This window comes from Flavobacterium psychrolimnae, from assembly GCF_003312425.1.
GTDB classification, from domain to species: Bacteria; Bacteroidota; Bacteroidia; order Flavobacteriales; family Flavobacteriaceae; genus Flavobacterium; species Flavobacterium psychrolimnae.
In genome coordinates, this window is the sequence record NZ_QNUX01000008.1 from 1 (window position 1) to 57,671 (window position 57,671).

The following is a 57,671-nucleotide window of genomic DNA, read 5'->3' on the forward strand; positions in this document are numbered from 1 at the left end:
GGGTGGTCATTTTGCCCCGGAATTGGGTGGTCATTTTGAATTGGAATCAGGTGCTCACTTTAAATTGGAATTGGGTGGTCAATATCACTGGAATTTGCAATGTATAATTTAGCAATCTCTTCTATAAAATCTTGAGGATGAGAACCCATTAAATTTGTCAATATTACTATTGAAACATTTTTCTTAGGATAAATAAATAATGCATTTCTTGCACCACCCATTGAAGCAATAATTGGATTTTCAACTCTTGAACTTAATGAAAAACCTATTGAACTTCTGTCGAGCAAACCATTCTCTTCATATGGTTTTCCGTTTTCTAATTCAATAGGTTTTAAAAGAGTTTTAAGATTTTCCGCATTAATTAATTGATTAGTTTGTAATGCAATTACCCATAGTGCCATTTCGGTTGCTGTTGCATATATACCACCTGCAGGCAATAAATTTGAAGGCATTGGTTGATAAACATTAGTTATAACATTATTTCTAAAATAAGTATATGGTCTTGCTGAGTGATTAATAATATTATAAAAGTCCCCCATTCTTGCCTTCATGGCGTTTTTCATACCCGCTTTTTTGAATTGGTTTTCCGCAATATATCTTTCAAATGGCAGTCCACTAACTTTTTCTATAAGCATTCCAAGTAGCATGTAATTGGCCAAGCCTTCACTTATACGTTTTCCAGGTTCAAAGGAAATAGGTAACTTTTTGATTTTTTCCAGCAAAATTGTACCATCATCAGATAGCAGATTGCCTTGTGAATCCATAGCATCTGGAAGTCCTGATTTATGGCTTGCTAGTTGCTCTACTGTAATCTGCTGCCAACTTTTGGGTAATTTATCCAAATAATTTGAAATAGGCTCAGCGAGATTTAATTTGCCATTTTCTACTAATTGCATAATCGCAACTCCTGTGAATGCTTTGGTAATTGAATTAATGCTAAAAACGGTTTCGCTATCGACTGCAATTGAATCTTGAATGTTGGCGAATCCGTAATGACTTGTTTTTACGATTGCATTATCTTTAATAACCGCTAATTGTAAACCGACAATTTTATGTTTTTTAATAAGTTCTTTTATTGCGAGATCGACTTTATCTTCTTGTGAATAAGTAATATTACAAACCGTTAAAAGGGCAAGTAAAAGCAAAAATTTTTTCATATTTTTTTTTGTTTAGTAGATTTTATGTTTATAGTTGTTTACAATTACTGCCAACTAGTGTATTGGTCTGACATTTTGCGACCTATCACCCCAGATATAGAGAGATAGGTTTGATAAACATCAGTTTTATCCTTTATGCTAATATATAAAAATAATCTTATAAATTACTAAACTTATAATTGTTTAAACCACAAAAAAACGGCGTTTAAATCAACTTTAAACGCCGTTTGATAATACTTAAAAGAAATTTTTATCGAATCGCTTTTACGAACTCTTCAATTTTTCCGGTTCCGTTTTCGGTTAGGTGCTGAATGAAGGCACTTCCTATAATCGCACCTTTGGCAAATTGTGTGGCTTGGTTGAAGGTTTCCTTGTTGTTGATTCCAAAACCAATTACTTGAGGATTTTTTAGATTCATATCGGCAATGCGTTTGAAATACTCTTCTTGAGCGCTTCCAAAACCAGTTTGTGAACCCGTAACACTCGCGGAACTTACCATATAGATAAATCCATCGGATACGCTGTCAATAAAGTGGATTCGTTCTACGGATGTTTGTGGGGTAATCAAGAATATATTTTTCAAGCCATATTTTTCGAAAGTGGCTTTATATTCATCAGCATAGACATCGACGGGAAGATCAGGAATGATTAATCCATCGATTCCAATCTCTGCACATTTCTGGCAGAAATTCTCAATTCCGTATTGTAACATTGGGTTAAAATAACCCATAATCACTAAAGGAATAGCAACCGTTTTACGAATGTCTTTTAGTTGGTCAAACAACACTTGTGTCGTCATTCCGTTATGCAATGCTTGCGTGGAACTGGCTTGAATCGTTGGTCCATCGGCCAATGGATCGCTGAACGGCAATCCGATTTCTATCATATCAACACCATTTTTTTCTAAACCCTGAATGATTTGAACGGTGTCGTTGAGGTTAGGATATCCCGCCGAAAAATAAATGGAAAGTATCTTTTTAGTCTCTTGTAATTTTTGATTTATTCTGTTCATTGTTGTATTTTTTATTCCATTTTCAAGGTTTTTGCCTTGGAGTTTTAATTTAAAAGTTTAGATAGCGGCACTATAAGCCCAAGCTTTTTGATTGGATTGTAACTGTACTTCCACGCGTCTGTAATGCAATCCTTCGTACAAATCTGTTTGCCGAAGTTCTTGTGGCGAAACAGAATACACCATTCCGTTGATGGTATCTTCCGGTTTTTGGGTTTCCGTAATAATGGGATAGTGAACTAACCCAAATTCTTCTTCAATTTGGATTTCTTTCACGATGTAACCAATCAATGTTTCAGGCGTTCCGTCAAGAATACGTCCAAAAAGATCTTTTTGAATATCCTCATTTTGTAAACTTCCGTAAGCGAATAATTTTTCCATAGTTTCTATTTTGAAAATGTGAATTGAAATTCATTTTGTGTTGTCGACTTTGCGTTAAGGATTACAGTGAAAATCCTTTTTTGTTTCGTTTTTTAACGAGATAAAAAAGATTGTAACGGAAAGCCTGACCTCGCTGTAACACTAGTGGAAGCGAGGGAACGCCCAACTATAATTTAAAATAATCGATGTACGTATTCAAATCTTTGTCGCCACGACCGGAAAGATTGATGACTACCACGTCTTCCGGTTTGAATTTCATTTCGTCCAGAACGGCAAAGGCATGCGCACTTTCAATGGCGGGAATTAGACCTTCCATTTGAGATAATTTGATTCCCCATTGCATCGCTTGATCATCCGTGATCGAGATGAATTGCGCTCTTCCGGTGGCGAATAAATTGGCGTGCATAGGTCCAACACCCGGATAATCCAGTCCTGCTGAAATGGAATATGGCTCAGTGATTTGGCCATCCGTTGTTTGCATTAAAAGAGTTTTACTTCCGTGAATAACACCCACTTTTCCTAAGGCAGAAGTTGCGGCACTTTCGCCGGAATCAACTCCCAAACCTGCTGCTTCGACCGCAATAATATTCACGTCCTCATTGTCCAGAAAATGATAGTACGTCCCGGCAGCATTGCTACCGCCACCTACGCAGGCAATCACATAATCAGGGTTTTCACGACCTTCTTTTTCTAATAATTGTTCTTTGATTTCCTTGGAAATGACACTTTGGAAACGCGCCACCATATCCGGATAAGGATGCGGTCCGACCACAGATCCAATGATATAATAGGTATCAACGGGATTATTAATCCAGTCGCGAATGGCTTCGTTAGTGGCATCTTTTAAGGTTTTTGAACCTGACATTGCCGGACGAACTTCGGCACCCAACATTTTCATACGAGCTACATTTGGCGCCTGACGTTTAATGTCAATTTCACCCATATAAACGATGCATTCTAATCCCATTAGTGCACAAACGGTTGCTGTTGCAACACCATGTTGACCGGCACCGGTTTCAGCAATGATTCGTTTTTTACCAAGACGTTTGGCTAACAAAATTTGACCAATGGTGTTATTCACTTTGTGCGCACCAGTGTGACATAAATCTTCTCTTTTCAGGTAGATTTTAGTGTTATATTGTTTAGATAATCGCTTGGCAAAATAAAGTGGTGTAGGACGACCAACATATTCTTTTAGCAAAGCATCAAATTCAGCCTGAAATTCTGGCTCTGCGGTGATTTTTAAATAATTTTGACGTAATTCTTCCACATTTGGATATAACATTTCAGGAATGAAAGCGCCTCCAAATTCTCCGTAATAGCCTTTTTCGTTGACGTTGTAACTCATTTTGTTTAAAGTTTATAAGTTTAAAGTTTTCAAGTTATTCTTGAAACTATCTAATTTTTCTATGTTTTTTAATCCCGGTTCTATTTCAAATTTACTGTTTACATCAATGGCGTACAGCGGTAAATTGGTTTTTGCTATTTCTTTCACTGCTTCCATTTCCTCAATTCCAATTCCGCCGCTCAGAAAAAACGGTTTGTTAGAAGGATACTTTTCTAAAACTTTCCAATCGAATGTGGTTCCGTTTCCGCCTGGTAATTTTCCTTTGGTATCAAAAAGAAAATAGTCACAAACGGTTTCAAAGAGTTTCAGTACGTCAAAATCAAAAGAATCATCTACCGACAATACTTTTATAATTTCAATTGTATTATCTATTTTATTTTTCAATTCCTGACAAAACTCAACGGATTCGTGTCCATGTAATTGAATGGCTTGCAAATTATATTTCTGGGCTTTCGCCAAAATAACTTTGGTGCTTTCATTAACAAAAACCCCTACTTTTTTAATTGATTTAGGTAATTCTGGAATCACACCATCAAAATATCGAGACGATTTCTCCCAGAAAATAAATCCCATATAATGGGGTAGGAGCGAACCTACTTCGAGAATATTATCGGGATATTTCATGCCGCAGATTTTGACTTTCATTTTTATAGTTTTGATATAAATTCGGTTGCTGCTTTACCGGCATTATCCGTTTTCATAAAGTTTTCTCCAATTAAAAATCCTTTGTAACCAAAAGGTTTTAATTCGTTAATGGCTTCAATAGATGAAATTCCGCTTTCAGAAACTTTTACAAAATCATTTGGAATTTGTGCAGCCAATTGCTTGCTGAAATCCAAACTTACTTCGAATGTTTTCAGGTTTCTATTGTTGACACCAATCATGTCTAATGTGGGCATAATCGATTTTTCCAATTCTTCCTGATTATGAACTTCCAGTAAAACTTCCAGTCCTAAACTTTTAGCAAATTCAGATAATGTTTTGATTTCTTCTCTTGTTAAAACTGCTGCAATAAGCAGAATTAAATCGGCTCCATGTGCTTTGGCTTCTAGGATTTGGTATTCATCAACAATGAATTCTTTTCTCAATAATGGAATGTTGACTGTGGCTCTTGCCAAAAGTAAATCGTCTAATGAACCACCAAAATATTTTCCATCCGTCAATACCGAAATACCGCAAGCACCAGCATTTTCATATCCTTTGGTAACTTCTTCAACCGAAAAGCTGTAATTAATTTCTGCTTTGGAAGGCGAACGGCGTTTGTGTTCAGCGATAATTCCAGATGTGCTGTTTCTTAAATTATCACTCAAAGAAATAGTCTTTTTTTCGAAGAAAACAGAAGCTTCCAATTGTGAAACGGGTATAATCGATTTCTTGAGAATGACTTCTCTTTTTTTGTCAACTATGATTTTATCTAAAATATTCATTCTTAATTGTTTGTTTAAAGTTTTCTTTGTTTAAAGTTTCAAGTTGTTCGAAATTCCAACAACTTTAAACCTTAAACTTTAAACTATTTTATTTGCTTAATTCTTGTAATTTTTTCAAAGCTACAAGTCCTTTTCCGGATATTAAGCTTTCTTTCGCTATTTGAAATCCTTCTAAAGGAGAACATTTTGTAACAGTAGCAATTGCCATCGCAGCATTAGCACAAACCACATTATTTTGGGCCTCGGTTCCTTTTCCTGAAATGATATCTGTAAACATTTGAGCGGATTCTTCGATGCTTGTTCCACCTTCGATTTCGCTTTGCAGCAAAAGACGAACACCAAAATCTTCCGGATTTAGCATTCCTTCCATGGAACTGGTAATTGTTTTTGTAGGTCCTGTCAATGAAACTTCGTCATAACCGTCAAGCGAATGCAGGATAGTGAAATTAGTATTCGTGTTTTGATACAAATACGCATACATTCTGGCCAGTTCTAAGTTGAAAACACCAACCAATTGATTTTGTGGAAATGATGGATTTACCATTGGTCCCAACATATTGAAGAATGTTTTTACAGCTAATTCTTTTCGGATTGGTCCCACATTTTTCATTGCGGGGTGAAATAATGGTGCGTGTAAAACACAAATCCCTGCTTTATCGATGCATTTCTCTAAGAAATCAGTATCATTACTGAACTTTATTCCTAGTTTCTCCATGACGTTACTGGAACCTGAAATGGAAGAAACACCATAATTTCCGTGTTTTGCCACTTTTATTCCTGCTCCTGCAGCCACAAATGATGCCAATGTTGAAATGTTAAAAGTATCTTTCCCATCACCACCGGTTCCGCACAAATCGATGGTATTATACGCGGATAAATCCACGCGAATGCACAATTCTAATAATGCTTCACGGAAACCGGCAAGCTCATCAATGCTTATACTTCGCATCATGTAAACCGTAAGAAAAGAAGCGATTTGGCTGGTGTTATAACTCCCGTTTGATATATTAACTAATACGTTTTTTGCTTCTTCTTTCGAAAGGATTTCGTGATTGATTAATCTGTTTAATATATTTTTCATTTTTATTTTTTTGTTTAAGGTTTCAGGTTTAAAGTTTAATAAAAAACCTAAAACTTCAATCTAAATATCCGTATTGGCTCCCCTTCCTTCGAAGGGGGTTGGGGGGAGGAATTACCCTTTCACCCAATTCTCTAATATCTTTTTTCCATTTGGAGTTAAAACACTTTCGGGATGAAATTGTACACCGCGCACATCGTATGTTTTGTGGCGCAAGGACATTACCTGTCCGTTTTCGTCAAAAGAAGTCGCTTCAAGGACATCAGGTAAATTAGGATCTACTACCCACGAGTGATAACGTCCCACTTCAAATTCGTTTCCTAATCCTTCAAATAAAAGTTCATCATCAACAACGGTTTTCACATTGGTAGCCACACCGTGATACACTTTGTCTAAATTGGAAAGCGTTCCTCCGTAAACTTCGCCTATTGCTTGTTGACCCAAACAAACACCAAAAATACTTTTGGTCGGACCATATTTCCGAATTACATCTTTCAATAATCCTGCTTCATCTGGTATTCCTGGTCCTGGAGAAAGAAGAATTTTATCGAAAACTGCAATTTCATCAATATCAAATTCATCGTTTCTGTAAACGGTTACTTCACAATCTAAATCTTCGAGATAGTGCACCAAATTATAAGTGAAACTATCGTAATTGTCTATGACTAGTATTTTTTTCATTTTTATTATTGAAAAATTAAAAGATTTAAAGATTGAAAAATTCTAATGTTTCAGCAATCTTTAAATTCTTAAATTATTGAATCTTTAAATTATTTTATATCGTTTCTGCTAAATCCAACGCCGCATTCAGCGCTCTCAATTTGTTGTATACTTCCTGCATTTCACTCTCTTCATCAGAACTGGCAACAATTCCCGCTCCGGCTTGAGAATGCAATTGGTGATTTTTACTAAGGAAAGTCCGAATCATTATCGCATGATTAAAGTTACCTTCAAAATCCATAAAGCCAATAGCACCACCATAAAAATTACGATTTGTTTTTTCATAATCCTCAATCAGCTGCATCGCTCTGTGTTTAGGTGCGCCGCTCAATGTTCCTGCTGGAAAAGTATCAGCAACCACTTGCATCGTTGTAGCATTTTCGTGCAAATGTCCCGTTACTTTTGAAACCAAGTGAATCACATGAGAGAAAAACTGTACTTCTCTGTATTTCTCCACATTTACATGATGACCGTTTCTGCTCAAATCGTTTCTGGCCAAATCCACTAACATCACATGCTCACTGTTTTCTTTTTTATCAATGGATAATTCTTTGGCAAGAATCGCATCTTTTTCGTCATCTCCAGTTCTCTTGAAAGTTCCTGCAATAGGATGAATTTCGGCTTTACGGTTTTTGACAATAATTTGGGCTTCAGGTGAAGAACCAAATATTTTAAAATCGCCATAATCAAAAAAGAATAAATACGGTGAAGGATTAATGCTTCTCAACGCTCTGTAGACATTGAATTCATCGCCTTTGAAGCCTTGGGTAAATCTTCTGGATAAAACTAATTGGAATACATCACCACGGAAACAATGCTTTTTGGCCAAAGCCACATTATGCTTAAATTCTTCGTCAGTTAAATTTGAAAAACCTTCGCCTTCTTTCGAAAATTTATAGGAAGCAATATTTCTCGATTGTAATAATTGTTCGATTTCCGAAATGTTGTTTCTTCCATCTAAACTGTGACAGAAAATATACGCTTCATTTTTGAAATGATTGATGGCAATGATGTTTTGGTATACGGCATAATACACATCAGGAATGGTATTGCTGTTTTCTTTTTTGGCAATAGTCACTTTTTCAAAATACCGAACCGCATCATACGAAATATATCCAAAAAGTCCATTATTGATGAATTTAAAATCGTTCTTCTCGGATTTAAACTGACCTGAAAATTCTTGAATCACTTCTGGAATATTAGTTGTTGCATCAATTGCAATTTTCTCAGAACTGCCATCAGGGAAAGTCTTGTGAATAATTTCGTTTTCTATTTTGATAGAAGCAATCGGATTGCAACAGATGTAGGAGAAACTGTTGTCATTTCCATGATAATCGCTACTTTCCAGTAGCAGGCTATTGGGAAATTTATCCCGAATTTTGAAATACACACTTACAGGAGTAATTGTATCTGCAAGGATTTGCTTGTAATTTGTATTTAAGTTAAATGATTTCAATTTTTATGTTTTTAATGTTGTGTGTTAAGGTAAATTTTGCACAAAAAAAAAGGCCTGTCGTGATGACAAGCCTTTTATATTTATAGTTTTAATAATACTATAGGAGCTTAGTTCACGACGACTGACGTAAATTGTTCCACCACCAAGTATTGTTTAAAATTGTTTTCATGTTTTATTTTGTTGCAACAAATATAGAAATGAAATTCGATTATTCAAATATAAAATGCGTTAAAAAACATTAAAAATGAAGATTTTTTGTTAAATAAAATTTCCAACAGAAATTCAGAAAAATAAAGCCCCAACAATTTCTTGTTGAGGCTAGTCTTTAATCTTTGATGAAATTAGAATTTCAAAGCTACTGCTAAAGTGAAATCATCATTGATAGCTTTGTCTCCTAAGCTGTCAAAGAAACTTCCAGAACCATATTTAATATCGTATTTTGTTCTGTCAATAACAACATTCGTTGTAGCTGTATTTGCTGTTGTAGCAAGATCAAAAGTTACTGGTTTAGTGATTCCTTTAATAGTTAAATCTCCTGATACAGTATATAAATTTGGAGCTTTAGTAACTACTTTTTTGAAAACTAAAGTTGCTGTTGCAAATTTATCAGTTCCAAAAAAATCATCAGCTTTCAAGTGACCTTCTAGTTTTTCTTTACCTTGACCTGCTTTTAAGTCAGTAACTACTATTGAATTCATGTTTACATTGAATGTACCTCCTACTAATTTTTTTCCTTTGAAAACTAAAGCACCATCTTTAATGTTGATAGTTCCTTCGTGTTGTCCAGTTACTTTTTTTCCTGTCCAGTTGATTGTACTTCCAGCAGTGTTGATTTTTTTAGTCTGTGCTGTTACTGATAATGTAGATAAAACTACTACTAGTGCTAATGCGATTGATTTGAAATTTTTCATTTGTTTAAATTTGATTTGAATTAATATTTGATTTTGAATTAGTAATTTATAATGTAATGAATAAGTCTTCGTTTGATTTTCTGACTTTTTTGTAATGTTGAGTTGCGTCCTCATCGTGTCTGTAACCTAGAGTTGCAATTAATGTAGCATTTAGACCTAATTTGTCAAGACCTAATATTTCATTAACCTGAGCCGGAACAAAACCTTCCATAGGAGTAGCATCAATTTTAAGCTCTGCTGCTACGTTTAATAAGTTTCCTAATGCTAAATAAGTTTGTTTTGAAGACCAGATGTTTCTAGTTTCTTCAGGTAAACCTGTGATATTCGATTTCATATACTCAACATAACCTTGAATACTTTCTAATGGAATTCCTCTAGTTTCGCTGATGTTTTTACCAAAATTCACGATTCCTTCTTCGCCAAAGTTCATTTCATTTGCAAAAACAATTACGTGTGAAGCATCAACAATTTGTGATTGACCATACGCCGCGCCTTGAAGTTGAGCTCTCAATGCTTCATTTTCAACGATAATGATTTTGTACGGTTGTAATCCGTAAGAAGATGCACTTAAGCGAATCGCTTCTTTAAGTGTGCTTAAGTCTTCGGCAGTTATTTTTTTTGATGCATCAAACTTTTTTGTTGCGTATCTCCAATTTTGATTTTCTAAAAAAGTACTCATAATGTATTGACTATTTATTGGTTTCTATATTTTTCTAATAATTGATTTAACAGGGCTATCTCTTCTGAATTTAGATTTTTTGAAAAAAACTGCTCATGAGCAATCACTTTTGGATCTAATGCTGCTAAAACTTCTAATCCTTTTTGTGTAATTAATACTTCTATTTTTCGTCTGTTTTCAGGACATACTTTTCGAGTGACTAATTCTTTCAATAACAATTTGTCTACTAATCGAGTAGTGTTACTGGTTTTAGCTAGCATTCGCTCCTGAATGGTCCACATATTTGCTGGATTACCTTTTTGTCCTCTTAATATTCGAAGCACGTTATATTGTTCTCCTGAAATTTCGTGAGGTTTTAATATTTCATTAAAATTTTCTGTTATTACATTTTGTGTATACAAAACGTTCAGAATAATTTTTTTAGAATTATCCATTGGAACAGTCGATTTTAAAATTTCTTCAATTTTCATATTTGTATATATGTAATTTGTTGGTACAAATGTAACACATTTTATAGTTGTATATACAAATGTGAATTAATTTTTTGTTAAATTTTTTTAAAGCTATCTCTAATGTTGATTGTAGTTGTTGAATATCAGTAGCATAGACTCTTAGGTATAGTTGTATTCAAAAAAATAAATTGTTTTCTTCCAGTTGATAGTCAAAATACATACCACAAATATTTTTTATTTATCATTTAAAATAAAGAAAGTATGAAAATCAATTTTTGACCAATTTTATTTTCTTTAAATTAATGTTAGTTAAGGACTTTGAGTTAAAATTTAATTTGAAATATACACAGGATTTAGACGTCTAATTTTTAGAATATTTTTTTTAAATTATTTATAATTTACTGATTTTTAATTTGTTAAAATAATAAAATTGTAAAATTTAATTGGAATTGTGTAAATAAATCATTGTTTAAAAGTGTAAATTTATAAGAAATAAAAAACTGTAAAAACTTTTAAAAACTAATAATATGAAAAACGTAAATAAACAAGCAAAGGATTCTGAAAATAGGAAACAGCAGGATTTAGAAGTCAGTAAATCCGATGCTACTGGTCAAATGATGACCACAGATCAAGGACTTAAAATCAATGATGATACTAATTCCCTTAAAGCAGGCGAGCGTGGACCATCATTATTGGAAGATTTCATTTTAAGAGAAAAAATTACGCATTTTGACCATGAACGAATTCCAGAAAGAATTGTGCATGCACGAGGTTCTGCTGCGCATGGTTATTTTCAGGTTTATAAATCAATGGAAAAATATACCAAAGCTGGATTTCTTCAGGATCCTAACCTTAAAACTCCAGTTTTCACTCGGTTTTCTACCGTTGCAGGCTCGAGAGGTTCTACGGATTTAGCACGAGATATTCGAGGATTTGCAGTTAAATTTTACACAGAGCAAGGCAATTATGATCTAGTAGGAAATAATGTGCCAGTATTTTTTATTCAGGATGCTATGAAATTTCCAGATTTAGTCCATGCCGTAAAACCGGAACCGAATAATGAAATGCCGCAAGCGGCTTCTGCTCACGATACTTTTTGGGATTTTATTTCCTTGATGCCAGAAACGATGCACACTATTATGTGGGTAATGTCAGATAGGGCGATTCCAAGAAGTTTGCGCATGATGGAAGGTTTTGGAGTACATACTTTTCGTTTTATAAATGCTAAAAATGAATCACATTTTGTAAAGTTCCATTGGAAACCAAAATTAGGAACACATGCCGTGGTGTGGGATGAAGCGCAGAAAATATCCGGAAAAAATTCTGATTTTCATCGTCAGGATTTGTGGGAAGCAATCGAAAACGGGAATTATCCGGAATGGGAATTAGGAGTACAGTTGATTCCGGAAGCCGATGAACATAAATTTGATTTCGATTTATTAGACCCAACCAAACTGGTTCCTGAAGAATTAGTTCCCGTAACCCTTATTGGAAAAATGGTTCTGAATCGTAATCCTGACAATTTTTTCGCTGAAACGGAGCAAGTAGCTTTTCATCCAGGGCATATCGTTCCGGGAATCGATTTTACAAATGATCCATTGTTACAAGGTCGTTTATTTTCTTACACGGACACACAATTATCCCGTTTAGGAAGTCCTAATTTTCATGAAATTCCAATCAATAGAACCATTGCGCCCATGCACAATAATCAGCGGGATGGACACATGCGTCAGGAAATAAATGTGGGTCGGGTTAGTTATCATCCAAATTCTCTTGGCGGCGGCTGTCCTTTTCAGGCAAAAATTGATGAAGGTGGTTTTAGCAGTTTTAATGAACGTGTAGATGCACATAAAGTACGTGATCGAAGTGAGAGTTTTTCAGATCATTTTGGTCAGGCTACCTTGTTTTTCAACAGTCAGACGCAAACAGAAAAAAATCATATTATAAATGCGTTGCGTTTTGAATTAGGTAAACTGGAAACCGAGGCAATACAAATCCGTATGCTGGGATTGTTGTCACAAATAGATACCAATTTGGCAACGAAAGTAGCCGAAGGTTTAGGACTTAAAGTTCCTAAAAGTCCAGAAAAACCAATAAATCATGGCGTTGGTGCGGATGCGGATAAGCATAAATATGAACCTAAAAAAGTAGAACAAAGCGTAAAGTCTTCGGATGCGTTAAGTATGCTTAAAAATAAGACGTTATCTAAAACGATTACAACTCGTCAGGTCGCTTTTTTATGTTCGGAAGGAGTTGACAGGGCTGCTATTAATGCAATGAAAGCTGCATTAGATAAAGAAGGAGCGACTATGAAAGTTATAGCGCCGCATTTAGGAACTATAAAAGCTAACGATGGAAGTGAAGTCAAAGTAGATCAAAGTTTTCTGATTGCTGCCTCAGTTTTATTTGATGCAGTTTATATTCCCGGTGGGAAAAACATAGGCTTCCTAGCTTCAAAACCAGAAGCAATTGAGTTTATAAATGAAGCTTTCAAACATTGTAAAGTTATTGGCGCCGATGATGCTGCAATTTTTACGCAAACAAATGTCAAATCGGTACTGAATGTCAAATCGGATGCCGAAGGAATTGTTTTAAACGCAAACAAAGAAGATAAGAACTTTACAAAATCTTTTATAGCAGCTATGGGCGAACACCGTTTTTGGAGTCGTGAAGAAAAACTATAGTGAAAAGCGTTTAATTTAACACGAATAATAAACAACAAAAACCGAAATGAAAGTTTCGGTTTTTGTTGTTTATAATATAAAAGAAAAGGTAATTTTAATGTTAAATCGTTACATAATTGGCTTATAAATTATGTTGTCAAGATTTTTTCAATGCGATTCTTAATGTTGAGGTTTCTTACTTTGTAAGTATTATTTATTATATTTAAAAATTATTTGAATATAACCCGTATGAATAAAGCCAATCTATCTTACGATGCTCTACTTCTTAAATTAAAAGAACAAGAATTAGAAATAAACCGGTTAACAGAAAAAGAAGCGTCATTGTCTACTTTCAAATTTTTTATTGAGGAGTCTAATGATTTGGTGTGCGTTGTTGGAACAGATACTTTTTTCAAAGAGATTAATCCCGCTTTTGTTGAAATTCTAGGATATTCAAAAGAAGAATTATTACAGGAATCCTTGCTCCATCTTTTGCATCCGGATGATCTTGAGAGATCGTTACAAGAGATTGGAAGTCTTGCAATGGGAAACCCAGCAATGAATTTTGAGAACAGATTTAAAAAAAAGAACGGTGAATTTGTAACGATTCAATGGACAGCAAATGCAATTTCTGCGGAAAATATTTATGCAATTGGAAGAGATATTTCGGAGATAAGAAGCACGCAAGAAAAGTTAATTAAGAGTGAAGACCTACTAAACCATGCGCAACAAATTGCAAAAATGGGGAGTTGGGAGTTCAATCTACTGAATAAAAAGATGATTTGGTCTAAGGAATTGTATTCAATTTATGGAATCGACAAGAAACCAGACCAGAATTTGTATCAGGAGTTTTTAAATCTTTTTTCAGAAGAAGATGCCACATTTTTTCAAGATAAAATTAATCAATCCATCATAGATAAAGAACAATTTGAACTACAACAAAACGTCACTTTATCAGATAATAGTAATAAATGGCTGCATGCAATTGTAATTCCGGTGCTTGATAATTCTGGAAATGTTTATGCAGTAAGAGGGAATATACAAGATATTACCCAGAAAAAATATATTGAAGATTCCATTAAAGAGCAAGAAGCAGCGGTAATAGAATATAAACTAAAATTAGTTGAGGAAGAAGGTAATGCTAAATTTAAGACTTACATCGAAAACGCACCTGATGGAGTTTTTGTCTTAGATGAAAAAGGGAATTATGTAGATGTAAACCATGCCGCAACTGTATTGACTGGGTATTCAAAAAAGGAATTGCTGACTATGAGATTTGGAAATTTGTCATCTCATGAATTGCAAGGAGAATTATACAAGGAATTCCAAATTCTTTTAGAAAAAGGAACGGCAAAAAAAGAGTTTAAAACAATTCATAAAAAGGGAGCTATAAAATGGTGGTCTGTTGAAGCGGTAAAACTATCCGAGAATCGTTTTTTAGGATTTGTTAAAGATATTACTGAAAGCAAAAAAGCATTAGAAACGATTGAAAATAATGATAAATATTTTCGAGCATTGGTCGAAAATAATGAGGGAATTATTACGGTACTTGATGAAAATTTAAAAACATTATTTCGCAGTACGTCCTCGGAACGCATAACTGGTTATTCAAAACAAGAATTGACTGAGATCTCTGATTCAGAATATTTTCATCCGGATTATATTGAGTACGTGAATCAGAAGATGAAAGAAACATTCGAAAATCCGGGAGTTCTAAATCCAGTTCAGTTTCAGGTAAAACATAAAAAAGGACATTACATCTGGATAAAAGGAGTACTTACAAACTTATTGAGTGAGGATGGGGTGAGGTTGATTATTGCCAACTTAAGAGATATTACAGAAAGTAAAATTGCCCAAGATAAAATTGAACAGAGTGAAAAACGATTCCGTGCTTTGGTTGAGAATAATGACGGGATTATTACGGTTTTTGATAAAGATATAAATACTATTTTCCGAAGCCCATCTTCGGCTCGAGTTACAGGATACACAGATGATGAATTTGAAAAAATTCCGAAGAATGAATATTTTCATCTAGATTATTTAGATTATGTGAATCAGATGGTCCAAAAAGCAATAGATAGTCCCGATAAACCTATTGAAGTACTGTTTCAGGTCAAGCATAAAAACGGAAATTATATTTGGCTCCAAGGAATCTTAAATAATAAAATTGATGATAGTAGTGTTGGAGGAATTATTTCGAATTTAAGAGATGTAACGGAGAACAAAAAAGCAAATGAAACTTTGTTGAGTGAAAAGGATAAGTTTGCCAAAATTGCGGCTACTTCACCGGGTTTAATTTATTCGATGCGTCAACATCAAGACGGCACTTTGAGCTATCCATACGCCAGTAATGCTGTTGAAGGAATTTATGGATTTTGTTTTGAAGAAATCGAAAATAACGCTGATAAAATTTTCAATTTGATTCATCCTGATGATTTAGATTGTGTTATGCAAAGTGTCAGAGCAACAAAAATAAAGTTGCTACCTCTCAAATGCGAATACCGTTATTTTCATCCTGAAAAAGGGTTAGTTTGGCATGAATTAAATTCTTTACCGGTAGTTGAACCGGAAGGAACTGTGATTTGTCACGGTATCGTTACTGATATCACACAACGCATCAGAGCTGATCAAAAACTGATCAAAGCCAACCGACTTTATTTGTTCATCAGTCAAATTAATCAAATGATTGTTCGTACAACTGATGAAAAAACGCTTTTTGAAGAAGCCTGTAAAATAGCGGTGGATTTAGGTAAATTTAGAATGGTCTGGATTGGAACGGTTGATGAACAAACTAAAAAATTAATTCCGGTGATGATTGCTGGAGAGAATAATGGGTATTTGTCAACAATTAAAGCCATTTCCATAGAAGATATTCCTGAAGGAAGAGGTCCGGCCGGAACCGCAATGCGGGAAGCACGATATGTTATTTGCAATGATATTGAAAATGATCAAATGATGCAACCTTGGCGTAAAGAAGCTTTATCACGAGCTTATCTTTCATCGATTGCAGTGCCAATAAAAAAATTCGGAAAGGTAATTGGCGTTTTTTCTTTTTATGCTAATGAAAAAAACTTTTTTGACGCGGAGGAAATTGCATTGTTAGAGGAGGCAACCGGTGATGTTTCTTTTGCATTAGAAGTTTTTGAAAAAGAGGCTTTAAGAAAAAAGGCTGAGGAAGCAGTTATTGAAAGTGAACAGCGTTACCATTTGCTTACGGATGTATCTCCTGTGGGAATTTTTAGAACGGACGCCAGCGGATATACCACGTTTGTTAATCCACATTGGTGTCAAATTTCAGGTTTGTCTTTTCAGGAAGCTTTAGGAAACGGTTGGTTAAAAGGCGTTCATGAGGACGATAAAAATTCATTGTTCAGAGGGTGGGAAAATGCCACAAATAACAAACAAAATTCATTATCTGAATACCGATTTGTGCGTCAGGATGGATCTGTTGCCTGGGTGATGGGACAGGCTTTACCTGAAAAAAATATAAAAAATGAAATTGTAGGATACATAGGAACCATCACCGATATTACGGAACGAAAAAATGCAGAATCAATAATCCTCCGAGAAAAAAATCTTTCAGAATCGATAATCAATAATCTTCCGGGAATTTTTTACCTCTATGACGAATCAGGAAAATTTTTGAAATGGAATAAAAATTTTGAACAAGTAACTGGGTACGATTATGAGGAAATCAAACAAATGAACCCTCTGGAATTTTTTGATGGAGAAGAGAAGCAAAAAGTTAAAACTAGAATAAAAACAGTATTTGAAAGAAGATCACCTGGTATTGAAGTTGAATTCTATACCAAAAATAAAAATAAAATCCCATATTATATTAGTTCTCATGTGATTGATTACGAGGGTAAAAAATGTCTGTTGGGAATGGGTATTGATCTCACTGAACGTAAAAAAGCGGAAGAGAAAGTCAAAAAAGCAAATGAACGATTCGAAATGATTGCTGCTGCCACCAACGATGCAGTTTTTGAAGTGGATTTATTAACAGGGGAAAGTTGGAATAATCAGACTTTTATAGATCTTTTGGGTTTTGGCGGTATGGAACCTAATGGAGAAAACAATAGTGTTATTTGGCGATCCAGAGTTCATCCGGATGACAGGGAACGAGTGATTAAGAAATTAGAGGATTCTTATGCCGGAACGGCAAGATTATGGTCAGATGAATTCCGTTTTCAAAAGGCTGATGGCAGTTACGGAATATTTTATGATCGTGGTGTAATCTCCAGAGATGAAACTGGTAAGGCATTGCGCTTGAATGGAGCTTTGACTGAAATAACCGAATTGAAAAATATAAAAGAACAACTGATTAATAGTGAAGAAAAGTATCGCAGTTTGATAGAACAAGCTTCTGATGCTATTTTTATTAATAATATTTCCGGAGATTTACTTGAAGTAAATGAAAGTGCCTGTTTGCTGTTAGGATATTCAAAAGAGGAATTGTGTACAAAAAACCTAATAGATTTATATACCGAAGAAGAGCTGATATCAAGACCCATAATGATGGAGGAATTATTAGGTGGTGAAAAAACATTGATTCAGCGCAGTATGTTGCATAAAGATGGAACATTAATTTCAGTAGAGATTACTGCCAAAATGATTATTGATGGTCGAATTGTGGCCATCGTTCGAGATGTTACTAAACGTAAAAAATCTGAGGATGATTTCAGGAAAATAAATAAAAAACTAGAAGCCATAATTGGAGCTATACCAGATTTATTATTTGAAGTGGATATTGAAGGTAAAATTTTCAACTACCATTCTCGTCGGGATGATTTATTAGCTTTTCCTCCGGAAGCATTTTTGGGAAAAACATTTTCGGAAGTATTGCCAACTGATGTTTCAAATTTGTGCATTTCCGCTATTCGGGAAGCTTCGGAAAAAGGATATTCAACAGGTCGACAATATTCTCTGGAGTTACCAAGTGGTTTGCATTGGTTTGAGCTTTCTATTGCACCTATGCAAGAAAGTCAGGATCATGAAAGGCACTACATTTGCCTTTCAAGAGATATTACAGCAGCCAAAAAATCCGATAGGGCATTGCTAAAAAGTGAGGAACGATACCGCGGTTTGTTAAACAATCTGGATGCTGGTATCGTAGTTCATGCGCCAGACACTTCCGTAGTGGTAAATAATGTAAAAGCAGCTGAATTATTAGGATTAACGGATGATCAAATGCGCGGAGTTACAGCCTTTGATGCAACATGGAATTTCTTAAATGAAGATAATACGGTGATGTCTTTTGAAAGATATCCTGTAAACCAAATTATCGCGACCAAAAAAGCACTCAAAAATTTTAGATTAGGAGTAAGCCGACCAATAACTAATGATGTGGTATGGCTTTTAATAAATGGATATCCCGATATGGATGCAAATGGGGAAATTTATGAAATTGTAATTAGTTTTATTGATATTTCGGAACAGAAAGTGATGGAAATGGAGCTGGTAAAAGCGAAGGAATTAGCCGAATCCGCTAATAAAGCAAAGACTGATTTTCTAGCCAATATGAGTCATGAAATTAGAACTCCGTTGAACGGAATAATTGGTTTTACGCATTTGTTGATGAAATCAAATCTCAAAAAGAATCAATCCGCATATATGAAAACCGTTAATGAATCCGCAATTTCATTGATGGACATTGTTAATGATGTGTTGGATTTTTCTAAAATTGAATCGGGAAAATTAGAACTGAATATTGAAGAAATTAACCTTTTCAAATTAACAAATCAGGTTATAAATTTATTTAAATACCAAGCCGATTTGAAAAAAATAGATTTAATTCTGGATATTAATAAAAGTATTCCACAATATATTCTTGCAGATTCGGTGCGATTGAAACAAATATTGGTGAACCTATTGAGTAATGCGATTAAGTTTACCAATTTTGGTGAAATTCGTTTGGATATTACCGAAATTGAGACAGTCGAAAAGAAATGGTCTACGATTATGTTTTCTGTAAAAGATACTGGAGTTGGAATAAAAACAGGGAATAACGAAAAAATATTCAATTCATTTGTTCAGGAAGACAATTCTACGAATCGTAAATTTGGCGGCACCGGATTAGGTTTGGCAATTTCTAATCAACTATTGGCCTTAATGGACAGTAAATTGCAATTAATCAGTAAATATGGCGATGGTAGCGATTTTTATTTTGTAGTTAAATTCAAAAAGACAAATCATAAGAAGAATAAAGAGCGGCTCCTTTCTAAAACAATTCAAGTAGCAGCAATAACTCCGGTCACTGCTTTAGAAGATAAAAAGGTTTTAATAGTAGAAGACAATAAAATCAACATGTTATTAGCTAAAACACTTGTCAAAAGAATTATAACAAATTGTATCATCATTGAAGCAAAAGATGGAAATGAAGCCGTAGAATTGTATAAAAAAGAGCAACCTGATGTTATTTTAATGGATATTCAGATGCCAAATAAAAATGGTTATCAAGCAACAGAAGAAATCAGGCAGCTAAAAGAAGCGGAACATATTCCCATAATAGCAATCACTGCCGGAATAATGGTTGGTGATAAAGAAAAGTGTCTGGAAGCAGGGATGAATGATTATTTACCGAAGCCAATTATTCAAGCAGATTTAGAACAAATGTTGCAAATATGGCTGCAAAAAAAATTAATTGATTTAGAATGATTAATAAAAGTGTCTAATGATTTAGGCACTTTTTTTATGTGAAATTTTTAAAATTTTGTTTATAGTTTTTAATGTTTAATTTACTTGTCAAATCATATTTTTTTTATTAAATTTAACATATATTATAGTTTAATAAGTTAAATAATTTAATTAACACTATGAAAACGACATGATTTATGCGGATTACTGATTTATGATAATATTTTATTTTAATCTTTTTTTAATAAAAATTAAACAGTTGTTAAATTAAGTTTAGTTTCTCTGAGTCAAGTGAAGTCTTTTTATTCTTTTTTTGCTTTTTTAAAAAGGGAGAAACCGCTAAAAACGTACTAAATTAGCCATTTATTAATATTAAAAATAAACAAGTAATTTGATGGAGCAGTCCTACTCAACTTATAATAGTTATTGAAAATTCAAAATTTGTAATGATAAAAAATAGTCAAGCCAACCTTGGGGAAGGTAAAGTGTTAGATTCGAAACCAAATTTAAGGGTATCTGATGCGGATTCTGCTGATTTTCCAATTGTTGGTATTGGAGCGTCTGCTGGTGGACTGGAAGCACTTGAATTATTTTTTAAAAACATGCCCGACAATAGCGGTATGGGATTTATAGTGATTCAACATTTAGATCCAACCCGTACTGGAATAATGCCAGAGTTATTACAAAGAATGACAACAATGAAAGTCTATCAGGCAACTGATGCGCTCCAAGTAAAACCTAATTGCGTTTATGTAATTCCACCCAATAAAAGCTTATCAATTTTAAACGGAAAAATACATTTATTTGTTCCTACAGAATCTCGTGGCTTGCGATTGCCCGTCGATATTTTCTTTAAATCTTTAGCACAAGATCGGCAGGAAAAAAGTATTGGTGTCATTCTTTCCGGAATGGGTTCTGATGGTAGCTTAGGATTGAAATCTATTAAAGAAAAAAATGGAATTGTAGTGGTGCAAGAACCGGCATCTGCAAAGTTTGACAGTATGCCTCGCAATGCTATAGATTCAGTGATTGCTGATATTGTCGCTCCCGTAGAGGAATTACCTGCTAAACTGATGGCTTTGCTGCGTTATTTTCCTGAAATTAAGTCAGAATCGGATTTTCTTATCAAAACCAAAAGCAGTCTGGACAAAATTATAATCTTGTTACGGGATCAAACCGGGCATGACTTTTCGATGTATAAAAAAAGTACCTTAATGCGCCGAATTGAACGAAGAAAAGGAATTCATCACATTGATAAAATGCAAACCTATGTGCGTTTTTTACAGGAAAATCCAAGTGAAATTGAACTGCTTTTCAAAGAACTATTAATTGGTGTAACAAGTTTTTTTAGAGATCCTGCTGTTTGGGATAAACTCAAAGAAGAAATTATTCCTAATATGCTGAAGGATGTACCAGACGGAAAAACCTTGCGCGCCTGGGTTCCAGCTTGTTCAACGGGTGAAGAAGCGTATTCCCTCGCAATCGTTTTTGAAGAAGCGGTATCTAAAATAAAACCTCCTAAAAGTATTAAATTACAAATTTTTGCTACTGATTTAGACCTGTTGTCTATTGAAAAAGCCCGAAAAGGATTTTTTTATTCCAGTATTACAAAAGATATTTCTCCAGAGCGGATTACTAAATTTTTTACCCTCGAAAATGACGGTTATCGCGTAAATACATTCATTCGTGAAATGATAGTTTTTGCACCTCATAATGTTACCAAAGATCCTCCTTTTACAAAATTAGACTTATTGACTTGTCGCAATATGTTGATTTACATGGAACCGGAATTACAAAATAAATTAATAATGCTATTTAATTATAGCCTCAATCAGGGAGGAATTATGATGCTTGGTACTGCAGAGACTATTTCAAGCAGCATCAAAGGATTTGAAGTTGTAGATTCGAAACTGAAGTTTTATAAACGGATTTCAAAATCAGTTTCTCCAGAATTTTCTAATTTTCCAAGTTCCTATTCCCAAACAAAAAGAGTAACCATTGACACTATGAAAGAAACTAAGGTCGTTGAAAACATTCAGACACTTACGGATCAAATTTTACTGCAACGTTTTGCCCCTGCAAGTGTACTTGTTAACAGCAAAGGCGATATCGTATACATTACCGGCAGAACCGGAAAATATTTAGAACCTGTAGCTGGCAAAGCAAACTGGAATGTTCATGCAATGGCACGTGAAGGTTTGCGTAATGAACTGCCAGGAGCATTTCGAAAAGCACTGCAAAGTTTTGAACCAGTATATATTGATAATATAAAAATAGCTGAAAACGGAGGATTCCATTTTATCAATCTGACGGTACAACAAATAGAAAGTCCAGATGCAGTAAAAGGGATGATTATGGTTGTTTTTACAGACATTCCAACTAGTACCGAATCCGTTTCTGGAACTTCTAAATCAAGAAAACAAAGTGCGACTCTTAAACAGCAAGAATTAGAAGCAGAACTGAAACGCAGCAATGAAGATTTGAACAGCGTGAGAGAAGAAATGCAAACTTCTCAGGAGGAACTCAAATCCACGAATGAAGAACTGCAGTCTACGAACGAAGAATTACAATCTACCAATGAGGAATTGACTACTTCAAAGGAAGAATTACAAAGTTTAAATGAAGAGTTGCAAACGGTAAATACCGAATTACAAAGCAAATTAGTCGATTTTGAACAGGCCAATAATGATATGAAAAACCTGCTCAACAGTACTGAAATAGCGACTCTTTTTTTAGATAAAGAATTAAATATCCGCCGATTTACTGATCCTGTAACCAAAATATTCAAGTTGCGTGCAACAGATACCGGAAGACCTTTCACGGATTTAGTGTGCGATTTGAAATATCCTGAAATGGTCAGTAATGCACTTGAGGTTATCAAAACGCTGGCACCAATTCAAAAGGAAGTCGAAACTATTGATGGCAGGTATTATTACGTTCGAATCATGCCGTATCGTACGCTCGATGATCGTATTGATGGAATCGTAATTACTTTTACTGACATTACAGCTGCAAAACTTGCCGAAGAGTCTCTTAAGATGGAAAATCAATACCGCCGTCTTTTTGAGTCAGCCAAAGATGGAATTCTGATTCTGAACTATGAAACCGGCAAAATAATCGATGTTAATCCTTTTTTAGTCGGAATGTTAGGTTACTCTCATGAGCAGTTAATTGAAAAATCAATTTGGGAAATAGGTTCACTCAAAGACATTGTGACCAATAAAGACAAATTTTCAGAATTACAAAAAAAAGAATTTATTCGCTATGAAAATTTGCCACTCGAAACTGCAAAAGGACGAAAAATAAATGTTGAATTTGTCAGTAACGTTTATTTGGTCAATAATAAAAAAGTCATTCAGTGTATTATCCGTGACATTTCGGATCGTGTATTTGTTCAGGAGGCTTTAGTCAATGCTGAAACCCGTTACAAGCACCTATTTGAATCAGTGAAAGATGGAATTATTTTCGTAGATGGTGAAACAGGAAAGATCAATGCGATAAATCCTTTTTTTACAGCTTTAATAGGGGAAACTAAAGAGAATTTTATTGGGAAAGAAGTTTGGTCTGTTAAATTTCTAAAAAATATAATACCAAACAAGTCTACTTTCACGGAATTAAGCCAAAAAAAATCGTTTCATTCCATTTTCAAGGAAATCGAAACAAGCAATAATAAGCGAATCAATATCGAATTTATCAGCGCGGTATATTTTATTGGAGATCAAAAAAACATTCAGTTTTTTATTCATGAAATAGCAGTATAGAATAGTATGTAAGTTAAAATAGGTTGCATAATTTCCAATTTCAGACAATTAAATTAGTAGTATTTAAAAAGGCAGTACACATGGAAAATATCGAAAATAAAACCGAAGCCCGTTTCATTATCAGACAAAAAGCGGAAGAATTACATCGCAGTAAAGAATCAAAATATAGTTCTAAACTTTCGGAAGTTGACACTTTGAAGCTTATCCAGGAATTAGAAGTGCATCAGATTGAGCTTGAAATGCAAAAAGAAGAATTGATGCTCGCCAAAGAGGAAGCTGAAATTGTAAAGCAAAAATATGCTGAATTGTATGAATTTGCGCCTACAGGTTACTTCACATTGACAAGTTCAGGAACAGTTGTAGAACTGAATCTCGCCGGTTCACAATTATTACGGAAAGAAAGATCTAAATTGATAAATAGTCAATTTGGTTTCTTTATTTCTAATGCTACGAAGCCGGTTTTTAATCAATTTTTAGAGACTGTTTTTCAGGCTAGTGTAAAAGAATGTTGTGAAGTTGAATTGCTGTTGGATGAGAACACTCCAGTAAATGTTTATTTGACTGGAATTGTTTCAGATAATAAAGAGCAGGCGCTAATTACGATATTAGATATCTCCCAGTTGAAGGAAACTGAATCTGCTTTGCGAGATAGTGAAGAGCGGTATCGCGATTTATTAAACAATCTGGATGTTGGAATAATTGTACACAACAAAGATACTGAAATCATTTATTCGAATCCAAAAGCCTCCGAATTGATAGGTTTGAGTGAGGATCAAATTAAAGGAAAGGATGTTGCCAATCCAATTTGGAAATTTATAAAAGAGGATCATAAAACATTATCAACAGAAAATTTTCCAGTCAATCAAATTATTCGAACTAAAAAACCAATTAGTAATTTTATTATTGGAATAATTAAAACGGATAGCACGGATGTGAGATGGTTCTTATTGAATGGTTTTCCTGTTTTTAATATCCACGATGAACTTGATGAGGTTGTAATAAGTTTCATCGAAATAACAGAATTAAAAAAACTGGAAATTGAACTGACAAAAGCCAAAGAACAAGCCGAAGCAGCAAATAAAGCGAAGTCCAGTTTTTTGACTAATATGAGCCACGAAATTCGTACGCCTTTGAATGGAATTATTGGTTTTACTGATTTATTAATGAGAACCAATCTGGACGAAAACCAGAAGGAATATATGAATACCGTTCATGAATCAGCAAATATATTAATTGAAATCATCAATAATATTTTAGATTTTTCGAAAATTGAATCCGGAAAATTAGAATTAAATATTGAGGAAATCAACCTTGCGGAACTGACGCATCATGTTGTTGATATGTTTAAATATCAGGCGGAATTAAAGGGAATAGATTTAATTCTAAATAGTAAGGAGTCTGTTCCTAGTTTTGTTTTTGCTGATTCCGTACGTTTGAAACAAATTTTAGTGAACTTAATTGGAAACGCATTAAAATTCACAACTACAGGATTTGTACGATTAGATATTAGCAGTGAAATAATTTCCGGAGGCGAGAATCGCTGTCTTTTAAATTTTTCCGTTAAGGATAGCGGTATTGGAATAAAACAGGAAAATCAAGAAAAAGTGTTCCAATCTTTTATTCAGGAGGATTGTTCTATCACACGTAAATTTGGCGGTACAGGACTTGGATTAGCGATTTCTAATCAGCTTTTAGGTTTGATGAATAGTGAACTAAAACTGAAAAGTAAATTTGGACAGGGAAGTGAGTTTTATTTTGAGGTTGAATTAGAAAGCTCACTTCAGGAAATTTCCTCCGATGTAAATGAAATAAAAGTCACAATTGAAGACACAACGATTGCTCCCGATGATTTCTCAGATAAAAAAATATTAGTGGTCGAGGACAATCGAATCAATATGCTTTTGGTAAAAACATTACTCAAATCGATACTTCCTGGATGCACTGTTCTTGAAGCATCCGATGGTAAAAAAGCAATTAAAATGTACAAAAAAGAGAAGCTCGATTTGATCTTAATGGACATTCAAATGCCACATAAAAATGGATATCAAACAACTGCCGAAATCAAACATTTAAAAAAATACAACAATATTCCTATTATTGCTTTGACGGCTGGAATTATGCTTGGGGAAAAAGAAAAATGTTTGGAATCCGGAATGGACGATTATGTTTCAAAACCAATTATCAGATGCAATTTAGAAGAGGTTTTATATAAATGGTTGAAAAATAAAACATTGAACTAAAATAATTGATTCAAACAAAGAACTTCTTTGACTTAATTAACAAAAACGCTCTTGTTTTTAGTAGAAGTTTTCAATGAAAAAAGCTTTTTTCAACCAAGGAATCATGAGGATTTATATTTATGCTTTTTTAAACCAAATTTTTTGATAGCATGTTTTTTGAGGTGTTCCATCACTTCTTCTACGGAATCAGTCACGAATAAAAGCTTCATGTCTTCAGGGCTTATGCTTTCATTGTCTACCATTTTTTGAATGTGATGACACAATTCCTGATGATAAACGGAATCGAAAATAACAATCGGAAAATTGCTGATTATTTTATTTTGAATTAAAGTAAGTGCTTCGAATAATTCATCCAAAGTCCCAATTCCTCCTGGCATTACTACAAACGCATAGGAATATTTGATCAGAATTACTTTCCTCACAAAGAAATAGGGAATATAAATCCATTTATGAAGATAAGGATTTGGTTTCTGTTCCACAGGAAGGACAATATTACAACCTACCGAATAACCTCCGGCTTCATAAGCTCCTTTGTTGGCAGCTTCCATCAATCCTGGGCCTCCGCCAGTCATTACTGTAAAACCTAATTTTGCTATTTCAGAACCAATGCGTTCGGCGCTTTTATAATGTGCTGTTTCCGGTCCAAAACGTGCCGACCCAAAAACGGTCACGCAAGGTCCTATAAAATGCATTTTCTGAAAAGCTCTGATGAAGTTATAGAGCACTTTAAAAATGAAGAAAAGATTTTTAAAACGAGTCAAGGGACCTCTTACAAATAAAGATTCGGATTTAGAAAGTCTATATTGGCGAGGGTTTTCCATAGGTTACTAAGATAGGAAAAATAACAGTCGAGATTTATTTTTCCAACTTAATAAATGTATGAATCTTCAAAAATAGAAATGGTTTATAATTCAAATTTTCTTAGATTTTCAGTATTAGTAAACTCAAAAAAAATATTTTTTAAGCAATCATTATTGATTGCTTTTTTCCAAAATAGTTTTAATAATTTCTTCCTTTGTTAATACGCCGGATTGTCTCCACAACTGTTTTCCGTTTTGAAATAAAATCATTGTAGGAACGCCACGAACCTGATATTGACTGGAGATTTGCTGGTTTTTGTCCACATCAATTTTAATGATGGAAACGCGATCTCCCAAACTGTCTTTTACTTCTTTCAAAATTGGTCCCAGCATTTTACAAGGTCCGCACCACGTGGCAAAAAAGTCAATTAAAACTGGTTTTTCGGATTGTATAATCGTATCAAAATTACTCATCGTTATTGTTTTTTAGTGTTAGGAATGCTACAACCATTTGCGCCACAGCCAAAATTAAAAATTACCTGAACGAGGAAAAATAGTCCAAAACCAATGAACATCCATTCTTTCAAAATATAGGCTTGTGCAAATAAAAATAAGGCAAACACCAGGCGAACCCAGCGCATAATATGCCAATTTGTAAATAATAATGTTTTCATTTTTTCTAAAAGGAATTTAGTTTTTCATGATTGTTATATCATAAAGAACCATACATTTCGTTTAATTTTAACCACATAGAAGCATAAATTTTTAATATTTAGGAAGTCGTTTTATTCTTTTAAAGAAACCCTAGCTTTGTGAATCCAAGAATTGGGCTATATGACTCTTTTTTCTATGTTTCTATGTGTTTCAATTTTTCTATTTAAGATTAATTGATTTTATTGACTACATCCCACGTTTTAAATTACTATTAAAACAGAGGAACAAAAAAAAGAGGATTTATGAGGACTTTAAAAACCAATCTTTTCATTCTCATTCCTTAGTTTTATGTTAAACTTTTCTTTTTCAATTCGATAAATAATTCTGAATTCGCTCTTGGTGCAATAGAATTATCGCATAAATCCATTTTTATAAAATCAAACGCATCTGCAAAAAGCTTTTCATATTCTTCTTTGCTCCCGCCAAAAGGAGGTCCGGAATCAAACGTTCTGTTGAACAGTAATCCTGCCAGAATTCCATCTTCGGCCAAAAGTTGGTGCATTTTCCAAACGTATTTTTCCCGAAGTGTTGGCGGCAAAGCACAGAAAAAAGTCTGCTCAATAATCAAATCATAGTTTCCTTGATGTTCAAAGAAATCTCCCAAGACAATCTGAATATTAGGATTATTTTTGAATTTTTCTTTTATAACGGTAACTGGTGTCGGTGCAATATCGATAACGGTAATATTTGTAAATCCGTGTTCCAGAAGATATTCTGCTTCGTAGCTGTTGCCACAACCGGGAATCAAAATTCGTTTCTTCTTATCAGTAATCTTATCTATATATTCTTGTATTGGCGGTGATACTTGACCTAAATCCCAACCGGTACTTTTGGCTTTGTATTGCGCTTCCCAATAGGTTGCATCCAACTGTTTTTTACAAGAAGTATCAGAACATTTTAAGTCGGACATGTTATATTTTTTTTCGGGTTGAAATTCTAAACGGGGAATACAATGGACAAAAACTAATAAAGCTGGTCAATATAAAAATAGCTGCAAAAATTCCTAAAACCAATGCAAGCATCCCGCTGATTGTATTGGTAAAATACAATATAGCAATTACTACTGCTATCGCGACCCGAATAACTTTGTCTGTTGAACCCATGTTTTTTTTCATTGTATACCTTTTATTTGGTTATTAATTATTTCAAAACTTTACTTTGGCAAACGAAATCCGTTTTAGGAACATCCGTTTTTGCAATAGCATTAAAACCGCCTTCAATTTCGGTGAAATTTCTAAAACCACGCGCTTCCAAAATTGAAGCTGCAATCATGCTGCGGTATCCGCCGGCACAATGCAAGTAAAAATGTTCTTTTGGATTAATATCTTTGACCCATTCATTAATAGCCGCTAATGGCTTGCTGTAAGATTCCTCAACATGCTCAGCGCAGTATTCACTTTCTTTACGAATATCAATTATTTTGCTTTTGCCAATTTTCACTTCCTTGGCAAATTGTTCGGCTGAAATTCTATTTACAGTATCGATCTCTTTTCCGGCTTTTGCCCAAGCATCAAAACCGCCTGCTAAATGTCCAATCAAGTTGTCAAAACCTACACGGCTCAAGCGTGTAACAGTTTCTTCTTCCTGACCCACTTCACAAATAATCAGAATAGGTTGTTTCACATCAGCAATTAAAGCGCCTACCCAAGGAGCAAAATCACCATCAATTCCAATATTTACAGATTGCGGAATAAATCCTTTAGCAAATTCTCCGTTTTTTCGAGTGTCTAATAATAAAGCTCCGGTTTCTTCGGCAGCCACTTCAAATTCTGATGGAGAAAGAGAACGCATTCCTAAATCCAAGACATTCTCAAAACTGTCGTATCCTTTTTTGTTCATGGCCACATTCATCCCAAAATAAGCAGGTGGTGGCAATAAACCTTCGGTTACTTCTTGAATAAATTCGGCTTCTGTCATATTCGCACGTAACGCATAATTGGTTGCTTTTTGGTCACCAATGGTCGAAACAGTTTCCTTGCTCATATTTTTTCCACAGGCACTTCCTGCTCCGTGAGCTGGATATACGATGACGTCATCTGCCAAAGTCATAATTTTTGTTCGTAAAGAATGGAATAGGGTAGCGGCCAATTGTTCTTGCGTCATGTGTGCCGCTTTTTGAGCTAAATCCGGTCTTCCCACATCACCAATAAACAAGGTGTCACCCGAGAAAATGGCATGGTCTTTCCCGTTTTCGTCAATCAATAAAAAAGTAGAGCTTTCCATGGTGTGTCCAGGAGTGTGTAATACTTTTATTTTGATGTTACCTATGCTGAATTCCTGACCGTCTTTTGCAGAAATGCAGTCAAATTCACAGGTCGCATTTGGACCGTAAACGATAGGAGCGCCAGTTTGACGACTCAAATCTACGTGACCGGAAACAAAATCAGCGTGGAAATGGGTTTCGAAAATATATTTCAATTTTACGCCATCTCTTTCTAGTCGATCCAGATACGGTTGGGTTTCGCGTAACGGGTCAATGATGGCAGCTTCACCATTTGAAGTAATGTAGTAAGCACCTTGTGCTAAACATCCGGTATATATTTGTTCTATTTGCATGATTGCGATTTTTAAATGTATAGTACAAATGTACTTCTGTTTTTTAGGAAAAACAGTGACAATTGTTACATTACTTTTATTTTGGAACTAAAAAATAATTTGATTGATTGATTTTTTCTATTTCGAAAATAATCCCAAAAAAACAATACTAAAGATAATCAAAAATGAAGTTTAGTGATCGTTTTACAAAGTGAATTTTTTATAAATTAAAATTTAAAGTATTGGTAATCAGATTTAAAATAGTAGTTTTTGAATAATTCACCCAGAAAAAGCAGCATTTATAAAAATGGATTTTCTCGATGAATTGATAGAATTTATTTTAAAAGTTCAATATTATTGCGATGCAAGGAAACAATGCCGCGTTGTTCCATTTTTTTTAACAAACGGGAAATTACTTCTCTTGAGGTGTTCAGTTCAGAGGCAATTTCCTGATGGGAAAGTTTTAATTCTTTACAACCGCAAACATCGGCATGGCGTTTCAAATAAAATTCCAAGCGTTCATCCATAGCTCTGAAAGCAATACTGTCAATGACTTCCAGCACTTCTTCAAAACGACTTCTGTATGTATCGATAACAAATTCATACCAACTGCGGTGTTGCATCATCCATTTATCCATCAAAGGTAATGGCACCATAATCAACTCGACATCCTCAACAACTTTGGCCATGATTTGACTTTTTTCATTTTTGGTAGCGCAAATCATAGAAATGGCGCAGGCTTGTCCAGGTTGCAAATAATACATAAAAAACTCACCGCCGTTTTCATCTTCGCGATATACCTTTATTTTTCCACTGATTACCAGCACCGTATTTTTGATATACTGTCCGGTTCGCATAATGATATCGCCAGCTTTGAAAGATTGAATAGAAGCATTTGCATCAACATCTTTGACTAATTCAGTAGAAAAGGAAGGGAATATTTTCTTTATCGGATCAAGCATTTTAGTTTTTTTCTATGTTTTATAATGTAAAAGTAGTGTAAAAACTCAGAAAAACCGAGCGATTTTGCTACTAAAAATGGTGACAAGTGCTTGATTTTCGGACTAGTATTGTTGCATTGTCTATGGATTTAACAGACTGTTTTTCGTAAAAATAAAAGCCTAATTTATAGTTTCTTGACAGTTAATGTTTTGCGAAAACGATTTCTAAAGATTATTATCTAATTAACAATTGATGCGTTTATTGTTCGGTAAAAACGTTGTATTTTTACAAAAAACACTATTATGAATTTAACACAAGAAGATTGGGTTTCACAGTTTGAAGCTGATGAAAACGCAGTGATTTTAGACGTGAGAACCGAAGACGAATTTAACGAAGGATTTATAGCTAATGCCATCAATATTGATATTCACAGAGGACAGGATTTTGTAAATGAAATCGAGGCTTTGGACAAAAGTAAAAATTATTATGTGTATTGTCGCTCCGGAATGCGAAGCGCAAAAGCCTGTGAGATAATGAATCAGCTGGGTTTTGAAAATGCTTATAATCTTATTGGCGGGATTATAGAGTGGGAAGGCGAAGTCATAGAACCATAAAACAGAAAGAGGCAACCGCCTCTTTTATGTATTTAAATTATAAATATAATATCCTTTAGTATGAATATAATTCCAGAAGAATTTCAGATTACAACATTATTAAATCAAGATACGTATTTAGTGGACGGTGAATTAAAAAAATGGGAAGGTCAGACAACCGCTGTTTTTTCGACGATTTCATCAACTGAGGAATACGGTCCAACAATATTAGGTTCGATTCCGTTTATGGGCGAAACCGAAGCGCTGGAAGCTGTCAATGCGGCTAGCGTAGCGTACAATAACGGTCAAGGATTGTGGCCTACGATGAAAGTGTCAGACCGAATTAAATGTATGGCGAATTTTGTCACTCAAATGAAAGCGACCCGAAGTGAAGTCGTTAAGTTTTTGATGTGGGAAATTGGTAAATCACTCGGTGATTCCGAAAAAGAATTTGACAGAACCGTAGAATACATTTATGACACCATTGAAGATTATAAATTATTAGACCGAAATAGTTCTCGTTTTACCAAAAGTCAAGGCGTTAATGCCATGGTCCGTCGTGGACCTTTAGGAGTTGTTTTGTGTCTTGGACCATACAATTATCCGTTGAACGAAACTTTTGCGCTGTTGATTCCGGCATTGATTATGGGAAATACGGTTATTTTTAAACCTGCTAAACACGGTGTATTATTAATTTCACCTTTGTTAGAAGCTTTCAGAAGTAGTTTTCCAAAAGGAGCTATCAATATTGTTTACGGTAGAGGGCGTGAGGTTGCTTCGCCAATAATGAAGTCTGGAAAAGTCGATATTTTGGCTTTGATAGGAAACAGTAAATCGGCAATCGCCTTACAGGATCAGCATCCAAACAAAAACAGATTGCGTTTGATATTAGGTTTAGAAGCTAAGAATCCAGCCATCATTTTGCCGGATGCCGATTTAGATTTAGCTATCCAAGAATGCATTGCAGGAACGCTTTCATTCAACGGGCAGCGCTGTACAGCATTGAAAATTTTATATGTTCACGAAACGATTGCTGATGAATTCAATAGACGTTTTGCTGCCAAAGTAGATTCGCTTGTATTTGGAAATCCTTGGGACCAATCGGTCATGCTGACTCCGTTACCGGAAAAAGAAAAACCGGCTTACATTCAGGAATTAATTGATGATGCTGTGAAAAAAGGCGCGACAATCATTAATGAAAAAGGAGGAAAACATACTCCAAATTATATTTTTCCGGCGGTTTTGTTTCCAATAAATAAAGAAATGCGAGTGTATCACGAAGAGCAATTTGGTCCCGTAATTCCAGTCCTGACTTTCAAAGACATTCAGGAACCGTTGAACGATATGGCAGAATCGAATTACGGACAGCAAGTGAGTTTGTTTGGAAGAGACATCAAAACTATCGCGCCGTTAATTGATACTTTAGTGAATTTAGTGTGCAGAGTGAACTTAAACAGTTCTTGCCAAAGAGGTCCAGATGTATATCCGTTTACAGGACGTAAAGATTCTGCTGTAGGAACGTTGAGTATTCATGATGCCTTGCGTTCGTTCTCGATTAGAACTTTTGTAGCTTCGAAAGACAATGACTATAATAACGCTATTTTGCAGGAATTATTAAATAGTAAAGAATCTAATTTCGTTAATACGGATTATACGATGTAAATCTATTTTAATTAGAAAATTAAAGCCATCTCGTTTTTTTCGAGATGGCTTTTTTCATGGAATTGAGGTTGCTGAGGTGATTCTATATAACCTATAAATAACAAAAAAGGTGATCTGTTACCAGACCACCTTTTTAAACAAATTATAAATCTAAAATTAAACTAAATCGAAACGGTCTAGGTTCATTACCTTAGTCCATGCTGCAACGAAGTCTTTCACAAATTTTTCTTGAGCATCTGAACAACCATAAACTTCAGCGATAGCTCTAAGCTCTGAGTTAGATCCAAAAATAAGATCTACACGAGTACCAACCCATTTGATTGCACCTGTTTTACGATCAGTTCCTACAAAAGCATCATCAGATTCTGAAAGGGCTTTCCAAGTAGTGCCTAAATCCAATAAATTTACAAAGAAATCATTAGTCAATGCACCTGGTCTTTTTGTAAATATTCCACTTTGAGACTGATCAAAGTTCATATTTAAAGCACGAAGTCCACCAACAAGAACGGTCATTTCCGGCGCTGATAAGTTCAATAATTGTGCTTTGTCAACTAACATTTCTTCAGCTGATACCGTATATTTTGTCTTCACATAATTACGGAAGCCATCAGCCTGAGGTTCAAGAACTGCAAATGATTCTACATCTGTTTGTTCTTGTGAAGCATCAGTTCTTCCAGGAGTAAAAGGTACATTTATTTCAAAATTAGCATTTTTAGCTGCTTGTTCAATTCCGGCGCTACCACCTAAAACAATTAAATCCGCAATGGAAACTTGCTTACCGCCAAAGTTTGCGTTGTTGAACTCTTTTTGAATGTTCTCAAGCGTTGCTAATACTTTCTCTAGTTGAGAAGGATTATTCACTTTCCAATCTTTTTGCGGTTCTAAACGAATTCGAGCACCGTTTGCACCACCACGTTTATCAGATCCACGGAACGTAGATGCCGATGCCCAAGCAGTAGAAACTAATTCTGACACAGACAATCCAGAAGCAAGAATGGAAACTTTTAGTGTAGCAATATCGTGTTCGTCAATCAACGGATTGGTTACTGCTGGAACTGGATCTTGCCAAATTAGTTCTTCACTAGGAACTTCTGGTCCCAAATAACGAGCTTTTGGTCCCATATCTCTGTGCGTCAATTTGAACCATGCTCTTGCAAATGCATCATTAAATTCGGCTGGATTTTCAAAAAAGTGTCTTGAGATTTTCTCGTATACTGGATCTACTCTTAAAGATAAATCGGTAGTCAACATAAAAGGTTGGTGACTTCTTGAAGGATCATGTGCGTCTGGAACGGTACCAGCACCTGCATCACCTACTGGTTTCCATTGGTGTGCACCAGCTGGACTTTTCGTCAATTCCCATTCGAAACCAAATAAGTTTTCGAAATAGTTATTGCTCCATTTTGTTGGGGTAGTTGTCCATGCACCTTCAAGACCACTGGTAATTGTATCTTCGGCATTACCTTTCCCATAAGTGTTTTTCCAACCTTGACTTTGCTCTTCGATACCAGCTCCTGCAGGTTCTGAAGCAACGTATTTATTTGGATCAGCAGCACCGTGGGTTTTCCCCAATGTGTGTCCGCCGGCAATAAGTGCAACTGTTTCTTCATCATTCATCGCCATACGGGCAAAAGTCTCCCGAATATCACGGGCTGCCAATAGCGGATCAGGATTTCCGTCCGGGCCTTCGGGATTTACATATATAAGTCCCATTTGCACTGCTGCTAAAGGATTTTCAAGCTCACGATCACCTGAGTAACGGCTATTTGGAGTGTTACTAAGTGCTAACCATTCGCGTTCAGAACCCCAGTAAATATCTTCAGCTGGTTCCCAAACATCTGCACGACCACCGGCGAAACCAAATGTTTCTAATCCAGCCGACTCAAGAGCGCAGTTACCGGTTAGAATCATTAAATCGGCCCAAGAGATTTTCTTACCGTATTTTTGTTTGATAGGCCATAATAATAAACGAGCCTTATCTAAATTTGCATTATCAGGCCAGCTGTTCAAGGGTGCAAAACGTTGCGTTCCAAAACCTGCTCCACCGCGTCCGTCTGCAATTCGATACGTTCCTGCACTGTGCCACGCCATACGAATAAAGAACGGGCCATAATGACCATAATCTGCCGGCCACCATTCCTGAGAGGTAGTCATCATTTCGAATATATCTCTTTTCAAAGCATCTAAATCCAATGATTTGAATTCTTCAGCATAATCAAAACTTTCTCCCATCGGATTGGATAGGGAAGAGTGTTGGCGTAAAATGTTTAATTTCAACTGGTTTGGCCACCAGTCGCGGTTACTTGGACCGGCACCCGCACTTTGCTTTGCAGCAGTTGCACCAGAAAATGGGCATTTGCTTTCTCCGTTGACATTGTAGGATGTTGGGTTTGTGTTATTTTCCATAGTATAATTGATTTTTATTTTCTTAAAGCGAATTTACCACAAAGACTCCTTACCTGATTTAATTTTCAATAGATAAAATTTATAATGGTAATTGTCTTTGAATATGCTAAATTTAATGAATTTATAGTAATAACGCCTCTTTTTAGCAGATTCATAGTGTTAAGACTGTATTAAATTTTGGTTTTCAAACCAAAAGGTCAAAGCGTTACGTTTTTATGAAATATTTTTAAATTTACTGGAATTAAAATTATTTTGCTGTAGTGCAATTTTTAAAATTTGCAACGAATTTATAATTTTTAAACCCGTTGGATGTAATTAATAAAAATTTCAATTAATCTTAAATAAAAAAATTGAACCACATAGAAACATAGAGACATAGAAAAAAACAGTCGGATAGTCCAATTCTTGGGCTCACATGCTATGACTTTCTCTAAAAAAGTGAAACGCTTTCCAAAATTTTAAAATCTATGTTTCTATGTGGTTAAAAAATAAACAAATTGAATCACACCCAACGGGTTAAATTTTAAATCATAATTTATTACTAAAATCTAGCAAATCACAGCACTGTTAGCAGTAACTTTAACCAAAAATAAAAAACATGAGTTCATTTGAAAATAATAATAATAGTCAAAATACTGTAAATTCTGAGTTAGAAGCTTGGGTTGGCATTTTATATTCTTGTATTTCTGCCGATAATCAAATTACTGACTCGGAAACGGCAACATTATCCAGAGTTTTGTCTTCAAAACAGAAATTTGTCGGAACTGATATTGCACCTCTTTACAGAAAAGCATTTAATGTACGAGCAGAACTGGGACAATTAAAATATATTTCGGCTTGTTCCGAATGGATAAAAGGAGAAGATAAAGAAACCGTATTTGCTCTTGCCTTGGAAGTTTTACTTGCGGACGGAACATTGGAAAAAGAAGAAAAAAATGTAATTGAAGTTTTATCCAATCAATTAGACATTGAGAAAGAAATGACCAGCAAAATAATTGAAGTCATTTTCTTGAAAAATAAAGGAAATATTAAAGGAATTTAAACGTCTAACTCAAAATAGAGTTCTACTTCGGAGAGCATATTAAATGGGTTTAATTTTGATTATAAAAAGGAAGAGTATTTCAAATCTGAAATGCCCTTCTTTTTTTGTTTTGGATACACAAAAAGTTAATTTTTTATTGTCAAAAGAATCGTTGCGCACCTTTTACTATGCACGCATATTATTCAAAATAATTGCTTATTTTTGATATATAACACAAAAAAAGATGCAATACGATTTTGATTACATAATAATAGGAAGCGGATTTGGAGGTTCAGTCAGTGCTTTACGACTTTCTGAAAAAGGATATAAAGTTTTAGTAATTGAAAAAGGCAAATGGTACAAATCGGAAGATTTTGCCAAAACCAATTGGAATCTCAGAAAATGGTTGTGGATGCCTTCGTTGCGTTTCTTTGGTATTATGAAAATGAGTATTTTCAGGCATATCGTAATTATATCAGGAACGGGAGTTGGCGGCGGTTCGCTGGTGTATGGGAATACTTTGCCTGTACCAAAATCGGCATTTTTTAAATCAGGAAGTTGGAGTGAATTAGAAGATTGGGAAACCGAATTAAAACCATTTTACCAAAAAGCACTCACCATGCTTGGTGCATCCAGAAATCCGAAATTATTTGACGGTGATCTTGCATTGAAGGAATTGGCTAAAGAAATTGGGAAAGAAGATCAATTTGAACACCCTGATGTTGCAGTTTTTTTTGGAAAACAAGGAGTAAAAGTAAAGGATCCCTATTTTGAAGGAAAAGGTCCGGAAAGAGCCGGATGTAATTTTTGTGGAGGTTGCATGACCGGTTGTAGATACAATGCAAAGAATACACTTGATAAAAATTATTTGTATTTGGCACAAAATTATGGTGCTGAAATCCTTGCCGAAAACGAGGTGTATGATGTTTTACCAATTGATGATAAAGACGGGACTTCAGGCTACAAAGTCGCTGTAAAATCAAGTACAAAATTTTTTGGATCCAGAAAAGAATTTACTTCAAAAGGAGTAATTTTTTCTGGAGGAGTTTTGGGAACTATTAAATTACTGCTCAAACTAAAGACGAAATCACTTCCGTTATTGTCATATAAATTGGGTGCTGACATACGGACCAATAATGAAACGCTAATTAGTGTTTCTTCTTTGGACGAAACTAAAAATTTATCAAAAGGAGTTGCTATTGGCAGCCTTCTGCATACCGATGACAACAGTCATTTGGAAATAGTTAGATATTCAGAAGGATCTGGTTTCTGGAAATTGCTTCATTTGCCTTTGTCTACTGGTAAAAACGCGTTGGCACGAATGGCAAACATGACGCAGCAAATTGTAAAATATCCTTTATCCTACTTTAAAATTTATTGGGTAAACAGTTGGTCAAAAAGCACTACAGTTTTGTTATTCATGCAATCAATAGACAGTACCTTAAAATTCAAAAACAACTTTTTTGGCGGAATGTCATCGACAATAGGTACTGGATTAAAACCGTCCGCTTATATTCCGGAGTCTATGGCTTTAACCGAAAGATACAGTAAAATAATCAATGGGAAAGCAACTTCATTTGTTTTGGAATCCGTAGCAGGAATCCCGTCAACAGCCCATGTATTGGGTGGTGCTGTGATGGGGAAAGACCGTTTTGAAGGAGTAATTAATAAAAACAATGAAGTTTTTGGTTATCAAAACATGTTGATCATTGACGGTTCCATGATATCTGCAAACCCCGGAGTTAATCCATCGCTTTCTATCACAGCAATTGCAGAACGTGCTATGGATCAAATTCCTGTGGCTGCTGAATGAAAGAATTTTGAATTTTCATGCTAAATACATAAATTAAAAATAAGTCGTTATTATTTTTCACTTCTAAATATACTATTCTTAAATTAATTACCTAATTTAGAGTGTTTAACTAACTGCATGATTTTATTTTAATTCAGGACTTAATTCGTCTTTAAAAACAATTCGATTATCAAAAAGAAAATCAAAATAGCGAAGGAGAGTATTCACGAAAGACTGCATAGGGAACCTTTAATCACGCATCCTCGATTGAAGTTTATTCCTAATATTGTGCTGAACCTGATTAGTTTTTTTATCACATTTGCAGTGGTAGGAACGCTGTTGTATTTGCTTCTAAATTATTTGATAATGAAGTTTTATCATTTGGATTAAAAAGAGAAGCATCTCAAAAATTGAAATTGAGTATAAAGTTGATATTGCTCATATTCGTTTTATTGAAAATATAATTTTTATTCCCGTAAGTTTCTCCCACATTGAACTTGTGAACATATAATAACTGTGCGTCAAAACCTTTTAACATCCCTTGAAATTGTTAGCGAACATCAGCATTGGTCTGCACATAAGAAGGCAAACCGTATTTATTTAATGCAACGTTTTTTACATCCGGTAAATCAAAATATCCTACTGCCAGATTCGATTTGAATGTCTTTTTAGGATTTGTGTATTGTATTTTGGTCATCACGGCATTTACATCTCCAAAACCTTCATTTCGTTCCCTGGGCATAAAGGTGTAAAACGGATCCCGTCCCCATTCACGAGGCATTAAATACCTTCCTTTTGCAGTTATGCGGTTGTAATTTAAAGTCAATTCTATTTTTTTATTTTGCCAGCCTAATCTTCCTCCAAAAGTTTGAGAATTGCCTTTTTTTTCAAAATAGGTTTTGCTGGGATCTTCATTTCCTCCAGAATTCAGTGCGTTTTGGTATATCGTCTGAAAACCGAAAAGTAGCTTTGAATTTGGATTTAAATCGTATTTATAGTCCATTTGGAACAACGCCGAATTGAAAATGTTTTCCGCATACTGATTCCATAAAAGTGCTTTTAGGTTTTTTATGGATTCATTTTGTATACCTACAATAAAAATTCCGTCACTGTCCAGATTCCCCGCATAACTGGATTTTGTTCCATCAGGATTTACGCCCGATGGATAAATTCCTATGGATTCTCCGACTTCAAAATATTTCAGTGTGCTTCGTGGTGAAATTCCGTAGAGATAGCCCAAATTAATTTTAGTTTTTTTAATTTCATTAAAATCTACCCATATTCCGTTTACTTCCGTAGGACGCATTCTGCCGTCTTGGAGGTTTATAAAGGACGTATTGAGCAGTTGTTTTCCGAGAGTTATAGTCGAATTTTCATAATTGTATTTTAAATATAATTCTTCTAACCGGCTTAGATTGTCTTTGTTTGATGGGTTTTGAATGTCAAAAAGTGCCACTTCATATCGATTGGACGCATTAGTAACGGGATCTTTTTGAGTAAAATCAGAAGAGCCAATATTAAAAATATAATAGCCGCTGACGCCAAATTGAAAATTATGAAATTTAGCAGTTTCAAATTTTACGCCTCCGCCAACAGCATTGGCATAATAATCAGATAAACCACTTTCATTGTTAGACGCCATGAAAAAATAGCGAAAATGACCACTGAAGTTTCCGTTTTTGAAAGCATGTAAAATCGATGTGGAATCAATTTTTTCATTACTTTTTTCTTTCCAAACGCTCGGCTTGTCTGAGATTTCTTGATGTTGCGCTATTGTATTTATGGTAAAAAGTAGGGAAGTAAGGATATATATTACAGCGAAAAAATTTTTCATTTTTGAACGTTTAGATTTGATACAAAAATAATCTTCTCCCTATAAATGGGAAGTAACTTTTATCACATTGACCAAAAAAAAGCCGAATGTTTTAAGTATTCGACTTTATGAATTTTGATTTTTCGGCTTAATATTTATCTGAAAGTATAATCGACACCAGTAACCTGTGATAACAGCGTTTCTGGAGCATCCAGAATTATCGCATTTTTTTGCGGAGTAGGCGTAACAGGAGAATTTTGCTTTAAATACTCTTTCATCACTGAATGTAAGGTTGCATTTGTGTTTTTAGCATCCATCACGCCTTTCATTCTGCACAGCATGTCTACAGGATCGCCTTCGCGTTCACAGGCCATTATAGAATACATTTTTTCAGGATCTAATGGTATATTTTTCACGTTAATACTTTGTACTCTTTTGTCCATTTCTGCAAAAGCATTAAACCGCACTTCCATTCCCTTGAACTTTACTACCCAGCCACCAAAACGTTTCGAAGCGTCTTCGGCAAAAACATTATTTAATTCTTTTTCTAGCCAGTTTTTCAGTTGCTTTCCGGTTACTTTTGCAGTTCGCACAGTACTGTCAACGGGTAACATATCAAAAATAAATCCGTTTGTGATGGGAATATTTCCGGTTTGATCCGGAGTCGTTTTTGGCGGACAAAAGCGAAATCCATTCGAAAGATTAATGTCTATATCTGGAAATTTCCAGTGTAAAGCATTTAAAATCATCGTGTCAATTGGATTTTCCACCACAAAATAGCGGTACAAAGGAATTGTGCTGTAACCAATAACCTGATTGATTTGTTCCTTATAAATAGACTCTTTTTCTATTAATAATTTTTCAATTGCAGCATCCGGTTTTATTTTTGGCGAATCAACTTCAAGTAGTTCATAGTTATCTTCGATTACTTTTCCGTTTAAAATTATCAAATCTAATTTTCCAATAAACGAACCGAAAGCTCCCGGTTCCACCACTTTTGAATATTTACATACTATAGGTTTTCTAACTCTTTCGTGCGTGTCGCCTCCTAGAATATAATTGACACCTTCACATTCCGGTCGGTTTGCCAATGCTATTTGTTGTGATAAACCCAAATGTGCAATTATGATCACATAACTGCATTGTTCTTGATTTCTAAGCACATCTACATAATGAGCCAGATTTTCTTCGGGATTGGTATATAAAATTCCTTTGCTGTAATTTGGACTTTGTCGCAACGGTACTAAATGATCTGTATAGCCTAGAAAACCAATTTTTGCTCCTGCAATATGCCAAATAGTATAGGGTTGAAAAATAAGTTCGCCTCGTTTTCCGTCGCCTAAATCCTGGTACATATTCGTACAGATTTTTGGCGCATCCAGCGAACCCAATAAGGTTTGCATTTTTCTTTTTCCGTAAATTACTTCCCAATTTCCCGGAAGATATAAATCGTAATTCAATGCGTTTAAAATGGGAACAAAAGCTTCACCGGTTGTTTCCACGCTTAATTCGCTACCCTGAAACATATCGCCAGTGTCAATGATATAGGTGTTTGGGTTTTTCTTTTTTAACTTTTTAAGCATCGTTGCCATATAGGCATAACCGCCCGTTTTTCTAAAAACTACTTTGTCATTTTCCCAAAACAACTCATCATGCGGATGAATTTGGCAATGTACATCGGTAGTTTGAAGAATAGAAATGGTTTGAGGTTTAGTATCATCTATTGCTCTATCCAAGTTTATTTCTTCCGTCAGAGTTATATTTGCAATAGCGGAAATAGGCGAAATAATAGCAGCACCCAGACCTAAAGTCCCAACTGATTTAAGGAAATCTCTTCGGTTATTGCTCATTTTTTTAGGTTTTCGGGTTAATAGCAAATTTTACAGGAAAAACTACAGCTAATTTAATGGTGTGGCTGGATAAAAATATAGTTACATTCTTATTTTAGAATCCGCCTTTGATGTACGTCCAGCCTTGTTCTTGTTTTTCAACTATTTCGGCAATTCCCACAGGTACGTATTCTACTTCAGAAATTATTTGGTCTTTAGATACTTTTTGACTTTTCATAGTGTTTTCACACACTAAAAAACGAACTCCTTTAGCTCTAAGTTCTTTTATCGCGTCTATTTGTTTTGATTTTGCAGACATTACAAATGATAAACCCATGCTGTGAATCACTACTTCGTATTTTGCATTAGGCCAATGCGTTGTTAAGTTTTTTAATTGGTTTACAATTGCTTTTTGTTGTAAAGTGTCAACAGCATTGGTAAACTGAAAAACAATTTTGTGGTTATTCGGTTTTTTTTGAGCGAATGCAGCAATTGAAATCATGCTAAATACAAGAATAAATGAAAGCGTGAGGTTTTTCATAATTTGGTTTTAAGTCGTTAATTTTCTTTTTTCTTTTTTGCTTCTTTAATAGGTTTGAAAGGTCCGAATTTATGTTGGATTTCCGTAAACGAATCTGAAAAAGGTCCAAAAGGATGATCGACCGGTTTTTTAGAAATATCTGGCCAGTCTTGACTTAAATCTTTTAACGGTCTGTCCATGCTTTCTACGTAAGCCGCAATATCCCAAGATTCTTCATCTGATAATTGAGGGTTTTCATACGTGACACCCAGCGGCATATTGTATTTTATGTAACCAGCAAAACGACTGATTCTAAACAATCCCGCACCACTATTATATGAACTCTTGCCCCAAAGTGGCGGATACGTATATTCTTTTTTGTCTACTGCCAAAATTCCTTCGCCATTCACTTGATGACAACTCGCACATTTGGCGTCATACAAAGCTTTTCCTTTGGCAGGATCAGCCGCACGATCTAAATATTCTAGATCATATATTCCGGATGCGTTTGCTTCTTTTCCTTTAGTAACATTACTGCCAATGTATTCAATATAAGCAATCATGGCTTTCATTTCCCTGTCGTCTTTTGTAAGTGGCTTGCCGTTCAAGCTTCTTTCCATACAATCGTTTACTCTTTTGTAGAGATTTTCCACTTGGCCGCTGCGCGCTCTCATTTTTGGATACATCGAATATACCGAACCATAATTGTTTCCCCAAGGTTTTGTACCCGCATCCAGATGGCAATTATTGCAATTCATCCCGTTAGAGATTTGTTTCACACTGCCATTTGGACCCAAATATTTAGCCGTATGCGCAATTAAATCTTTACCATATTCGACTTCTTGTTTTAAAGTGGCATCTGCAATCAAATTTATATCAGCTGGCTTCCAGAATTTTGCCGTTTCATTTTGTACCATCACTTTTTTCTTAGCATCGATATAAAGGGAATCGAGGTTTGAATCACTATTTTGAAACCAAGAGGTGATGGATGAATTGAAAAACACAACCAAGAATAACCCCATGACTAAGAAAATAATAGTCATAAAGAGATAAATCAGTCTTTTTACAAGCGATTTAAATTGGACGATATTTTGTTTTTCTGGAATCATAAATGTATTAATGAGGCAGTTTATCTCTAAAATATCCATAAACCCAAGTTCCTACTATTGCAAAAAATAGGGTTACAATCATCACGGTTGCACCCGTTCCAATTTGTGCAAACAACGGTCCAGGACAAGCTCCGGTTACTGCCCAGCCCAATCCAAAGATGAGTCCACCATAAATCTGTCCTTTGTTGAAGGTTTTGTCGTGAAACTCAATTTTCTCACCGTAAATGGTTTTAATATTGAATTTTTTTATCAGGAAAACGGAAATTATTCCCACCACAACGGCACTTCCAATAACGCCATACATGTGGAAAGATTGGAAGCGAAACATTTCCTGAATGCGATACCAACTGATAATTTCTGCTTTGATAAATACAATACCAAACAAAATACCAATGACAAGATATTTTAAATTGTGGTACCACTTGTGTTCCAATTGACTCTCGTTGATACAAACTGTATCCAAGGAACGTGTTTCGAAATCTGTATTTTGATCTTTAATATTCATAATTCGTAATTTAAAGTGAAAGAATAAATGGTAAAATAATATTTGCCATAATCAATCCGCCAATGAAGAAACAACAAGTTGCTATAAGCGATGGCATTTGTAAATTAGACAAACCTGAAATAGCGTGACCACTGGTGCAACCTCCCGCATAACGAGATCCAAAACCAATGAAAAAGCCACCAACGACCATCATAAAAAATCCTTTGAGTGTAAACAAACTTTCCCACGAGAACAATTGTTCTGGCAACATTCCGTAAATTTCAGTTATGCCGTAGCCTGCCAATTCGGTTTGTAGATTTCCATCAATGATAATCGGATTTGGATTTGATAAAAAGCTGTACGCAATTACACCGCCCAATAAAATACCTAAAACGAAAAACATATTCCAGATTTCTTTTTTCCAATCGTATTTGAAAAATTTAATGTTTGCCGGTAAGCACATGGCGCAAGTATGACGTAAAGAGGCACTAATACCAAATGATTTGTTGCCTATGATTAACAAAGCCGGAACTGTAAGTCCAACTAATGGGCCGGCAATATACCAAGGCCAAGGTTCTCTAATTAATTCTAAAATTTCCATAATTATATTTTTATTACCACAAAGGTTATATTTATAAATGAGTAGTTATGTTACTTTTGTCACACAAGAAAAAAAAAGTAAAAAATGACATTGATTTTTATTTTTTTAATAAATCGTCTAATTTATCTCGGAACGAATCACTGTTCCAATCCGCAGTTCCAATTTTGGCCACAATTACATTTCCGGATTGATCAATAAGATAGGTTGCCGGAATGGTTGAAGATTCCATTTCTAAAGGGGGATTGCTAAGTGATTGATAAACGGGAAGGGTCAGGTTTTCTTTAATCATGAAAGCATTTGCTTTTTCGAATGAATCCGTTGTCACAAATAAAAAGACTATTTTATCCTGATAATCAACATATAATTTTTGAATGCTCGGCATTTCGGCAATACATGGCGGACACCACGTTGCCCAGAAATTAATGAATACTATTTTTCCTTTGTATGCTTCTAGTGACACAGTCTTTCCGGTGGCATCTTTTAATTGCCATTGATAAGTGGAAAGAATTTTTTGATCTGTTACGGCTATAGTTTTCGGCGAAAAAGCAATTAATCGGTTTAAATGTACTTTTACAAAAGTGCCCAAAGGACTAAACAAAAGCAATGCTATCAAAACGATAAAAACAATATTTTGAATAGTAGATTTTTTTGATTTTTTTGGTTCCATTTTTTAATTATTATTTTCTAAAAAGAAATTATTTTCTGTTCAATTTTAGCTGTTTATTTTTTTATTAAGTGTCTTTCGGCATTCGGATTTCAATAATCAGGGACGACACAATGGTGATAACTCCTATTAATATGATGGCATAATTAACGCCAAATAAATCGGCTGTTATTCCTGAAATAATTGCTCCTATCGCATATCCTAAATCTCTCCAAAGTCTGAATGTACCTATGCTTTCAGCTCTTTGATGCGGGTTTGTACCCTGCGCAATGGCCGATAAAAAAGTGGGATAAACCAATGCTGTTCCTAATCCTAAAATAGCTGAAATGGTAGCCAATTGATAGAAAGCTGTCGCAAAAGGAATAAAAAGTATCGCAATTCCCTGCAGTAACATTCCCCAAAACAGCATCTTTTTTTTCGAATAAACATCAGACATTTTTCCGGTTACCAATTGACCAAATCCCCAAACAGTAGGGTAAATGGCAGTTATAATTCCAATATTTTGGGTATCATAATTTAAAGAAAGTAACACAATAGGCAACAGTCCCCAAATCATCCCGTCATTCAGGTTATTGACTAATCCTGCTTGCGTTATGGCGCTTAAGGTTTTGTTTTTGAAAGTCGTTTCGAGGAAAATATTTTGTAATTTTTCAGTTGTATTGGTCGCATTTTCTTGGTGCACAAATACTCGGGTATCTTTCACGAAAAACAAAGTCAATAGAAAACCAATTATTGAAATCCCAATTCCTAAGTAAAAAGGGTAGGGCGTAATACCGTATTTTTGAGCGATATAGCCAGAAAGAAATGCAACTAAACCAACGGCAAAATAACCGGCAAATTCATTGAGTCCCATTGCTAGACCACGATCTTTTTCTCCAACCAAATCAATTTTCATCACCACCGTACTGCTCCAAGTAAGTCCTTGGCTTATTCCCAATAAAATATTGGCAAAAATCACCCAATTCCAAGATTCAGCATATATTAAAATAAAAGGAATGGGTATGGCTAGAATCCAACCAAATAAAAGCAAATTTTTTCTGCCAAAATAATTTGCTAGTTTACCCGTAAAATAATTGGTAATGGCTTTTGTAATTCCAAAGGCAACGATAAAAGAGAGAATAGCCGTTTTTGAAGCAATACCAAATTCAATTTCAGCAAATTTTGGTATAATCGTTCGTTCCATTCCTATCATTCCGCCAACAAAAGCATTGACGATTACCAAAATAGTAAATTGTTTCCAATTTTCTTTCAGTCCAAGTTTAGTTGTATTTGTTTTCAATTGCGGTGTTGTTGTTGTTGATTATAAATCTCCGTTTACAAAAGGAATTTGGTACAAAAAGAGTTACTGTTACAGTTTGTAATATTCTAATTGGTAATCGCCTATGTGTTTTTTATTTTCTGCAATGGATTTTTTATGTTTAAAATAGTTCACCGTTCCAAAAACAAAAATGATAAATGAAGTGACGAAAAGTGCAATTTCAATAAGCAAACTATTTTCAATTTTTAGTAGATTTCTCAAACTCAAGCCTGCAATCAAAAAATACATTGACGTTCTCAAAAAGGCAAGAAAAGTAGATTGATTAGCCAAAGTTGTTCGTTGCAATGCTAATTTTTCTCTTAAAATTAAGTCTTTGTTTGCTGGTTTTTTCTGTTCCATAGTATGTTATTATTCTGTTTTTTTTCAAAAAGTCTGTTATTCCTAATTTTTAGACGACTATCAAATTTACTTCTTTATTTAAATCAATTTGAAAAATCAACTTTTTTTCCAGTATTTTATAATTACAAGAAAATCAAAGTGTCTTTATTGTCCTCTAATTCTGATTGCCTAATAAATAAGTGTGCAGTTTAAAACAAATACTTTTCTTGTTTTAAACTGCACACACTATTTTTAAAACAACCGCTGTTTATTTGCTTATTGCTTCGTTTACATCTTGCCAAGTACCACCATTGGTCACATTTTTGAAGCCATTTTGTTCTAAAATCATTTTGGCTTGACCGCTACGATTCCCACTTCGGCAGAAAACAATAATTTGTTCTTTTCCTTTGAATTTTTCCAATTGACTTGCTACTTGATCCAAAGGAATGTTGGTAGATCCTTTTACATGACCTTCGGCGAATTCTGCTGCTGTGCGAACATCTACAAGGAACGCACCCTCTTTTATTAATTTTTCCATTTGTGTGTTGTCTTTTTTTGAAAACATATTTTTAAAAATTCCGAACATAATTACTTTTTTTACTATTCAATAGGATTGTTTTGGCTAACCCATTCATTCATTCCAGGAGAATAATTGAGTACATTTTTATAGCCGTTTCGTACTAATAAAGAATAGGCAATTGCCGCTCTGTCACCGCCTTGGCAATGGATTAGTACTTTTTTATCTTTACTTATTTTATCTAGATTATTTACTAAAGTACCTACAAATACATTGTCAGCTCCTTTAATGTGACCTGCATTGTATTCTGCAACACCACGAAGATCAACTACCTGAACATCTTTTTCTAGTTGTAAGGCTTTAAATTCTTCTATAGTAATCTGATTCACTTTCTCCAAAGAACCGCCGTTTTCTTCCCATATTTTTGTAGAATGAACGTAACCTTGAATATTGTCTAATCCTATTCTCATTAGTTTTCGGGTCAAATCATCCAATTGTGATTCATCGACAAGCAAGATAAAAGGCTCTTCATACGTAAGGAACCATCCTGCCCAAGTAGCAAAAGAATTATTCCCCTGAATATTGATACTTCCCGGAATAAATCCTTTAGAAAATTCTGTTTTATCTCTGGCGTCAATCAATTTAGTTCCTTTGGCTAAAGCCGAAGATAATTCAGTGTAATCTAATTTTTTTAATTTAGGAACAGCTGTAAGAAGGGGACGATCTACTTTATTCAGTTTTTTCATCATTGCAAAATATTTCGGTGGTTCCGGTTGGTCTTCCAATAAATATTTTACAAACCCAGCTTCATCATTTTTATGTTGGAAAGCCCAGTTTCTTATTTTTTCATACCCAACAGTTGTGCTTGGTACAGCTCCTAATGCTTTTCCGCAAGCAGAACCTGCACCATGACCAGGCCAAACTTGAATGTATTCAGGTAATGCATCGAATTTATTAATGGATTGATACATTTGTTTGGCACCTGCGTCTTGAGTTCCTTTTATTCCTGCTGCTTTTTCTAACAAATCAGGTCGTCCTACATCTCCAACAAATACAAAATCACCGGTGAATAACATGACAGGCTCATCGCTTGCAGGCGTGTCGGTTAGCAGAAAACTGATGCTTTCCGGAGTATGTCCTGGTGTGTGAACTACTTCTAACTTTAAGTTCCCTACTTTTAGAACATCACCATCTTTTATGCCAACATGAGGGAATTCATATTTCCAATCTGGCCCACCTTCCGCTGAAAGGTACATTTCTGCTCCCGTCAATACGGCTAATTCTCTGGAACCTGCAAGGAAATCAGCATGAATGTGTGTTTCTAAAATATGAGTAATTTTCATATTGTTTTGTTTGGCAATTTCAAGGTAGGTATCAACATCCCTTTTAGGATCGATAACTGCGGCTACTCCTGCTTTTTGACAGCCAATAAAATAACTTGCCTGAGCAAGACTCTTGTCGTAAATGTGTTGAAAATACATATCGTTTATTTTTAAGTTTCTAATTTATAGGACAAAATTAATGCATGAATTCTTTAAATTTGGTGACTAATGTTACATAGGCATTTATAACTGAATTATTTTGCCTTTTACGGATGTTGTATTTTATGAGGTAATTGTATTTGTTGTTGTTTGTACCGTAACAATTTGTTCAATCGGAATAAGATTGCACTATTTGGTATGACAGGTGCAGAATTTTATTTCAGAAACAGTTCTTTGGTTATGATATATATTCCCATCACTAAAACAAACCAACCAAAAGCAGGTTTTAGTTTGTTACCATCAATTTTTTTGGATATGGCTGTACCTATGAAAATTCCAATAATTGCGAATGCTGAAATGATAAATAGAAATTGCCAGTCGATTATACTTTCTCCACCTTCTCCAAAAAAGCCGATTAATGATTTGGCGGCAATAATTACAAGCGACGTCCCCACAGCTTCCTTCATAGGTAATTTGCTAAGAATAACTAATGCAGGGATTATCAAAAATCCACCGCCAGCTCCTACAAGTCCGGTGATTATTCCAACAATTGCACCTTCAATAAGTATCAATGGATAATTGAATTTTTGTTCGCCAGTTTCTTCAATGGTATTTTTTTTGTCTTTTTTAATCATCGTATAGGATGCAATAACCATTATTACTGCAAAAAGTAACATTAAAAAAAGGTCTTTCGTCAGTGTGAAACTTCCTGTAGAAAATATTTCTTTAGGTATTGCGGGAACAATATAAGCTCGTGTGGTAAATACGGCAATGATGGAAGGAATACCAAAAACAATGGCAGTTTTTATATTTACTAACCCTTTTTTGAAATAGCCAACAGTTCCTACTGCACTAGTTAAACCTACAATAAACAACGAGTATGCCGTTGCTAGTACAGGTTCAACAGCAAATAAATAAACTAAGACGGGCACCGTAAGAATGGAACCACCTCCACCTATCAGTCCTAATGCTACGCCAATGAGGATTGACGCAAAATAACCTATATATTCCATAATTATAAATTTTATACTGCAAATATTGTCAGTTTAAATTTCAGCTACAGTAACATTTATCACACAGCGAATATTTTTTTGAAAATTTCAATTGGGTTTCAGTATAATTTATAATCTTTTTTTACCTCATTTAATTTCTCGTGAAGTATGACATCTTAAGTCATTAATCTTAAATTTTTAAGATTGTACTTATAAAAGTACGCTAAAATAAAAGTTTTTTTTGGTATTTGAGAAATTAGTTTACTTCCAATTCCGAGCTTGAGAGTTTAACAGCAGAAGATTTTTTGGAGTCGTAAATTAAGATTGATGATTTTAATCAATCGATTTTATCGATTTAATGATATTGGAAATAGAAATTAGATTCCTTACAACACTGCAATAGCAGTAAAAACCTTTGTAAGACTTTTATTTTTATGAGATTTAATCATAAAAAAATCCGAAAATCATTGATTTTCGGATTTTTTGTGGAGTCGCCGAGAATCGAACTCGGGTCCAAACAAGCAACTAAAAAGCTTTCTACGCGTTTATTTTCTGATTGAGTTTTCGATAGTGTGCTAGGCCAGAAACAGCCACACGCTACTTATCTTCTTAATTTTGAAATCCACCCGAAGCTTATGGAAATCTAGGTTTATTTTTACGGTTCCCCTGAACTGAACGCCACAAACCAAGGCTTTCAAGGAGAATCCAGCTTTCCTATCTGATAGGAACGTGGCTTAATCGTACTATAATTCGGATTATGCAGCTAAAGCGTAGTTATTTTCGCCGTGTAAAATTGTAAGATCTTATATTTACGAGCAAGGTCTCAATGCTCGACGTGCTTACTTATCAATTCGACTTGCTGTCAAAACCAGTCGACCCCTTTTTTATTTCAAAATCCAAACCAGAATTTTGAGTTTGCAAATGTACACTTTTTATCTGAACTACTATTGCTGTATTGACATCAGTATTTCAAAAATCGTACCTTTTTTTATTCGTCTTTTAATCGGAACGGATAGTCACCAAATAATACAGCCAATTTACGTACGTCATACGTTTTTCGGGTAAATTTATTAGAAAGCGCTATTATGGTTACACCTTCTTTTCGTAATGTTATATAGGATGAGGTATTTCCGTGCCACCAGCCATTGTGGAAATAAAAATTCTGCCCGGTTTCCCAGTTGACCATTCGAATTCCAAGACCGTAATTTTTTGTCCCTTTACGTTCATTGCTGTAGCCTTTATAAACCTTACTTTGTAATTCAGGCGTTAAAAAAGCGGAATTGTTTCTGGCTCTGTCAAATTTTAACAAGTCCCGCGGTGTCGAATAAATGTTCTTATCTCCGTAAACTGCATCCAGATAATCTTTTCCGATCTCGACTTTATTTCCTTTATAGGAAGTAACAGCAGTGTCTTTATCTCTTTCATAGTCAAAAACATACGTATTTTTCATGCCAAGCGGTTTGAAAATAATCTGTTTCATGGCTTCTTTATAGGGAAGTTTAGTGATTTTTTCAATTACTAATGCCAACATGGCATAATTGGTATTACAATAACTAAAACGAGTATCGGTTTTGAATTCTAAACCAATATCTTTTGTCGCCATAATGGTCAGAATATCTTGATTGGTAAGAATGTTGTGTCTGTCCCAAATGCTTTTGTCACGATCTGTAAAATAGGAGTAATGACGCATACCGCTTCTGTGATTAAGTAATGTTCTTATGGTAACTTCCGGATAAGGAAACTCTTTCAGAATTGTATTTACTTTTTGATCCAGTTCTATTCTTTTTGCATTTACGAGTTTCAAAATAGCGGTTGCGGTAATCACCTTGCTCACTGATGCAATATGCAAAGGTGTATTTTTTGTAATTAATGTTTTATCTCTAAAATTAGAGTAGCCTTCGTATTTTTCATAAATAATTTGGCCGTTTTTAGCAACTAGAAAACTTCCGTTTGCACTATTATTAGGCCAGTTTTTTTTGTAAAAAGAGTCTATTTCTTGTTTTTTCGAATTGATATATTCTGCCGTAAGTTTAGGCTCTGGTTTTGTTAACGGCTTCATCTTAGGCAATGTACTCTTTGGGAGTTTGTCATCGCTTAACTCAACTTTCTTTTTCTCTTTTGCGCAAGAACCCAAAATTAAAAAGAGGAGGAATATATGTAGTATATTTGTTTTTTTTATAAAATTCATTTCTGTAGTGCTAGAAAGGCAAATATATAGAATCAATGTCTTTTCAAAGGGTGTTTTTTCTAAACCTTAACACTATTTTATCAGTAGGCTGTAATCCCATTTTTGGTATCATTTTGGACATCAGTGGGTAGTCGTTTTCGGTCTGTGTATTTTTATTGAAAATTAAATTCAATTTAGTTTAAATTGTTATATTTGTAACAAATACGTATTATAAAGTTATATTAAAATAAATAAAAGCATACGAAATATATGAAATTTGGAATCATAAAAGAAAGAAAAAATCCGCCAGATCGTAGAGTTGTTTTCTCACCAGATGAGCTGACAACGTTAAAACAGCAACATCAAAATGTCACTGTGAAAGTAGAGCGTTCTGATATTAGGGTTTTTACTGATTCGGAATATGAAAATCTCGGAATCGAATTGACTGATGATATCAGCGATTGTGATATTTTTTTTGGAGTAAAGGAAGTGCCGGTAGAAAATTTGATACCTAATAAATCGTATTTCTTTTTTTCGCATACCATCAAAAAACAGCCTTACAATCGAAAATTATTACAGGCAATATTAGAAAAAAACATCAATTTGTATGATTATGAAACTATAGTTGATGCTAATAATCGTAGGCTTATAGGTTTTGGGCGTTATGCCGGAATTGTAGGCGCTTATAATAGCATTCGCGCTTTTGGAATCAAATTCGAATTGTTTAAATTACCAAAAGCAGAAACACTTTCGGGTAAAGAAGCCTTGATTACACATTTAAAAAGAGTCGTATTGCCTCCTTTGAAATTTGTAATTACAGGAACCGGAAAAGTGGGGAATGGAGTCAAAGAAATTCTAGATGCAATAAAAATTAAGGAAGTATCGGTAGAGAATTATTTGACTAAAAACTATACTCAACCTGTTTATACTCAAATTGACGTCTTAGATTACAACAAACGAAAAGATGGACAGGTTTTAGATTTCACTGATTTTTATCAGAATCCGAATGAATATATTTCTGATTTCGAAAGATTTACTAAAGTATCTGATATTTATGTTTCAGGTCATTTTCATGCCAATGAAGCTCCCGTGATTTTAACCCGTGAAATGCTTCAGTCCAAAGATTGTAAAATCAAAGTTGTGGCTGATGTTTCCTGCGATGTTAACGGTCCAATTGCCTGCACGCTTAGATCATCGACTATTGCAGAACCTTTGTACGGATATTTTCCAAACGAAGATAAAGAAGTTGAAGTTTTTCATCCTGCCGCAATTGTGGTCATGGCCGTTGATAATTTACCTTGTGAATTGCCCAAAGATGCCAGTGAAGGATTTGGAGAAATGGTGTTGGAACATGTAGTTCCTGCGTTTTTCAATAATGATAAAGACGGAATTTTACAAAGAGCTAAGATTACTGAAAATGGAAAATTAACTCCAAGATTTAGTTATTTACAGGATTATGTTGATGGGAAATAAGTCCTGTTTTTAAATGATTTTTTTAAACCTGTAATGTAATGTTGCAGGTTTTTTTATTCAAACTAGTGGCTGAAAATCTGTTTTACTTTTGAAATATTATAAATCAATTAACACCGCACAATTTTTGGCTCGATTGTAAATGATTAATTTTGTTCAAAATCAGAAATTTATAATGACAAAAAATATTCCAATTTCTATATTAGAATTAGCAATAATCACCGAAAATAGTAATGCAAGCGAAACATTACAAAAAACAAAAGTTTTAGCACAATTAGCTGACGGTTTAGGATACAACAGATTTTGGCTAGCCGAACATCATAATATGGCACATGTAGCCAGTACGGCAACAGTTGTTTTGATTGGTTATATTGCCAGTGAAACCCAGAATATCCGCGTAGGTTCAGGCGGAATCATGTTACCTAATCATGCTCCACTTATAATTGCGGAACAATTTGGAACCCTTGAGACTTTATATCCCAACCGCATCGATTTAGGATTAGGAAGAGCGCCAGGAACGGATGGTTTAACCGCGCAAGCGATTCGGAAAGATTTCTTTGAACAATCGCAACGCTTTCCTCAAAATGTTGCCTCATTGCAGCAATTTTTCTCAGAGGATAATGCTACTGCAAAAGTGCGTGCTTTCCCTGCGGAAGGAATTAAAGTTCCCATTTGGATTTTAGGTTCCAGTATGGATAGTGCTGGTTTGGCTGCTGCCAATGGATTACCGTATGCTTTTGCAGGACATTTTGCACCAAAACAAATGCATCAGGCATTTGAGTTTTATAGAGATAATTTTGAACCTTCGGAATTTTTAGACCAACCCAAAACGATGGCATGTGTAAACGCAACAGCTGCCGAAACCGATGAAGAAGCTGAAAAATTAGCAACTAGTTTGACTCAAATGTTTCTGAATTTGATTCGGAATGACAGAAAGCCATTGCAGCCGCCAGTTGATTCGTTAGATGGAATTATGAGCGAAGAAGAGCATTTTCATGTCAATCAAATGACTGCTTGCTCATTTGTAGGAAGCAAAAAGAAATTGGAAACAGAATTAAAGCAATTTATCGAATATACCCGTATCGATGAAGTGATGATTACCAGCCCAATTTTTAATCATGAAGACAAATTGAAAAGCATTCGAATCATGAAGGAAGTCATGGATGCTATTAATAAGTAGTAGAATTTCGGATGTTTTTTTTAACTAAAATTAACTTAGTATTTTGATACATTTAAACCATATAAGTCATATAAGTTCATTTAAGAAGCTCAATTATTTAAAATAAATTAAAAACCCTGCAATGTAAGTTGCAGGGTTTTTTGGTTTATACTTATAATTAATAATTCATCATTGAAAAATAATTATTTCAAGCTTCCCACCATATCTTCGGGTTTAACCCAAGCATCAAAATCTTCTGGAGTTACATATCCTAAACGAACCGCCTCTTCTTTCAAGGTTGTTCCGTTTTTATGTGCAGTTTGAGCAATTTCAGCTGATTTATAATAGCCAATTTTGGTATTCAAAGCCGTAACCAACATTAATGAATTGTCAACCAATTCTTTGATACGTTTGTAGTTAGGTTCGATACCTTGAGCGCAATGTTCGTCAAAAGACATACATGCATCACCAAGTAATCTCGCTGATTGCAAGAAATTTGCAGCCATCAATGGTTTGAAAACATTCAGTTCATAATGACCTTGCATTCCTCCAACAGATATTGCTACGTCATTTCCCATAACTTGTGCGCAAACCATAGTCAATGCTTCACATTGTGTTGGGTTTACTTTTCCAGGCATGATAGAAGATCCAGGCTCATTTTCAGGGATAAGGATTTCTCCAATTCCGGAACGTGGTCCAGAAGCTAACATACGCACATCATTGGCAATTTTATTCAATGAAACGGCCAGTTGTTTTAAGGCACCGTGTGTTTCTACAATGGCATCGTGTGCGGCTAGTGCTTCAAATTTATTTTCGGCAGTTACAAATGGATGTCCAGTAAATTCAGCAATATATTCCGCTACTTTTACATCATATCCTTCTGGTGTGTTTAATCCAGTTCCTACCGCTGTTCCACCTAAAGCCACTTCTGATAAGTGTGCCAATGTGTTTTTAACCGCTTTCAAACCGTAGTTCAATTGCGCTACATATCCTGAAATTTCTTGCCCTAATGTAAGTGGAGTAGCATCCATCAAGTGCGTACGACCTATTTTTACGACATTGTTGAATTCAACTGCTTTGGCATGAAGTGTATCTCTTAGTTTTTCAACTCCGGGAATAGTAACTTCTACAACTGCTTTATAAGCCGCAATGTGCATTCCTGTTGGGAACGTGTCATTTGAAGATTGCGATTTATTTACATCGTCATTTGCTTTAATGAATTGTTCGCCTTCGCCAATGTTGAATCCTTTAAGAACTTGTGCACGATTAGCAACAACTTCATTTACGTTCATGTTACTTTGCGTTCCTGAACCAGTTTGCCAAATCACCAATGGGAATTCATTATCTAATTTTCCCGCAAGGATTTCATCACAAACTGCAGCAATAGCGTCGCGTTTTTCGACTGGTAAAACTCCTAAATCACAATTAGCGTAAGCCGCTGCTTTTTTAAGATAAGCAAAACCTTCAATAATTTCTTTTGGCATCGATGCTGATGGACCTATTTTGAAGTTATTTCTTGAACGTTCTGTTTGTGCGCCCCAATATTTTTCAGCTGGAACCTGCACTTCACCCATGGTGTCTTTTTCTATTCTGAATTTCATTTTGTTGTTATTTAGAAATAATTATATTGTTTATTATGTTTTTAGCCCTGATGGGAATGGAAATCCTTTTCTTTTTATTTTCAAAAAGAAAAGATTGTAGTGTACAGCGGGAAACAGCTCCAAATTCTGAGTTCAAAAATACGGATAATTCCTTTTTTATAAAAATTGATTGATAGTTTTTATGGTTTTTTATTGGTACGAAAAGGAATTAAACTTACATTTGTGGCTACATTCAAAATTCCGGAAAACATGTTTGAATTTTCACAGTACTTAGGCTTTTTACTTTTCTTAACCATTCTTACTATAGGATTTTGGTTGATGTTTTTTCTAGTTGGTTTCGTATCCTATTGGGTAGGTGGAGCAAGTTGGGAAGCATACAAGGAGAAAAGAGCAAAAAAGAAGCAAGAACAATCAGTTTAATCTTTTTGTTAAATAAAAAAAGGACTCATTTATGGGCCCTTTTTTTTATGCTTATACTTTTTTTATTTTTTTAGATTAAGTGACTTATAAAAAAAGGACCCATTTTCATGAGTCCTTAATTTTGTTATCCTTGATAATCTCCTTCATTATCCCCTTGATTTCTTTTAGGTTGTTCTCTTTCGTTTTTAGGTTTGTTAAAACGGTATGTGAATGATAAATTAAATTGTCTTACTCTCCATTGCATTTCGCTGTAAGAATCAACAGTCCCCGGAAGGAAAGTTTCCATCATTCTTTTTCTTGAATTGAAAACATCACTCACGTTGAATGAAAGTGTTCCTTTATCTTTTAATATGTCTTTACTGAATGCAATGTTTGCTGCAAAAACACCTAAGCTTCTTCCTTGTGCGTTATTTTGCGGACCGTTGTACGTTGCATTAGTCTGCCAGTCAATTTTGTATGGCAATGTGATTTTTGAAGTCAATCTTGTAGACCATGAAGTTGCTACGTTATCAAAATTTTGTACAATTTCATTATTTTTAAAATCAGTATAAGTAAAATCTCCTTGAGTTTCGTTTCTGAAGAAATTGAAGTTACTGTTTAATTTCCACCATTTGAAAGGAGAATAATTTAACGTGAATTCAAATCCCACTCTATATTCTGTAGCTAAGTTAATAGGTGAACTAATGATAATAGGTGTACGAGTATCTTGACCACCATTAATTTGTGTTACTTCTCCATTTACAACTGTATCTTCACCGTCAATTATATCTACAACAAAATCACCTGATTCTCTTCGAGCAAATTGGAAAACATCAGTTGTTTTAT

Annotated in this window: 46 protein-coding genes and 1 other RNA gene (1 of these 47 running past the window's edge); 11 read left to right on the plus strand and 36 right to left on the minus strand. The window is 34.6% G+C overall.

Going from position 1 to position 57,671, the window contains the following annotated elements; all coding sequences use genetic code 11:
- Nucleotides 1-59: 59 nt before the first annotated feature.
- The 12 genes from DR980_RS09510 to DR980_RS09565 all read right to left on the minus strand — a co-directional run bounded on the left by DR980_RS09510 (nucleotide 60) and on the right by DR980_RS09565 (nucleotide 10,636).
- Nucleotides 60-1,157: a serine hydrolase domain-containing protein gene (locus tag DR980_RS09510; protein WP_113635470.1), complete on the minus strand. Its 1,098-nt coding sequence runs from the start codon at nucleotides 1,155-1,157 to the stop codon at nucleotides 60-62.
- Between the two features lie 250 nt (nucleotides 1,158-1,407).
- Nucleotides 1,408-2,169 carry a tryptophan synthase subunit alpha gene (gene trpA, locus DR980_RS09515; RefSeq protein WP_113635472.1) on the minus strand — a complete coding sequence of 254 codons (762 nt, stop codon included), beginning with the start codon at nucleotides 2,167-2,169 and terminating at the stop codon, nucleotides 1,408-1,410.
- Nucleotides 2,170-2,226: 57 nt separating this feature from the next.
- Nucleotides 2,227-2,547 (minus strand): gamma-glutamylcyclotransferase family protein, encoded by a 321-nt coding sequence (locus DR980_RS09520; protein ID WP_113635474.1) that lies wholly within the window; start codon nucleotides 2,545-2,547, stop codon nucleotides 2,227-2,229.
- Between the two features lie 166 nt (nucleotides 2,548-2,713).
- Complete coding sequence (trpB, locus tag DR980_RS09525; protein WP_113635476.1) at nucleotides 2,714-3,895, minus strand: tryptophan synthase subunit beta; 1,182 nt, start codon at nucleotides 3,893-3,895, stop codon at nucleotides 2,714-2,716.
- A 12-nt stretch (nucleotides 3,896-3,907) separates the two neighbouring features.
- Nucleotides 3,908-4,540 (minus strand): phosphoribosylanthranilate isomerase, encoded by a 633-nt coding sequence (locus DR980_RS09530; protein WP_113635478.1) that lies wholly within the window; start codon nucleotides 4,538-4,540, stop codon nucleotides 3,908-3,910.
- A 2-nt stretch (nucleotides 4,541-4,542) separates the two neighbouring features.
- Complete coding sequence (gene trpC, locus DR980_RS09535; protein ID WP_113635480.1) at nucleotides 4,543-5,322, minus strand: indole-3-glycerol phosphate synthase TrpC; 780 nt, start codon at nucleotides 5,320-5,322, stop codon at nucleotides 4,543-4,545.
- Between the two features lie 88 nt (nucleotides 5,323-5,410).
- Nucleotides 5,411-6,403, minus strand: a complete 993-nt coding sequence (gene trpD, locus DR980_RS09540) for an anthranilate phosphoribosyltransferase (protein ID WP_113635482.1) — start codon at nucleotides 6,401-6,403, stop codon at nucleotides 5,411-5,413.
- A 111-nt stretch (nucleotides 6,404-6,514) separates the two neighbouring features.
- A complete protein-coding gene (locus DR980_RS09545) occupies nucleotides 6,515-7,081 on the minus strand; it encodes an anthranilate synthase component II (protein ID WP_113635484.1) in 567 nt (188 codons plus the stop codon).
- A gap of 94 nt (nucleotides 7,082-7,175) precedes the next feature.
- On the minus strand, nucleotides 7,176-8,576 hold the full coding sequence (locus DR980_RS09550; protein ID WP_113635486.1) for an anthranilate synthase component I family protein: 1,401 nt from the start codon (nucleotides 8,574-8,576) through the stop codon (nucleotides 7,176-7,178).
- Nucleotides 8,577-8,917: 341 nt separating this feature from the next.
- Nucleotides 8,918-9,487 (minus strand): YceI family protein, encoded by a 570-nt coding sequence (locus DR980_RS09555; protein ID WP_113635488.1) that lies wholly within the window; start codon nucleotides 9,485-9,487, stop codon nucleotides 8,918-8,920.
- 46 nt (nucleotides 9,488-9,533) lie between these two features.
- Nucleotides 9,534-10,166, minus strand: coding sequence for an NAD(P)H-dependent oxidoreductase (locus DR980_RS09560; RefSeq protein ID WP_113635490.1), 633 nt, complete (start codon nucleotides 10,164-10,166; stop codon nucleotides 9,534-9,536).
- Between the two features lie 14 nt (nucleotides 10,167-10,180).
- A complete protein-coding gene (locus DR980_RS09565; RefSeq protein WP_113635492.1) occupies nucleotides 10,181-10,636 on the minus strand; it encodes a MarR family winged helix-turn-helix transcriptional regulator in 456 nt (151 codons plus the stop codon).
- A gap of 509 nt (nucleotides 10,637-11,145) precedes the next feature.
- On the opposite strand from DR980_RS09565, the gene DR980_RS09570 reads away from it, so the two are divergent.
- The 4 genes from DR980_RS09570 (at nucleotide 11,146) to DR980_RS09585 (ending at nucleotide 25,918) form a co-directional block, all read left to right on the plus strand.
- Nucleotides 11,146-13,302, plus strand: coding sequence for a catalase (locus tag DR980_RS09570; protein WP_113635493.1), 2,157 nt, complete (start codon nucleotides 11,146-11,148; stop codon nucleotides 13,300-13,302).
- A gap of 228 nt (nucleotides 13,303-13,530) precedes the next feature.
- Nucleotides 13,531-19,938 carry a PAS domain S-box protein gene (locus DR980_RS09575; RefSeq protein WP_113635495.1) on the plus strand — a complete coding sequence of 2,136 codons (6,408 nt, stop codon included), beginning with the start codon at nucleotides 13,531-13,533 and terminating at the stop codon, nucleotides 19,936-19,938.
- 425 nt (nucleotides 19,939-20,363) lie between these two features.
- Nucleotides 20,364-23,678 (plus strand): chemotaxis protein CheB, encoded by a 3,315-nt coding sequence (locus DR980_RS09580; RefSeq protein WP_113635497.1) that lies wholly within the window; start codon nucleotides 20,364-20,366, stop codon nucleotides 23,676-23,678.
- A gap of 80 nt (nucleotides 23,679-23,758) precedes the next feature.
- On the plus strand, nucleotides 23,759-25,918 hold the full coding sequence (locus DR980_RS09585) for a PAS domain-containing hybrid sensor histidine kinase/response regulator (protein WP_113635499.1): 2,160 nt from the start codon (nucleotides 23,759-23,761) through the stop codon (nucleotides 25,916-25,918).
- Between the two features lie 101 nt (nucleotides 25,919-26,019).
- Here DR980_RS09585 and DR980_RS09590 read toward each other — a convergent pair whose 3' ends face one another.
- From DR980_RS09590 to DR980_RS09620, 7 genes are all read right to left on the minus strand, one after another.
- Nucleotides 26,020-26,739: an LOG family protein gene (locus DR980_RS09590; RefSeq protein ID WP_113635501.1), complete on the minus strand. Its 720-nt coding sequence runs from the start codon at nucleotides 26,737-26,739 to the stop codon at nucleotides 26,020-26,022.
- Nucleotides 26,740-26,889: 150 nt separating this feature from the next.
- Nucleotides 26,890-27,192 carry a thioredoxin gene (trxA, locus tag DR980_RS09595; RefSeq protein WP_113635503.1) on the minus strand — a complete coding sequence of 101 codons (303 nt, stop codon included), beginning with the start codon at nucleotides 27,190-27,192 and terminating at the stop codon, nucleotides 26,890-26,892.
- 2 nt (nucleotides 27,193-27,194) lie between these two features.
- Complete coding sequence (locus DR980_RS09600; RefSeq protein ID WP_113635505.1) at nucleotides 27,195-27,392, minus strand: hypothetical protein; 198 nt, start codon at nucleotides 27,390-27,392, stop codon at nucleotides 27,195-27,197.
- 326 nt (nucleotides 27,393-27,718) lie between these two features.
- On the minus strand, nucleotides 27,719-28,342 hold the full coding sequence (locus DR980_RS09605) for a methyltransferase domain-containing protein (RefSeq protein WP_113635507.1): 624 nt from the start codon (nucleotides 28,340-28,342) through the stop codon (nucleotides 27,719-27,721).
- 1 nt (nucleotide 28,343) lies between these two features.
- On the minus strand, nucleotides 28,344-28,547 hold the full coding sequence (locus DR980_RS09610) for a YgaP family membrane protein (RefSeq protein WP_113635509.1): 204 nt from the start codon (nucleotides 28,545-28,547) through the stop codon (nucleotides 28,344-28,346).
- 25 nt (nucleotides 28,548-28,572) lie between these two features.
- Nucleotides 28,573-29,988 (minus strand): MBL fold metallo-hydrolase, encoded by a 1,416-nt coding sequence (locus DR980_RS09615; protein WP_113635511.1) that lies wholly within the window; start codon nucleotides 29,986-29,988, stop codon nucleotides 28,573-28,575.
- A gap of 314 nt (nucleotides 29,989-30,302) precedes the next feature.
- The gene (locus DR980_RS09620; RefSeq protein ID WP_113635512.1) at nucleotides 30,303-30,929 is read right to left on the minus strand and encodes a Crp/Fnr family transcriptional regulator; all 627 of its coding nucleotides are present in this window, start codon (nucleotides 30,927-30,929) and stop codon (nucleotides 30,303-30,305) included.
- 282 nt (nucleotides 30,930-31,211) lie between these two features.
- Between DR980_RS09620 and DR980_RS09625 the strand changes: the two genes are divergently transcribed.
- Together DR980_RS09625 and DR980_RS09630 are read left to right on the plus strand one after the other, a co-directional pair.
- Nucleotides 31,212-31,523 carry a rhodanese-like domain-containing protein gene (locus tag DR980_RS09625; protein ID WP_113635514.1) on the plus strand — a complete coding sequence of 104 codons (312 nt, stop codon included), beginning with the start codon at nucleotides 31,212-31,214 and terminating at the stop codon, nucleotides 31,521-31,523.
- Between the two features lie 60 nt (nucleotides 31,524-31,583).
- Nucleotides 31,584-33,164 carry an NADP-dependent glyceraldehyde-3-phosphate dehydrogenase gene (locus DR980_RS09630; protein WP_113635516.1) on the plus strand — a complete coding sequence of 527 codons (1,581 nt, stop codon included), beginning with the start codon at nucleotides 31,584-31,586 and terminating at the stop codon, nucleotides 33,162-33,164.
- 156 nt (nucleotides 33,165-33,320) lie between these two features.
- On the opposite strand, the gene katG is transcribed toward DR980_RS09630, so the two are convergent.
- Nucleotides 33,321-35,570: a catalase/peroxidase HPI gene (gene katG / locus DR980_RS09635; protein WP_113635518.1), complete on the minus strand. Its 2,250-nt coding sequence runs from the start codon at nucleotides 35,568-35,570 to the stop codon at nucleotides 33,321-33,323.
- Nucleotides 35,571-36,168: 598 nt separating this feature from the next.
- On the opposite strand from katG, the gene DR980_RS09640 reads away from it, so the two are divergent.
- Nucleotides 36,169-36,612 carry a tellurite resistance TerB family protein gene (locus tag DR980_RS09640; protein ID WP_113635520.1) on the plus strand — a complete coding sequence of 148 codons (444 nt, stop codon included), beginning with the start codon at nucleotides 36,169-36,171 and terminating at the stop codon, nucleotides 36,610-36,612.
- A 223-nt stretch (nucleotides 36,613-36,835) separates the two neighbouring features.
- The gene (locus DR980_RS09645) at nucleotides 36,836-38,404 is read left to right on the plus strand and encodes a GMC oxidoreductase (RefSeq protein ID WP_113635522.1); all 1,569 of its coding nucleotides are present in this window, start codon (nucleotides 36,836-36,838) and stop codon (nucleotides 38,402-38,404) included.
- A 529-nt stretch (nucleotides 38,405-38,933) separates the two neighbouring features.
- Here DR980_RS09645 and DR980_RS09650 read toward each other — a convergent pair.
- The 14 genes from DR980_RS09650 to DR980_RS09715 form a co-directional block, all read right to left on the minus strand.
- Nucleotides 38,934-40,217: an OprD family outer membrane porin gene (locus tag DR980_RS09650; RefSeq protein ID WP_113635524.1), complete on the minus strand. Its 1,284-nt coding sequence runs from the start codon at nucleotides 40,215-40,217 to the stop codon at nucleotides 38,934-38,936.
- Nucleotides 40,218-40,351: 134 nt separating this feature from the next.
- A complete protein-coding gene (locus DR980_RS09655; protein ID WP_113635526.1) occupies nucleotides 40,352-42,046 on the minus strand; it encodes a bifunctional metallophosphatase/5'-nucleotidase in 1,695 nt (564 codons plus the stop codon).
- Between the two features lie 94 nt (nucleotides 42,047-42,140).
- Nucleotides 42,141-42,566 (minus strand): DsrE family protein, encoded by a 426-nt coding sequence (locus DR980_RS09660; protein WP_113635528.1) that lies wholly within the window; start codon nucleotides 42,564-42,566, stop codon nucleotides 42,141-42,143.
- A 17-nt stretch (nucleotides 42,567-42,583) separates the two neighbouring features.
- Entirely contained in the window at nucleotides 42,584-43,588 is a 1,005-nt protein-coding gene (locus tag DR980_RS09665) for a c-type cytochrome (protein WP_113635723.1), read from the minus strand.
- A 73-nt stretch (nucleotides 43,589-43,661) separates the two neighbouring features.
- Nucleotides 43,662-44,159, minus strand: coding sequence for a DUF6691 family protein (locus DR980_RS09670; protein WP_072944174.1), 498 nt, complete (start codon nucleotides 44,157-44,159; stop codon nucleotides 43,662-43,664).
- Nucleotides 44,160-44,169: 10 nt separating this feature from the next.
- Nucleotides 44,170-44,739, minus strand: coding sequence for a YeeE/YedE family protein (locus DR980_RS09675; protein WP_394335936.1), 570 nt, complete (start codon nucleotides 44,737-44,739; stop codon nucleotides 44,170-44,172).
- Between the two features lie 97 nt (nucleotides 44,740-44,836).
- On the minus strand, nucleotides 44,837-45,406 hold the full coding sequence (locus DR980_RS09680) for a TlpA family protein disulfide reductase (RefSeq protein WP_113635530.1): 570 nt from the start codon (nucleotides 45,404-45,406) through the stop codon (nucleotides 44,837-44,839).
- 64 nt (nucleotides 45,407-45,470) lie between these two features.
- Nucleotides 45,471-46,682 (minus strand): MFS transporter, encoded by a 1,212-nt coding sequence (locus DR980_RS09685; protein WP_113635532.1) that lies wholly within the window; start codon nucleotides 46,680-46,682, stop codon nucleotides 45,471-45,473.
- Between the two features lie 69 nt (nucleotides 46,683-46,751).
- The gene (locus DR980_RS09690; RefSeq protein WP_113635534.1) at nucleotides 46,752-47,060 is read right to left on the minus strand and encodes a DUF202 domain-containing protein; all 309 of its coding nucleotides are present in this window, start codon (nucleotides 47,058-47,060) and stop codon (nucleotides 46,752-46,754) included.
- A gap of 247 nt (nucleotides 47,061-47,307) precedes the next feature.
- Nucleotides 47,308-47,577 carry a rhodanese-like domain-containing protein gene (locus DR980_RS09695; protein WP_317047930.1) on the minus strand — a complete coding sequence of 90 codons (270 nt, stop codon included), beginning with the start codon at nucleotides 47,575-47,577 and terminating at the stop codon, nucleotides 47,308-47,310.
- Nucleotides 47,578-47,639: 62 nt separating this feature from the next.
- Nucleotides 47,640-49,037 carry an MBL fold metallo-hydrolase gene (locus tag DR980_RS09700; protein ID WP_113635539.1) on the minus strand — a complete coding sequence of 466 codons (1,398 nt, stop codon included), beginning with the start codon at nucleotides 49,035-49,037 and terminating at the stop codon, nucleotides 47,640-47,642.
- Between the two features lie 215 nt (nucleotides 49,038-49,252).
- Entirely contained in the window at nucleotides 49,253-50,050 is a 798-nt protein-coding gene (locus tag DR980_RS09705) for a sulfite exporter TauE/SafE family protein (protein ID WP_113635544.1), read from the minus strand.
- Between the two features lie 462 nt (nucleotides 50,051-50,512).
- Nucleotides 50,513-50,909, minus strand: a transfer-messenger RNA (tmRNA) gene (gene ssrA / locus DR980_RS09710).
- A 108-nt stretch (nucleotides 50,910-51,017) separates the two neighbouring features.
- Nucleotides 51,018-52,217, minus strand: coding sequence for a serine hydrolase domain-containing protein (locus tag DR980_RS09715; RefSeq protein ID WP_113635546.1), 1,200 nt, complete (start codon nucleotides 52,215-52,217; stop codon nucleotides 51,018-51,020).
- 249 nt (nucleotides 52,218-52,466) lie between these two features.
- On the opposite strand from DR980_RS09715, the gene DR980_RS09720 reads away from it, so the two are divergent.
- Both DR980_RS09720 and DR980_RS09725 read left to right on the plus strand, forming a co-directional pair.
- Nucleotides 52,467-53,669, plus strand: a complete 1,203-nt coding sequence (locus DR980_RS09720) for an NAD(P)-dependent oxidoreductase (RefSeq protein WP_113635548.1) — start codon at nucleotides 52,467-52,469, stop codon at nucleotides 53,667-53,669.
- 172 nt (nucleotides 53,670-53,841) lie between these two features.
- The gene (locus tag DR980_RS09725) at nucleotides 53,842-54,846 is read left to right on the plus strand and encodes an LLM class flavin-dependent oxidoreductase (protein WP_113635727.1); all 1,005 of its coding nucleotides are present in this window, start codon (nucleotides 53,842-53,844) and stop codon (nucleotides 54,844-54,846) included.
- Nucleotides 54,847-55,028: 182 nt separating this feature from the next.
- Here DR980_RS09725 and fumC read toward each other — a convergent pair whose 3' ends face one another.
- Complete coding sequence (fumC, locus tag DR980_RS09730; protein ID WP_113635550.1) at nucleotides 55,029-56,426, minus strand: class II fumarate hydratase; 1,398 nt, start codon at nucleotides 56,424-56,426, stop codon at nucleotides 55,029-55,031.
- 222 nt (nucleotides 56,427-56,648) lie between these two features.
- Here fumC and DR980_RS09735 point away from each other — a divergent pair, with 222 nt between their 5' ends.
- Nucleotides 56,649-56,846, plus strand: a complete 198-nt coding sequence (locus DR980_RS09735) for a hypothetical protein (protein WP_165150931.1) — start codon at nucleotides 56,649-56,651, stop codon at nucleotides 56,844-56,846.
- 124 nt (nucleotides 56,847-56,970) lie between these two features.
- Here DR980_RS09735 and DR980_RS09740 read toward each other — a convergent pair whose 3' ends face one another.
- A protein-coding gene (locus tag DR980_RS09740; protein WP_113635552.1) for an outer membrane beta-barrel family protein crosses the window boundary here: on the minus strand, nucleotides 56,971-57,671 show its 3' portion. 1,822 nt of this gene lie beyond the right edge of the window; 701 of the gene's 2,523 nt are visible here — the last part of the coding sequence; its start codon lies off the right edge, out of view — the gene reads right to left on this strand; the stop codon is at nucleotides 56,971-56,973.

Bases quoted from the DNA above. Each gene is read 5' to 3' on its own strand.
- DR980_RS09510 (WP_113635470.1), bottom strand. From the start codon at position 1,157: ATGAAAAAATTTTTGCTTTTACTTGCCCTTTTAACGGTTTGTAATATT.
- trpA (WP_113635472.1), bottom strand. From the start codon at position 2,169: ATGAACAGAATAAATCAAAAATTACAAGAGACTAAAAAGATACTTTCC.
- DR980_RS09520 (WP_113635474.1), bottom strand. From the start codon at position 2,547: ATGGAAAAATTATTCGCTTACGGAAGTTTACAAAATGAGGATATTCAA.
- trpB (WP_113635476.1), bottom strand. From the start codon at position 3,895: ATGAGTTACAACGTCAACGAAAAAGGCTATTACGGAGAATTTGGAGGC.
- DR980_RS09530 (WP_113635478.1), bottom strand. From the start codon at position 4,540: ATGAAAGTCAAAATCTGCGGCATGAAATATCCCGATAATATTCTCGAA.
- trpC (WP_113635480.1), bottom strand. From the start codon at position 5,322: ATGAATATTTTAGATAAAATCATAGTTGACAAAAAAAGAGAAGTCATT.
- trpD (WP_113635482.1), bottom strand. From the start codon at position 6,403: ATGAAAAATATATTAAACAGATTAATCAATCACGAAATCCTTTCGAAA.
- DR980_RS09545 (WP_113635484.1), bottom strand. From the start codon at position 7,081: ATGAAAAAAATACTAGTCATAGACAATTACGATAGTTTCACTTATAAT.
- DR980_RS09555 (WP_113635488.1), bottom strand. From the start codon at position 9,487: ATGAAAAATTTCAAATCAATCGCATTAGCACTAGTAGTAGTTTTATCT.
- DR980_RS09560 (WP_113635490.1), bottom strand. From the start codon at position 10,166: ATGAGTACTTTTTTAGAAAATCAAAATTGGAGATACGCAACAAAAAAG.
- DR980_RS09565 (WP_113635492.1), bottom strand. From the start codon at position 10,636: ATGAAAATTGAAGAAATTTTAAAATCGACTGTTCCAATGGATAATTCT.
- DR980_RS09570 (WP_113635493.1), top strand. From the start codon at position 11,146: ATGAAAAACGTAAATAAACAAGCAAAGGATTCTGAAAATAGGAAACAG.
- DR980_RS09575 (WP_113635495.1), top strand. From the start codon at position 13,531: ATGAATAAAGCCAATCTATCTTACGATGCTCTACTTCTTAAATTAAAA.
- DR980_RS09580 (WP_113635497.1), top strand. From the start codon at position 20,364: ATGATAAAAAATAGTCAAGCCAACCTTGGGGAAGGTAAAGTGTTAGAT.
- DR980_RS09585 (WP_113635499.1), top strand. From the start codon at position 23,759: ATGGAAAATATCGAAAATAAAACCGAAGCCCGTTTCATTATCAGACAA.
- DR980_RS09590 (WP_113635501.1), bottom strand. From the start codon at position 26,739: ATGGAAAACCCTCGCCAATATAGACTTTCTAAATCCGAATCTTTATTT.
- trxA (WP_113635503.1), bottom strand. From the start codon at position 27,192: ATGAGTAATTTTGATACGATTATACAATCCGAAAAACCAGTTTTAATT.
- DR980_RS09600 (WP_113635505.1), bottom strand. From the start codon at position 27,392: ATGAAAACATTATTATTTACAAATTGGCATATTATGCGCTGGGTTCGC.
- DR980_RS09605 (WP_113635507.1), bottom strand. From the start codon at position 28,342: ATGTCCGACTTAAAATGTTCTGATACTTCTTGTAAAAAACAGTTGGAT.
- DR980_RS09610 (WP_113635509.1), bottom strand. From the start codon at position 28,547: ATGAAAAAAAACATGGGTTCAACAGACAAAGTTATTCGGGTCGCGATA.
- DR980_RS09615 (WP_113635511.1), bottom strand. From the start codon at position 29,988: ATGCAAATAGAACAAATATATACCGGATGTTTAGCACAAGGTGCTTAC.
- DR980_RS09620 (WP_113635512.1), bottom strand. From the start codon at position 30,929: ATGCTTGATCCGATAAAGAAAATATTCCCTTCCTTTTCTACTGAATTA.
- DR980_RS09625 (WP_113635514.1), top strand. From the start codon at position 31,212: ATGAATTTAACACAAGAAGATTGGGTTTCACAGTTTGAAGCTGATGAA.
- DR980_RS09630 (WP_113635516.1), top strand. From the start codon at position 31,584: ATGAATATAATTCCAGAAGAATTTCAGATTACAACATTATTAAATCAA.
- katG (WP_113635518.1), bottom strand. From the start codon at position 35,570: ATGGAAAATAACACAAACCCAACATCCTACAATGTCAACGGAGAAAGC.
- DR980_RS09640 (WP_113635520.1), top strand. From the start codon at position 36,169: ATGAGTTCATTTGAAAATAATAATAATAGTCAAAATACTGTAAATTCT.
- DR980_RS09645 (WP_113635522.1), top strand. From the start codon at position 36,836: ATGCAATACGATTTTGATTACATAATAATAGGAAGCGGATTTGGAGGT.
- DR980_RS09650 (WP_113635524.1), bottom strand. From the start codon at position 40,217: ATGAAAAATTTTTTCGCTGTAATATATATCCTTACTTCCCTACTTTTT.
- DR980_RS09655 (WP_113635526.1), bottom strand. From the start codon at position 42,046: ATGAGCAATAACCGAAGAGATTTCCTTAAATCAGTTGGGACTTTAGGT.
- DR980_RS09660 (WP_113635528.1), bottom strand. From the start codon at position 42,566: ATGAAAAACCTCACGCTTTCATTTATTCTTGTATTTAGCATGATTTCA.
- DR980_RS09665 (WP_113635723.1), bottom strand. From the start codon at position 43,588: ATGACTATTATTTTCTTAGTCATGGGGTTATTCTTGGTTGTGTTTTTC.
- DR980_RS09670 (WP_072944174.1), bottom strand. From the start codon at position 44,159: ATGAATATTAAAGATCAAAATACAGATTTCGAAACACGTTCCTTGGAT.
- DR980_RS09675 (WP_394335936.1), bottom strand. From the start codon at position 44,739: ATGGAAATTTTAGAATTAATTAGAGAACCTTGGCCTTGGTATATTGCC.
- DR980_RS09680 (WP_113635530.1), bottom strand. From the start codon at position 45,406: ATGGAACCAAAAAAATCAAAAAAATCTACTATTCAAAATATTGTTTTT.
- DR980_RS09690 (WP_113635534.1), bottom strand. From the start codon at position 47,060: ATGGAACAGAAAAAACCAGCAAACAAAGACTTAATTTTAAGAGAAAAA.
- DR980_RS09695 (WP_317047930.1), bottom strand. From the start codon at position 47,577: ATGGAAAAATTAATAAAAGAGGGTGCGTTCCTTGTAGATGTTCGCACA.
- DR980_RS09700 (WP_113635539.1), bottom strand. From the start codon at position 49,037: ATGTATTTTCAACACATTTACGACAAGAGTCTTGCTCAGGCAAGTTAT.
- DR980_RS09705 (WP_113635544.1), bottom strand. From the start codon at position 50,050: ATGGAATATATAGGTTATTTTGCGTCAATCCTCATTGGCGTAGCATTA.
- DR980_RS09715 (WP_113635546.1), bottom strand. From the start codon at position 52,217: ATGAATTTTATAAAAAAAACAAATATACTACATATATTCCTCCTCTTT.
- DR980_RS09720 (WP_113635548.1), top strand. From the start codon at position 52,467: ATGAAATTTGGAATCATAAAAGAAAGAAAAAATCCGCCAGATCGTAGA.
- DR980_RS09725 (WP_113635727.1), top strand. From the start codon at position 53,842: ATGACAAAAAATATTCCAATTTCTATATTAGAATTAGCAATAATCACC.
- fumC (WP_113635550.1), bottom strand. From the start codon at position 56,426: ATGAAATTCAGAATAGAAAAAGACACCATGGGTGAAGTGCAGGTTCCA.